Origin of the sequence: Paractinoplanes atraurantiacus (assembly GCF_900215205.1) — a bacterium.
GTDB lineage: Bacteria > Actinomycetota > Actinomycetes > Mycobacteriales > Micromonosporaceae > Actinoplanes > Actinoplanes atraurantiacus.
Genome location: NZ_OBDY01000007.1, coordinates 276,146 through 333,816, shown reverse-complemented (window position 1 = coordinate 333,816; position 57,671 = coordinate 276,146). Strand labels below are relative to the sequence as shown.

Sequence of the window (57,671 nt, the reverse complement as noted above, 5' to 3'; positions counted from 1 at the left end):
GATCCACGGCGACTCCAAACAGGGCAAGTCCTGGCTACGGGCCAAGCTGCTCGGCACTGACGACGTCATCGTCGTGCAGTGCCAGCCGGGCACGACCACGGAGCAGCTCCTGCAACAGGCGCTGGGCGCGCTGGGCATCCGCAGCGAGATCAAGCAGAAGTCCGTCGGCACCTACGAGGGCACGATGGAGTTCTCGGGGACCGGCGAGCTGGGCGTCAAGATTCTCACCAAGCTGGGCTTCGGGGCGAAGCTCGCCGGCAAGGCGGTCCGGACGAACGAGGTGGAGTCGCAGCCCATCGGCCAGACGCCGGCCGATCTCGGCTGGGTCGCGAAGGTTCTGCACGCCGCCGAGAAGCAGCTGGTCATCGAGGATTTCCACTACGTGTCGGAGGACAACAGGCGCGAGGCAGCCTACCTGTTCAAGGCGCTCGGCGATTTGGGTGTCTTCCCGGTAGTGATCGGTGTCTGGCCCACCGATCACCTGCTTTCGTACTACAACGGCGACCTCGAGGGTCGGGTCGAGGACATCCACCTGACATGGACCGACGACGAGCTCAACGAGGTGCTCAGGATGGGCGCCAAGGAGCTGTCCATCGGCATGTCGGCGTCGCTGCGCCGGGATCTGGTGAGCGACGCCTACAACAACGTGGGTCTTCTCCAGCGGCTGGCGGAGAGCGTCTGCCGCGAGGAGAAGATCTTCGGGCTGCGGAGCGACTCGCCGTACCTGACGCCTGGCGACAGCCTCGCCCGTGCCCGCTCCGCTGTGGCCGACTCGATGCAAGGCCGGTTCGACAACTTCCTCGACAGTTTCGTGCGTGGCATGCGCCGGCTCGGTCACGGCCTCGAGGTCTACCGGTACGTGCTGTGGGCCGTCTCCGAGGCGGAGGACGCAGACCTACAGGACGGGCTCGAACAACCGGAGTTGCTGGCGAGGATCAACGACGCGGCACCGTCGCCGATCCGCTCGGCCGACCTCACCCAGGCGCTTCAGCGCATCGACCGGCTGCAAAGCAAGATCAACCTCAAGCCGGGCGTCCTGATGTACAACCGGCGGACCAAGCGCCTGTTCGTGGTCGACAAGTCCTTCCTGTTCTACCGCCGTTACGGCCGGCCGGACTGGCCGTGGCTGGAGTCGGATTTCGACCCGACCAACGATCTGGCGGCCAAGGAGCCGCTGGACCTCGACTCATGACCCCGCCACCGTTGGACGATCTCGGCGAGCCCCGGGCCCGGCTCTCACCCGCGATCCGCGACGCCCTGCACGCCGGGCGGGCCGGCCTCGGGGAGCCCGGCCCGCCGGTGGTGCTCGGCCGTGAGGAGGAGGCGGCCTCGGCCCTGAGGAGCCTGGAGTCGCGGCCCCGAGGGCTGACGATCACCGGACGGCCGGGATCGGGCGCTTCGACCCTCGCGCTGCTGGTCGCCCGAAGGTGGAACAAGGCGCATCCCGGCGGCCGGGTGGCGGTGGTAGACCTCGCAGGCCCCGATCGCCGGGTGCACGACGCCGTCCGGGAGTTGCTTCTCTCACTCGGTGTCGCCCTCGACGCGTTGCCGGCACGGCTGGAACAGCAAACGAAACTGCTGCGGGCCACGATCAAGCCGGAAGACATCGTGGTCCTCGACAACTTCCGGCGGAGCGAGGTCGCCGACCAATTGACCGAATTGCTGCCCGAGGCCGGACGTTTCATCGCGACTGCGCGGCTACGCAGCAAAACGCCCAATGTGACGGCGACCGCGCTTCGCCCGGAGGACAGCCTGACACTGCTCGGGCGAGAGGCATCCACGACGGAGACCGACGGGCTGATCGCCCGTTGCGCGGGTCTTCCGTTGGCTCTTCGGCTCGCGGCAGGCGGCGGCGACCAGTTCAGCATCGATTACGACGATCCCATCGATTTCGCCGTGCGGTTGGCGGCGCTGAGGGTGGGGGAGGCGACCGGCAGCAGCGCCCGCTCCATCCTGAAGATGCTTCGGTCCCTGGTCGAGATCGGAGGAACCGCCGATCCGGAGGCCGCGGGCGCGGTGTGGGCGATGGGCGAGGCAGCCGCCCGGCAGCATCTCGCTGTCCTGGAGGCGGCCGGTGTGTTCTACCACGACCCGGCCCGGGGTCTCGCGCTGCGACCGGCGCTGGCCGAGGCCGCGCTTCCCGATGCACCGGACGGCGTCGTGGCCGCGTACGTCAGTCTCGCGGGTCGCAAGGCCGGCCGGGGGCGGGCCGCCGACGTCGCCTGGCTCGACCGGCAGTGGCCGGCGGTGCGCGAGGCGGTCCGCCGGTCCGTGCGCTCCGGCGGGCCGGACTTCCTGGAGACGGTGAGCAACTTGCGCCGGGTCGCGGGGATCCTGAACCGGCACCACGACCTCCTCGTCCTCGACGAGATCGCGCAGGACGCCGCGCGGAGCCGCGGCGACCAGCGGTCCGAGGCGGAGGCGCTCGGCCGGCTCGCCTTCGACCACTACCGGACCGGAGCGATCGACGAGGCCGAGGCCGCGGCGGGCGAGGCGGTCCGCCGGGCCCGCGCGGTCGGCGATCCGGTGCTGCTGGCGGCCCAGCTCATCCGCGCGTCGAAGCTCGCGCTGGCCCGGCGCCTGTTCGACCAGGCCATCTCCGGGCTGGAGGACGCGGTCCATCTCGCCCGTGACGGCGGCGATGTGCCGCTGGAGATCGACGCCCTGCTCACGGCCGCAGACTGTTACCGGCACGTCCGTAACGTGGAGGACGCGGCGGGCGCGCTGAGCCGCGTCCGGCATCTGCTGGCCGACCGCTCGCCCACCGAGGACGATCCCGGACCGTGGACCCGGCTGGCCCGCTCCTACCTGGAGCTGGACCTGCCGCAGGAGGCCTTCCAGACGCTGGTGCCGCTCCTCGGCGACGGGACGCCCGCCAACGCGCCGGTCGCCCTGGAGCTCATCGGCGAGGTGATGCGGCGCGAGGGCGACCGCAGCGAGGCGGTCCGGGCCCTGTCCAACGCGGTCGAGTTGTACCGGGAGCACGGCGACGAGGCGGGCGAGTGCCGGTCACTGGTGGCTCTGGCCAAGTTGACGGTCGAGGACGATCCGCTGGGCGCCGCCGTCCATCTGGATCAGGCGCTGGACCTTGCTCGCCGGTCGGCGGATCTTCCGCACCAGGCGCGTATCTGGAGCGAGCTGGGCAACGCCTTCGCTGCCGGCGGTGAGGTCGCGGAGGCGATGTCCGCGTTCGACTACAGCATCGCCACCGCACGCGAGCTCGGCGACCTGCACGCGCTCGCGCTCGCCCTGGCCGGCCGGGGCCGGCTGGTGGCCCGGCTCGGGCACTCCGCCGACGCCCTGGCGACCTTGGGCGAAAGCTTCCGGCTGTTCGAGTCGCTCGGCGCCGTCCAGGAGACGGCCGCCGTCAGCCGTGACGTGGCCGACCTTCTGATCGCCGAGGGCTCGGCGGACCGCGCGGTCGACCTGATGGAGCAGGCCGTGTCACGGGCCCGCGACGCCGATGACCTGCCGAGCGAGCTGCTGAACTTGGGCTTGCTGGCGAAAGCCTACGAGCTGGCCGGTATGGGCGAGGACGCGCGCCAGGCCCAGTCCCGTGCCCGCCGGCTCGCCGGCCGGCTCAGCCAGCGGTCGGACGTGACCGAGGCGGTGCTGTCGATCGTCCCGCTCCGGCTTGCGCCCAGCGGCGGCAGCGAAGCCGTCGAACGCGACCTGCTGACCCTGGTCGAGCAGATGACGCCGGGAGAGCCGGCCTCGGTGCGGGTGCTCCAGATGCACTGGCGCGCGGCTGTCACCGCTTTCCGGAACGAGGACTTCCGGCGGTCCCGGCACCATCTCGATCAGCTCGTCGAGCTGGCGAGCGGTGCCGGCGCCGACCGCCTCGACATGCGATCCATGCTGTTCACGGCGTACCGCGGCCGTGCCGATGTGTCGGCCGCGACCGGTGAGTACGAGGCGGCGCGGCGCGATGTGGAGAGGGCCCTCGCGATCGCCCGTGGCGGTCCGGAAGAGCAGTCGGAGATGCTCGGGCTGTACCTGCAGCTCGGCGACCTGGTGGCGCGCACCGGGGACCTTCGGGCGGCGGAGAACTACTACCGGAGTGCTCTGGAGTTCGGCGACGACACGGAAGGCGAGGATCTCCACGGCATTCACGCGCGACTGGGCGACCTCGCCCTGTCGCAGGGCGACCTCAAGGCCGCCGATGCGCGATATCGCCAAGCGCTCGCGCTGGCGGAGGCCCGAGCCGACGGCCGGCCGATCGGCCTGTACCTGCGGCAGTTGGGTGACATCGCCCGTCGCGCCGGGCGAGCGCGGGAGGCGACGCAGTTCTACCAGCGCGCCTTGGACATCGCCCGTGGCGTGACTGCGGAGGCGGCCGACGATCCGAACGCGCTGCGCGACCTCTACGTCACCCTCGCCGCTCTGGGGCAGCTGTCCCGCGATGTAGAGGACTACCGGACCGCTGTCGACTATTTCCGGCGAGGCTTGGAGATCGTCGAACAGTTGACAGCCGCGCTGCCGGGTGAGGCCACTCTGCGAAGCGACCTCGCCGCAGCACACCGAGGGCTGGCCGACACGTACCGGGAGGCGGCCGACTGGGACAGCGCCGTCCGTCACTATCGTGAGGCGCTGTCGGCCGGCGAGTCCGTCATGGCGTTGGACCCGGACGATGTGCAGGCCGCCCGGGAGGTGTCAATCACGCACGACAGCCTCGCTTTGGCATCGGCCGACCGCGGTGAGATCGCGACGGCGCTGGATCATTACCAGCAGAGCCTGGAGATCGCCGAGCGTCTCGCGGCCACGAACCCCGGCAACCTCCTGCTCCAGCGCGATCTTGTTATTTCACATCAGAACCTCGCACAAGCGCTGAGTACGCAGGGTTCGATGGCACAGGCGCGGCGGCACATGCGCATGGCGCTGGACGTCGCGGTGCGGCTCAGCTCGCAGGACCCGTTGAACCAGGACTATCGGGCCATCGTCGCCACCCTCGAGGAGAGGGTCAGCGGTTTGTCAGGCTGAAGTGCATGTAGTCCTTGAGGCTGCGCCAATAGCCGCCCCAGTGGTAGCCGTTCCACAGGAACGCCCGGGCCGCTCCCTCCGGGTGGAGCATGCCGATCAGGTAGCGGTCGCGGTTCAGGTAGAAGGCGCTGTTGGCCGGGGAGACGCTCGTGCCCCGGATCATCGGGTTCTGGAACGGGTTGATGTCGACCGCGACCCCCGACGCGTGCTCGGAGAAGACCTTTGTCCCGCCGACGTTGCGGCAGCTGTACGCGGCGGTCACCGTGGCCATGTTCCGCTGGGTGGGGTTGTTGATCCGCATGGGCGCCATGCCCAGGACGCGGAAACGCCAGTTGTACAGCGTGTGGAAGATGTTCTGGACCCGGCGGACGGCGTCGACGCGGACCACGATGCTGCCGTCGTGGTGGGTGCCGGCGAAGTCGATGTAGGAGACCCAGACCTTGCGCAGGCTCGTCGGCAGGACCGGGCAGCGGCGCAGCGGATTCCAGTTGACCATGCCGGGGGTCACCTGCTCGATGTGGGTGCGCCACGGCGGGAGCAGGACCGGCGGCTTGTTGAGGCGCATCACGCCGTCGACCTGCACGGTGGTGTTCAGCGGGAGCTGGTTCCACCGGGCCAGGGTGGCCTTCGAGTGGCCGTACATGCGGGCGATGCTCGCCAAGGTGTCGCCGGGGCGGACCACGTGCCAGGCCGGGGCGGCGGCGGTGGCCGGCTTTATGAAGACGGCAAGACAGGAAAGGGCGAGCAGGGCGGCCAGGGATCTCTTCAGCACGGTTTCCGACCGTACGAAGAGATCCCGGCGAGCCGCAGCGAAACGCGAAAAAACGTCAGGCCAACGCGACCGGGCTGGGGGACAGGGTCACCCGGACCGGAGCGCCGGCCGGCAGTGAGGCCAGGCGGTCGCTGGCGATCTGGGCGACGACCAGCACCTCGCCCACGGTGACCGTGACCTTGCTGATCGGGCCCAGGAAGCTCGTGGTCACGACGCGGCCCTCGCCGTCGGGGTGGGGCTCGACCGTCACCGATTCCGGGCGGACCAGGGCCGTGGCCGGCGACGACGACGAGGACGGGGCGATCAGCGGGAGCCGGTGGCCCAGCACCTCGATCTCCTCGTCGATGATCGTGCCGGGCAGGCGGTTGGACAAGCCGACGAACTCGGCCACGAAGGCCGACGCGGGAGCCTGGTAGATCTCGGCCGGGGTGGCGAGCTGCTCCAGCTTGCCGGCGCGCATGACGCCGACCCGGTCGGCGACCGCGAGGGCCTCCTCCTGGTCGTGGGTGACGAACAGCGTCGTCGTGCCGATCTCGGTCTGGATGCGGCGGATCTCGTCGCGCAGCTGCACGCGGACCTTGGCGTCCAGGGCCGACAGCGGCTCGTCCAGCAGCAGCACGCTCGGCTCGATGGCCAGGGCGCGGGCCAGGGCCACGCGCTGCTGCTGGCCGCCGGACATCTGATGCGGGAAGCGATTCTCGAAGCCCGTCAGGCCGACCAGGTCGAGCATGTCCCCGGCGCGGTTGGGGGAGGCCTTGCGGCCGCGCAGTTTCAGCCCGAACTTCACGTTGTCCAGAGCGGACAGATGCGGGAAGAGGCTGTACGCCTGGAAGACCATCCCCATGTCGCGCTTGTTCGCCGGCAGCGCGGTGACGTCCTTGCCGCCGACGAGGACCTCGCCGCTGTCGGCGTCCTCGAGGCCGGCCAGCACCCGCAGGGCGGTGGTCTTGCCGCAACCCGACGGGCCGAGCAGGGCGATGAACTCGCCCGGCGCGATCGACAGGTCCAGGTTGTCGAGGGCGTGCACGGAACCGAACGTCCGGCGCAGACCCAGCAGATGGACGGCGACGCCGGTCATGACGTGGATTCCTTACGACGACGGGAGGATCGGCGCTCGCCGAACAGGGACAGCAGCAGGAGCAGGACGAAGGCCAGCAGCAGCGCGGTCAGCGACACGGCGACCGACATGGTGGCGCTGCTCTTGCCGAGGAACGCGATGGCGACCTGAAGGTTGGTCCGGTTGAGCAGCGACGCGATGGTGTACTCGCCGAGCACCAGGGCCACCGTCAGGAACGCGGCCGACAGCACCGCCGAGCGGATGTTCGGCAGCACGACCCTGCCCATCACGGTCGCCCAGCCCGAGCCCATGCTGCGGGCGGCCTCGGCCAGCGTCTTGACGTCGATCGCCGACAGCCCCGCGTCGATCGCGCGATAGGCATAGGGCAACACGAGGATTGTGTACGCGAACACGAGCGTCACCGAGGAGCCACCGAGGAAGTAGTTCACCCAGGCGTAGACCGGCGCCAGCCCGACGACCAGCACGATGGCCGGGATCGTCAGCGGCAGCAGGCACAGGAACTCGACGAGCCGGCGCAGACGGGGCAGCCGGAGTCGTACCCACACCGCGGTCGGCACCAGCAGAAGCAGCATCAGCACCGCGGTCAGCGCCGCTTGCAGCAGCGACGCCACGATCCCGTCCGACAGGTCAGGATAGGTGGCGCTGAGCTGAGGCCAGTCGATCAGCAGCGACCACGTGTTCGAGTCACGCGTGGAGAACTCGACCATCGCGACCAGCGGCAACAGGAAGAAGACGCCGAGCACGATCAGCACGGCCCAGCGGAAGGCGCGCTGCTTGCGGGCGCGCCGGGCGATCACCCCAGCCATTTCGCCGTCCTCTTCTGCAGCAGCGTGTACAGGCCCATCACGACCGACACCACGATCACCATGCCGAGCGCCATCGCCTTGCCGACGTTGGCCTGACCGAGGATGACCTCGCTGGTCAGGGCGCTGCGGATCTGCAACGGGACGATCGGGTTGCCCTGGCTGACCAGGGCGGCCGCGGTGGCGTACGCCGAAAACGCATTGGCGAAGAGCAGGAGCGTGGAACCGAGGAACGCCGGGCCCAGCAGCGGACCGGCGACGCGGGTCCAGTACTGCCAGGTGGTGCCGCCGAGGCTTTCGGTCGCCTCGCGCCACTGCGGGCGGATGCCGTCGAGCGCGGGCAGGAAGACGATGACCATGAGCGGGATCTGGAAGTACGTGTAGACCAGCGTCAGGCCCGGCAACTCGAACAGCCACACGCCGCCCGAGTAGATGTCGATGCCGTGGTCCTGCAGGAAGACGGTCACGAAGCCGGACAGGCCGATGGTGGCCAGGAAGGCGAAGGCCAGGGTCACGCCGCCGAACTGGGCGAGCACGCCGGCGGCGGCGGTCACCACGCGGCGCAGGACGCCGTCGGGACGGGCGGTGGCCAGGGCGTACGCCAGGACGGCGCCGAGCACCGCGCCGACCAGCGCGCTCATCGCCGACAGCGCGATGCTGCGGCCGAAGGCGTCGAGGATGTACTCGTTGCCCAGCGCCTTGATGTTCTCTCCAGTGGCGCCGCCGTCGTTGCTCGCGAACGCGCCGATCACCACGACCAGGGTCGGGATGATCAGGAAGATCGCCACGTACGCGAAGAACGGGAGCGTGCCCAGCAGGGCGGTGCCCCGCAGGCGTGGCCGGGTGGCCACGCGCTGCGGAGCGGCCGCGACGACCTCAGCCAATGGCCTTGGCCCAGCTCGCGGTGAGGGCTTCCTTGGCCTTGGTGTTCTGGGCCTCGGTCGGGATCACCGGGGTGCCCTCGATCTTCGGGAGCGCGTCGTACAGGGTCTTGTCGATCGTGCCGGCCTTCTGCATGGCCTCGGCGCGCACCGGGCGGGCGCCGCCCTTGAGCCACAGGTTCTGGCCCTCGTCGCTGTAGAGGAACTCCTGCCACAGGCGCGCGGCGGCGGGGTGCGGGGCGTCCTTGTTGATCGCCTGCACGTAGTACGAGCCGAGGACCGCGCCGTTCGGGACGAAGGTCTTCCAGGTCTTGGTCTTGGCGGCCTGGGCGGCGTTCAGGTAGTCCCAGTCGAAGACGACAGGGGTCTGGCCCGACTCGATGGTGGCCGGGGTCGGGTCGACCGGCAGGAAGTTGCCGGCCTTCTTGAGTTGGGAGAAGAAGTCGACGCCGGGCGCGATGTCGTCGGCCGAGCCACCGTCGGCCAGCGCGGCCATCTGCACGCCGCCGAACGCCGAACCGGCCTGGGTCGGGTCGCCGTTGAGGGCGACCTTGCCCTTGTACTCCGGCTTGAGCAGGTCGGCCACGCTCGCCGGGGCCGGGACCTTGGCGCTGTCGTAGCCGATCGACATGTAGCCGCCGTAGTCGTTCGTCCAGGCGCCGTTCGCGTCCTTCAGGCTGTCCGGCACGTCGGCCCAGGTGCTGACCTTGTACGGGGCGAACAGCGCCGTGTTGGCCGAGGCGACCGAGCCGCCGAGGTCGAACACGTCGGGCGCCTTGTCCTGGCCCTTGAGCTGGTTGGCCGCGTTGATCTCGTCCTGGCTGGCCGCGTCGGGCTGGGCCGAGTTCACCTTGATGCCGTACTTGTCGCCGAAGGCCTTGATGATCTCGCCGTAGTTGGCCCAGTCCGGCGGCAGCGCGATGACGTTGAGCGCGCCCTCCTTCTTGGCCGCGTCGACCAGGGCGTCCATTCCGCCGAGGTCGGCCGCGCTGGTCGCGGTCGCCGCGCTGCTCGACGAGGACTCGCTCTCCTTCTCGGGCGGGGAGCAGGCCGCGATCGCGGCAATCGTGGTGGCCGCCAGCGTGACGGCGACCGAGCGCTCGAATGTACGCACCGTTTTCCCTCTCTCTGCGCACACCGTGCCGGTGGGCGCCGAGCGATCATGAGAGGGGTGGGTGAACGGGCGGGAACGATCAAGCACCCGGCCGAAGATCAAAATTTGAAGGTGCTCACCAGCTGGCGCAGTTCGTCGGCGGTCCGCGCGACCTCACCGGAGGCGTGCCGGGTCTGCTCGACGCCCTGCACCGACGCGGCGCTGGCGGCCGAGACATCGGCGATGTTGGTGGCGATGCGCGAGGAGCCGTTGGCCACCTCGGCGATGCTGCGGCTCATCTCGCCGGTGGTGGCGGTCTGCTCCTCGACGGCCGAGGCGATGGTGGTCTGGAAGTCGTTGATCCGCGCGATGACCTCGGAGATCCGGGAGATGACCTCGACCGCCCCGGTGGTGTCGTGCTGGATGGCGGCCACCCGGGCGCCGATGTCCTCGGTCGCCTTGGCCGTCTCCTGAGCGAGGTCCTTGACCTCGGAGGCGACCACGGCGAAGCCCTTGCCGGCCTCACCGGCCCGCGCGGCCTCGATGGTGGCGTTGAGCGCGAGCAGGTTGGTCTGCTCGGCGATCGAGGTGATCAGCTTGATCACGTTGCCGATCTCGGCCGAGGAGGTCCCGAGCTGGCGCACCGTCTCGGTGGCGCGGGCCGCCTCGGAGACCGCCACCGAGGCGATCTGGGCCGACTCGCTGGTGTTGCGGGAGATCTCGCGGATGGCCAGGCCCATCTCGTCCGAGCCGGCCGAGACGGTCTGCACGTTGCGGGAGATCTCCTCGGCCTCGGCGGCGGCCGAGGACGACTGGGCGCTGGTGTTGCCGGCCGCGTCGGCGATGGTGCCGGAGATCGAGGAGAGCTCGGCCGAGGCGCCGGCCAGCTTGTCGGCGTCCTTGGCCACCGTCTCGAGCGAGACCCGGAACTTCTCGAGCGCCCCGTCCAGGTGGGCCGCCATCACGCCGAGCTCGTCGCGGCTGGTGATGCCGCTGCGCTTGGTCAGGTCGCCGTGGGCCAGGGCGTCGGCCACCTCGCCGAGCCGGCGGACCGGCTTGAGGATGGAGCGGACCAGCGGGACGGCGAGCCCGATGAGCAGGACCAGGCCGCCGGCGGCGACGAGAATCGCGAGCAGCTGGGTCGACTCCTCGGTCTCGGTCATGTCCGAGCGCTCCTGGGCGACCGCGGCCTCGACCTTCTCGACCAGGGCGCCCAGCGCGTCGTCGGTGGTGCCGTTGCGCTCGGCGATCTCCCCGATGCGGGCCTTCACCGCGGCCGGGTTCTTCACCGCGTCGGCGACGAACGAGTCGATGAAATCCGAGAAGTCCGAGAAATCGCCCTGGGAGGTCTTGAAGGAGGCCACCAGGTCGGCGGGCAGGCCGGCGTTCAGGACGGCCGCCTGCGCGTCCAGCGAGGACTGGATGTCATCTTTGGTGTCGGCCGAGGTGTCGATGCCGAGGGCGGCCCGGTAGGCGTCGGCCTTGAGCTCGCTCTGCCGCGTGTCCAGGTGGTTCAGGGCGGCCAGCCCCGCCTCGAGCCCGGTGATCCGGTCGCTCTGATCGGCCAGGCTGTCCTCGCCGGCCAGGGTGAGCCCGGCCAGGGCGCTCATCAGCACCGCGCCGGTTCCGACGATCAGTCCCAGCCTCTTGGCGATGCCGATGTCCTGAAGCTTCCGCATGTACCCTCCGAGCTCGCGACGTTGCCTGCTCGATCGGTCATCCGGAATCGGACATGAGATCTATCGGGACGCTTTCTCCCGATACATCGCAGCGTCCGCCGCAGACGACAATTGCGAAAAGTCGGACAAATCGTTTTGTGTACGGTGGGCCGCCCCGATGCTCACCCCCACACTGACGAGCTGACCCCGCACCGCGATCGGTTCGCGGATGGCCGCCCGCAGCCGCTCGGCGAGACCGTCCGCCTCCTCGGCCGACGCGTCGGCCAGCACGACCACGAACTCGTCCCCGCCGAGCCGCCCGGCCAGATCACCCGAGCGCAGGTGCGAGGTCAGCCGCGCACCGACCACACAAAGCAGCTCGTCCCCGGCCGCGTGCCCGAGCGTGTCGTTCACCGCCTTGAACCCGTTCAGGTCGAGCAGCAGCACGGCCATGGCCCGCCCGTCCAGCTCGGCCGCGTACGTGCTCAGCCGCTGCCGGTTGGGCAGCCCGGTCAGCGAGTCGTGCGTGGCCTGATGATCGAGCTGCCGGCGGATCGCCTGAAGTTCCCTGACCTGACGGCCGTACGCGGTGGCCAGCGTCCCGCCCAGCGCCGCGATGAGCAGATTGACCAGAATCGCCATGGTCACATCGCCGTGGTGGAACGACTTCTCCCCGTACCGCGCCGCCGCGAAGACCAGCACCAGACTGGTGGCGAGCCACGCGATGAGCGCCCCCGGCAGCCTCCTCCGCAGCGCCGCCACCAGCACGGGAAGCGCCAGAAGCGGCCAGGTGGTCTGCATGCTGTAGGCCTGGATGCCGACGACGATCCCGCCGATGGCGATCACGTCGCAGACCGTCTGAAGGGTGCCGAGTGCCCCGTACCACCGATCGCCGGGTTGATGGAAGTTGACCGCGGCCAGCACGTTCGCGAGCACCATCAGCACAATGCCGGTAACGCAGGCGAGCCGCATCGCCGGATGCACGTGGGCTTCCGGCGGCAGCCCCGAGAGCCCCGACAGAAACGCCAGGGTCGCCAGCACGCCCGCCACCCGGGCCAGAAAGGCACTGGCTTCAACGGTGCGCCGGCGCCGCCAGGCGGAGTGGTCCACGGTCACGTTCATCCGCCCTTGAATCGGCCGCGGCGGCAGACCCCTGAGCCTTCAAAGAAAGCTCACAGCCGCCGAACACCCAACCCGCCGCGCGACAACGGAAGGCGCCACGGGGGGCCCGAGGAAGGCGCGGGGGTGGAGGCGGCGGGAGACGCGCTGTGAGAGGGCGGCCGAGGTGGGGAGGCGTGGAGGGGCGGGAGACGCGTTGAGGGAGGGCGGCCGGAGTGGTCGGCGGGAGACGTGCTGGGGAAGGGCGGCCGAGGTGAGGGGGCCGAGGCGGGGGAGACACGCGGAAACGGAGGCGGCCAAGGCGAGTCGCCCGGGGATCGTGCTGCTAGGTGCAAGGCGCCCAGGGGCTATGCGGATGAAGGCGACGCGCCCGGGGCGGCACCGCTAGAGCCGAAGCGGCGGGAGTGGCACGGCTAGGAGCGAGGCGCGGAGGTTCGTGCAGCTAGGGGCGAGGCGCCCCGGGCGTGGCGCGGCTGAGGGCGAAGCGGCGGGGTGGCGCGGCTGAGGGCGAAGCGGCGGGGTGGCGCGGCTGAGGGCGAAGCGGCGGGGTGGCGCGGCTGAGGGCGAGGCGCCGGGTTCGCGCGGCCGAAGGAGGGGCGCCAGAGGTCGCGGGGCCGAACGGGAGGCGCGCCGGGGGTCGCGCCGCACAAGGGGAGGCGCGGACAGGGCGGCGGAGCGAGGTGCGGGGCCCGGAGCGCGCCGCGGTGACGGCGCGCGGGGAAGCGGGGGTCAGGTCCAGTCGGCGAGGACCTCTGGGATGGTCACGGGGGTTTCGGGGGTGGGGGTTTTCGGGGTCGTGCGGGAGAAGCGTGGGGCGGGGGCGGGCTGGCGTATCCCGTCTACCTCGATGAAAGTGTTGCGTTCGGCGTTGTGGGGATGGTTGGGGGCCTCGAAGGGGGAGAGGACCGGGGCTACGCAGGCGTCCGAGCCGGCGAAGACGGTGGACCACTCGGCGCGGGTCTTCGATGCGAAGGCCGACGCGAACCGCGCCCGGAGCGCCGGCCAGCCGGACTTGTCGTATTGATGCGGCAAGTCGGCTGAGGACAGGCCGAGGCCGTCTAGGAGGGCCTGGTAGAAGGGGGGTTCGAGGGCGCCCACGGCCATGAAACCGCCGTCGGCCGTCTCGTAGGTGTCGTAGAAGGGTGCGCCGCCGTCCAGGAGGTTCTCGCCGCGGGTGGTGCCCCACTGGTTGATGGCGGTCATGCCGTGCACGAAGGTCATGAGCAGGGCCGAACCGTCGACCATGGCGGCGTCGACCACCTGGCCGCGGCCGGAGCGGGAGCGTTCCAGCAAGGCGGCCAGGACGCCGACGGCCAGCAGCATGCCGCCGCCGGCGAAGTCGCCGAGCAGGTTGATCGGGGCGTGCGGGCGTTCGCCGGCGCGGCCGAGCGGCTCGAGCGCGCCGGCGATCGCGATGTAGTCGATGTCGTGGCCGGCCCGGGCGGCCAGCGGGCCGTCCTGCCCCCAGCCGGTCATCCGGGCGTACACCAGCCGGTCGTTGATCTCGGCGAGGGTCTCCGGCCCGAAGCCGAGGCGCTCGGCCACGCCCGGCCGGAAGCCCTCGACGAACACGTCGGCGTGCTCGGCCAGCCGCAGCAGCTCGGCGACCCCGTCCGGCGTCTTGAGGTCGAGCTCGATCGTGCGCCGCCCTCGTCCGAGCGGCCCCAGCGGCGGGAACTGCCCGCCGGGCCGGTCGACGCGCACCACATCGGCACCGAGGTCGGCCAGCACCATGCACCCGAACGGCCCCGGCGCCAGCCCGGCCAGTTCGACAACGCGCACGCCCTCCAGCGGCCCGCTCACGCCGAGGCCCCAGCACCCGCCACCCGAGCGGCCCCGCGGTGATCGCTCAAGCCGGCCGCGGCTCGGAGAGGAGGCTTGTCGCGGGCCGTCATGCGGGGAGGAACCTGTCGCCGTAGCGCTTGGCCAGCTCCGTGGCGCGGGCTCGGAAGTCGGTGTGCTGGTGGGCGAAGCGCAGGACGCCGCCCGTCCAGGCCGGGTAGCCGATGCCGAGGATGGAGCCGATGTTGGCGTCCTCCTCGGTGCGCAGCACGCCCTCGGCCAGGCACTTCTGCGCGTCGAGGGTCTCGGCGAACAGGAAACGGTCCTGCAGGTCGGCCAAGGGCACGGCGCGGCCCTCGTCGGTGGTCAGGCCGGCCAGGCCGGGCCAGAGGCCGGCGCGCTTGCCGTTCTCGTAGGCGTAGAAGCCCTGGCCGGCGGCGCGGCCGGGGCGGCCGTGCTCGTCGACCATCTTGTCGACCAGGGCGTGGGACGGGAGGCGCTCGTACGTGTCGCCGGCGGCGGCCTCGAACTGGCGGCGGATCCGCTGGACCAGCGACAGGCTCACCTCGTCGGCCAGGGCGAGCGGGCCGGTCGGGTAGCCGGCCTGCAGGGCCGCGTGCTCGATGGAGGCCGCCGGGACGCCCTCGGCGAGCATGCCGATCGCCTCGTCGATGAACTTGCCGATGACCCGGCTGGTGAAGAAGCCGCGGCCGTCGTTGACCACGATCGGCGTCTTGGCGATGCGCCGGCCCAGGTCGAAGGCGCGGGCCACCGCCTCGTCGCCGGTCTTCTCGCCGACCACGATCTCCAGCAGCGGCATCTTGCCGACCGGGGAGAAGAAGTGCATGCCGATGAAGTCGGCCGGCCGGGACACGCCCTCGGCCAGCCCGGTGATCGGCAGCGTCGACGTGTTCGAGGCGAGCAGCGCGCCCGGCGCCAGCACCGGCTCGACCTCGGCGAAGACGGCGTGCTTCAGTTTCGGGTCTTCGAAGACCGCCTCGATCACCACGTCGCAGCCGGCCAGGTCGCCGACCTCGGCCGTGGTGGTGATGCGGGCCAGGACGGCCGGGTCGCCCTCCTGCTTGGCGCGGGCGGCCGCCTCCTCGCTGACGTCTTTGACGACCACCTCGAGGCCGGCTCGGGCGCACGCGTACGCGATGCCGGCGCCCATCATGCCCGCGCCCAGCACCGCGACCTTGGTCGCCGGCGGCACCTGCACCTCGGGCCGGGCCAGGCCGCCGTTGATCGCGCGCATGTCGAAGAACAGCGCGCCGATCATGTTTTTGGCGATCTGCCCGGTGAGCAGGGTGATGAGGTGCCGGGTCTCGATGACCTGCGCGGTCTCGAAGTCGACCTGGGCGCCCTCGACCGCGGTCGCCAGGATCTTCTCCGGCGCCGGCAGCGAGGCGCCCTTGAGCTGCTTGCGCAGGGTGGCCGAGAAGGCGGGAAGCTGCGCGGCGAGTTTCGGGGTCGACGGCGAGCCGCCGGGGATCCGGTAGCCCTCGCGGTCCCACGGCTGTTTCGCCTCCGGGTTGGCGGTGATCCAGGCGCGGGCCTTCTCGATCATCTCCTCGGGCGTCGCGGCGATGTCGTCGACCAGGCCGTTGTCTCGGGCGTCGGCCGGCTTGTACCGGCGGCCGGTGAGCAGCCAGCTCATCAGCGCCGGGGCCAGGCCGAGCATGCGGACCGTGCGGGTTACGCCACCCGCGCCGGGCAGCAGGCCGAGCGTGACCTCGGGGAAGCCGAGCCGGGTGCCCTTGGCGTCGAGCGCGACGCGGTGGTGACAGGCCAGGGCGATCTCCAGGCCGCCGCCGAGCGCGGCGCCGTTGACCGCGGCCACGACCGGCCGGCCGTAGGTCTCCAGCCGGCGCAGGTCGCGCTTGATCGTGCCGAGGAGCTCGAAGAGGGCGGGTGCGTCCTCCCGGCGGGCCTGGATCATCGAGGGCAGGTCGCCGCCGGCGAAGAACGTGCTCTTCGCGCTGGTGACGATGACGCCGGTGACCTGGTCGCGCTCGGCCTCGAGCCGGTCGAGGGCGGCGCTCATCGCGTCGACGTACCGCTGGTTCATGGTGTTCGCGGACTGGTCCGGGTCGTTGAGGGTCAGGGTGACCACGCCGGAGTCGTCCCGCTGATATTCGATCATCACAGCCTCTCGATGACGGTCGCGACGCCCATGCCGCCGCCGATGCAGAGCGTGACCACGGCCCGGCGCTGGTCGCGCCGCTCGAGCTCGTCGAGCGCGGTGCCGAGCAGCATCGCCCCGGTCGCGCCGAGCGGGTGGCCGAGGGCGATGGCGCCGCCGTTGACGTTCACCGTGTCGGGGTCGAGCTCCAGGTCGCGCTGGTATTTCAGCACCACGGACGCGAACGCCTCATTGATCTCGAAGAGATCCACATCCGAGGTGCCGAGACCGGCGGTGCGCAGCGCCTTGCGGGTCGCGGGAATGGGCCCGGTGAGCATGATCGTCGGATCCGAGCCCGTCACGGCGGCCGCGGAGATGCGGGCGCGCGGGGTCAGGCCCAGCTCCCGCCCGATCTCCTCGGAGCCGATCAGCACGAGGGCGGCGCCGTCCACGATGCCGGAGGAGTTGCCCGCGTGGTGGACGTGGTCGATCCGCTCGACCCAGTGGTATTTGCGCAGCGCGACCGAGTCGAACCCGGCCGCGGCCCCGATCGCGGCGAACGACGGCTTGAGCCGGGCCAGCGCCTCGCGGGTGGTCTCGGGCCGCGGATGCTCGTCGGCGGCCAGCACGTCGAGCCCGTTCTCGTCGCGGACCGGCACGATCGAGCGGGCGAAGTGGCCGCCCGCGATGGCCTTGGCCGCCCTGTCCTGCGAGCGCAGCGCGTAACCGTCGACGTCGTCGCGGCTGAAGCCCTCGATGGTGGCGATCAGGTCGGCGCTGACCCCTTGCGGCACGAAGTCGGTGGCCAGCGACGTCTCGGGGTCGAGGAACCAGGCGCCGCCGTCGGAGCCCATCGGGTTGCGCGACATCGACTCGACGCCGCCGGCCAGGATCAGCTGGTCCCAGCCGCTGCGCACGCGGGCCGCGGCCTGGTTGACCGCCTCCAGGCCCGAGGCGCAGAAGCGGTTGAGCTGGACGCCGGCCGCCGTGTCGGGCAGGCCGGCCAGCAGCGCCGCGGCGCGGGGCAGGTCGCCGCCCTGCTCGCCGATCGGCGTCACGATGCCCATCACGATGTCGTCGATGCGGGCCGGGTCGAGGCCGGGGTTGCGCTCGCGCAGGGCGCCGATCAGGCCGGTGACCAGCGAGATCGGCTTCACCCCGTGCAACGCGCCGTTGCTCTTGCCTCGTCCGCGCGGCGTGCGCACCGCGTCGTACACGTAAGCCTCAGAGGACACGGGCGATCAGCTCCTTCATGATCTCGTTGGTGCCACCGTAGATCTTCTGGACGCGCGCGTCGGCGTACATGCGCGCGATGGGGTATTCGGTCGTGTACCCGTACCCGCCGAAGATCTGCAGGCAGCGGTCGACGACCTCGCATTGACCGTCGGTGAGCCAGTATTTCGACATGGCGGCGGTCGCGACGTCGAGCTCGCCCCGGACGTGCCGCGCGATGCAGTCGTCCAGGAACACTCTGGCCACCCGGGTCTGCGTCGCACACTCGGCCAGCACCATGCGCGTGTTCTGGTGCCCGATCAGCGGCTTGCCGAAGGCCTTTCTCTCTTTGGCGTACGCGGTGGCGAGCTCCACCGCCCGCTGCATGACCGCCACGGCGCCGACCCCGATGACCAGCCGCTCCTGCGGAAGCTGGGCCATCATCTGGAAGAAGCCGCCGCCCTCGGAGCCGAGCAGGTTGGCCGTGGGCACCCGGTAGTCGTCGAAGAACAGCTCCGCCGTGTCGTTCGCGTGCAGGCCGATCTTGTCGAGCAGCCGGCCCCGGCGGAACCCGGGCGCGCCGTCCTTGAGCTCGCAGACGATCAGGCTGATGCCGCCCGCGCCCTGGGTGATGTCGGTCTTGACGGCCAGGATCAGCAGGTCGGCCAGCCCGCCGTTGGTGATGAAGGTCTTGGAGCCCGTGATGACGTACTCCTCGGCGTCCTTGACCGCCCTGGTGCGGATGGCCTGCAGGTCGGAGCCGCCGTCGGGCTCGGTCATGCCGATCGCGCCGATCAGCGAGCCGTCGCACAGGCCGGGCAGCCAGCGCCTCTTCTGCTCCTCGGTGCCGTACGCGCTGATGTAGCCGGAGACGATGCCACTGTGCACGGCCAGGCCCAGGCTGCCCTCGCCGCTGAAGGTCTGCTCGGTGAGCAGCACGGCCTCGTGGGTGAAGTCGCCGCCGCCACCGCCGAACTCCTCGGGGACCGACAGGCCCAGCAGGCCGAGCTCGCCCGCCTGGCGGTAGTGCTCGCGGTCGGGATGGCCCTGCGCTTCGAGGCGCGCCGCGTGGGGCACGACCTCTTTGGTGAAGAAGGCGCGGGCCAGCTCGGCGAGGTCGTCATGCTCAGGTTGGAGCCACGCCGGGGTGTATCCGTCCAGTCCTGGGGTCGGCATGCGCCAACTCTTCCGGCTTGTTGGCGGCCTGTCAACAAGCTCGTGGCTTAAGGTCAACGGGTGAGCATCGACGTGGGACAGCGCCGCCGGTTCTCCCCGGACGCCCGGCGGGAACAGATCCTGTCGGTCGCCGTGCGGCTGTTCGGCGAGCGCGGCTACGCCGAGGTCTCGACGACCGACGTGGCCCGCGAGGCCGGGGTCGCCCGCGGTCTGATCAACCACTATTTCGGCACCAAGAAAGACCTCTACCTCGAGGTCATCCACGTGATGCTGACGGTGCCGCCGGTGGCGCTCGCGTCGCTGCCCGACGGCGACCTGCCGGTGCGCATCGACGCGATCGTCGGCTGGTTCCTCGACGTCGTCTCGCGGCACAGCCAGTCGTGGCTGGCCGCCATCACGGCCGGCGGCATGGCCGGCGACGCCGAGGTCGACCGGGCCATCTCCTCGGCCATCGACGCCGCCGCCGACGCCGTGCTGACCGCCGTCGGCTTCACCGCGGTCACCCCGCCGATGCACGCCATGGCCCGCTCCTACGTGGGGCTCGCGACCTCGACCGCCCGGGAGTGGCTGGAGCGCGACGTGCTCACCCGCGCCCAGGTGCACCGGCTGCTGTCGCTGACCCTGCTGACCATGGTGACGTCGGTCTTCACCGACGACTAGGACTACGAGGTGAGCTCCAAGCCCACCTCGGCGCCGTCGGGCCGGACGAGACGCCGGACCACCTGCGCGTTCACCGTGCGGGGGCCGGCCGGCAGGTGCAGGGTCGCCTCCACCCGGTCGCCCACGGCGACCGGCGCGTCCGCCGCCAGCAGGCATCCGACGCCCTCCTCGGACAGGTCGATCAGCGTGCCCGGCTGCCCGGGGCGGCCGGGCACCCGGACCACGACCGGCCCGGTGGCGGCCACGCGGTCGTGCCGGCGCCGTTCGAGGCGGTCGGCCACCTCGGACAGGTCCTGAATGCTGGCCATGGTCGCGTCGACCGTGGCGTTCAGGCGCTCGACGATCTCGTGCTGGTCGTCGGCGATCCCGCTCAGCGTGCCCATGGCCGACTCGATGTCGGCCACCTCCTGGACGATCGCGCCCAGGGTGCCGCCCATCTGGGTGATGTCCGCCTCCAGGGTGGCGATCGTCGCCGTGATCTGCTCGGTCGAGCTGGCCGTGGTGTCGGCCAGGCTCTTCACCTCGTCGGCGACCACCGCGAAGCCCTCGCCGGCGGCACCGGCCCGGGCCGCCTCGATGGTGGCGTTCAGGGCCAGCATGCGGGTCTGCGAGGCGATCTCGGAGATGACGCTCGCGATGCCGGCGACCTGCCGGAGGCTCTCGTTCAGGGCGGTCGCGGCCTCGTCGGCGCTGCGCGCCCGGCGTACCATCGAATGCGCCGCGGCCGAGGTCTCCGAGACCCGGCTGTGTGTCGCGGTCGCGGCCTCCCGGGCCGCGCCGACCTGCGTGACCACGTCCCGCAGCCGTTCGTTGACGACCTTGCCGGTGTCGTCGATGGCCTCCTTGGCCCGGCGGCGCAGGCGCTGGTTGACGCGCCGCTGCTCCTGCTCGGTCTCACGCAGCCGGGTCTCGCGCTCGGTGCGCATCACCTCGAGCTCGGCCCGTCCCTCGTCGACGAGCGCGGCCAGGGCGGCGAGCTGGTCCTCGAACTCCAGGACCCCGAACGGCCGCTGGGCGGCGAAGTCGCCGGTGGGCAGGCCGGGCGAGGACGGCTGCACGGCCAGCGGGGCGGAGGCCGAGTCGAGCAGGTCACCCAGCGAGGCACGGACCGCCCGCAGGTCACGCTGCTTCTGCCGGCGGCAGCCCGCGACGTACCCGAGGGCGGCAGCCAGCAGCAGCGCGGCGATCCAGAGCACGGGAGCCGGCACGGGTTCAGGTTTCCACCGCGGGCCGCCGGGGTGGGGCGATTCGGCGAATTCAGGGGTGTCAAGCGTAGGCGTGCAGCCCCGAGAGAAGCGCGGCCAGACCGGCCTTGGCGTCCGCGAACAGCATCGCCGTCCGGGGATCGGTGTAAAGCTCGTTGTCGATGCCCGCATAGCCGTGCCCCAGCGACCGCTTGATCACGATCACCGAGCGCGCCCGGTCCACGTCGAGAATGGGCATGCCGGACACGGGGTTGCCGGGCCTGCGCGCCGCCGGGTTGGTCACGTCGTTCGCCCCGATCACGAGCGCCACATCCGTACGGGCGAATCCGGGGTTGCTCTCTTCAAGATCTTGCAATTGCTCGTACGGGGCGTTGGCCTCGGCCAGGAGCACGTTCATGTGACCCGGCATGCGGCCGGCCACCGGGTGGATCGCGTAGCTGACCTCGACGCCCCGCTCGGTCAGGGCCTGGGCCAGCGCCACCGCCTCGTGCTGGGCCTGCGCCGCGGCCAGCCCGTAACCCGGGACGATCACGACCTTTCCCGCGTACGCCAACTGGATCGCCGCGTCGTCGACGGTGACCTCCCGGACCTGCTGGGTCCCGCCCGCCGCGACCGCGACCGCGTCGCCCGTGCCGTAACCACCCGCGATGATCGCGCCGATCGGCCGGTTCATGGCATCGGCCATCAGCTTGGTCAGGATCGCGCCGGCCGCACCGACCAGCGCCCCCGCGATGATCAGCGGCGTGCTCTCCAGCACGAACCCGGCCATCGCCACGGCCGTGCCCGTGCAGGCGTTGAGCAGGGAGATCACCACCGGCATGTCGGCCCCGCCGATCGGCAGCGTGAGCAGCACCCCGGCGATGAGGGCGGCCACCGCGATCCCGGTCAAGGCCCATGTGCCGCCCCCGAAAGCGACAAAAAGGACGGCGAAAGTGATGCTCGACAGGGCCAAGATCAAAGACGCCAGGCGGCCGTACGGCACCACGAGCGGCCGCCCGGGCACCCGCCCGGCCAGCTTGCCGGCCGCGATCAGCGACCCGCTGAACGTGACCGCCCCGATCAGCACGTCGAGCACACCGGTCACCTCGGCCGCGGTGCTCGCCGGACGGTGGCCGAGCGCGATCAGCGCCGCCGCCCCGCCCCCGACCGCGTTGAACAGGCTCACCAGCTGCGGCATCGCGGTCATCCGGACCACCCGGGCCGCCACCAGGCCGGCCACCGCGCCGCCGGCCGCGCCGATCCCCAGGGCCCAGGCCGCGTACGCGTCGACGCCGCCGTCGTGGACCAGCACCACGAGCGTGGTGACGATCGCGACCGCCATGCCGCCGGCCGAGACCTGGTTGCCGCGCCGGGCCGTGGCCGGGGTGTTCATCAGGTGCAGGCCGATCACGAAGGCCGTCGCGCAGGCCACGTAGACCAGATGCGTGACGGTGCCGAAGGCGCTCACGACCGGCTCCGGAACATCGCCAGCATCCGGTCGGTGACCAGGTAGCCGCCGGCCACGTTCATCGCGGCGAAGAAGGCGGCCACCGCCAGCAGGACGTAACCCGTCCAGGAGGAGACCGAGGCGGCCAGCAGCATGACGCCGACGATCACCACGCCGTGGATGGCGTTCGCGCCGGACATCAGCGGCGTGTGCAGGGTGGCCGGCACCTTGCTGATCACCTCGAAGCCGACGAGCAGCGCGAGCGTGAAGACGGTCAGGTCGGCGAGCAGCAGCGCGCTCATGAGCGGATCTCCTTCGGCAGCCGGGGATGGACGACCTGCCCGCCGTGGCTGACCAGCACGCCGGCCCGCACCTCGTCGGCCGGTTCCAGCGTGAAGACCCCGTCGGGCATGAGGTGGGTGAGAAGGGCGACGGCGTTCCTGGCGTACGCCGTGGAGGCCGCCACCGGCACAGTGGCGGCCAGATCCGGGGCGCCGATCACCGTGACGCCCCCGTCGGTGACCAGTCGCGTGTCGGCGACCGAGCCCGCGACGTTTCCCACCGCCATGTCGATCACCACCGAGCCGGGGCGCATCTTTTCGATGGCCGTCTCGGTGACCAGGAGCGGAGCCTGCGCCCCCGGCACTTTCGCTGTTGTGATCACGACATCGAAGCGGGGGATGGCGTCCTGGAGGGCGCGCTGTTGAGCGTCCGACTCGTCCCCGGTAAGGGCCGCCGCATATCCGTCTTCCTGTGACCTGTCGTCATTCAAGGTGGCGAGAACACCGGCGCCTAGGGAAGCGATGTCCGCCTGGGCGGCGGCCCTGACGTCGTAGCCCGTGACCAGCGCGCCCAGCCGCCGTGCGGTGGCGATCGCCTGCAAGCCCGCCACCCCCGCACCCAGCACCAGGACCTGTGCCGGACGAGACGTGCCGGCCGCCGTCACCAGCATCGGGAAGAACCCGCCGTACGCCTCGGCCGCCAGCAGCGCCGCCTTGTACCCGGCCACATTGGCCTGCGAGGTCAGCGCGTCCATCGCCTGCGCCCGGCTCAGCGTGCGCGGCAGCAGATCGAGGCTGAGCGCCGTGATCCCCGCCGCGGCCAGCCCCGCCGCGCGCCCCGGATGGCTCAGCGGATCGAGCAGCCCGATCAGCACCCGGCCTCCGGCCAGGGCCGCGACGTCGTCCGGAGGGTGGACGCACAACAGGATGTCGCTCTCCTCGTACACCTGCGCCCTGGTCTTGACCTCGGCCCCCGCCGCCTCGAAGTCGGCGTCGCCGAACCAGGCCCGGCGGCCCGCGCCCGACTCGATCACGACCCGGACCTGCCGGGATCGCAACCGGCCGACGGCATCCGGGGTCAGTGCCACCCGGCGCTCGCGGCCCGGGGTCTCGCTGAGTACTCCGACGATCGTCATCGGCATCCCCTCGCATCGATATCGATGCTGTATCACCTCGACCCTCGGCTCTGCCACCCTGCCGGCGGTAGGGTCGGCCGCATGGCGGAACGGATCGGCGCCGGCGTGTGGTCCCTGCAGGGTGAGACGGTCACGCTTCCGGTGACCATCACCGACGCGCGGATCACGGCGTCGGTTTTCACCTCACCGGCCACGGCCGCGCGCAAGCTGCTGGCCGGGCTTCCCCTCGAGCCGTTCACGGCGTTCGGCCGCGCCTTCGGTCTGCTCATGTGCATTCATTACGGTGAGTGGGCGCTGAAGACGTACGACGAAGTGGGTGTCGGTCTTCTGGCCCTGGGTCCGGGCCGTCGCCCGGGCCTGTTTCTACTGGACCTGCCGGTGACCGGCGCCTTCACGCGCGAGGCCGGGCAAGACTTCTGGGCCCTGCCGAAATGGCTCATGACCTCCACGCTGCGTTTCGGCGAGGAGGAGACCGACGTGACGGTGAGCGACGGTGACACGCCCGTCCTGTCGGCGTCGTTCACGCACGGCCGGCTGCGCCTGCCGTTCGGCATCCGCTCGGCGCTGCCCGCCTGGTCCTATCTGGATCACGGCGCTCAGGCGGGCCGGCTGCTGCGCGGCCGGGTGCCGATGCGGTTGTCCGGGGTGCGTCTGGGTCGCGGTTCTTTTTCCGTACGCCTGGGGGAGCACCCGATGGCGCAGCGGATGGAGGCGCTCGGCATGGTCAACCGCCCGCTGCTGACCGTGCACGCGTCGTCGCTGCGCGGGCCGCTGGGGGAGTGGCGAGCGGTGTAGTGGTTTAGTCAAGATTCTGGACTATATTGGCGCCATGACGACCATCGAACTGACCCGTTTCCGCGTCGACCCGTCCCAGGTCTCCGCGTTGCTCAGCGCCCGGCCGGCCATGCTGGCCGACTTCCAGGCCGACCGGGAGGGCTTCCTCGACGCGCGCCTGGTCCGCCTGCCGGGCGACGAGTGGCTCGACATCGTGACCTGGCGCAGTGCCGAGGATTTCGCGGCGTCGCGGGCCAAGGGCGCCAACCGGCCCGGCATCGCCGCCTTCTTCGGCGCGATCGCGTCGCTGGTCAGCGCGGAGGAAGGCGCTTTGTCGTGATCTTTTTCAGGGTGCCGAGGAACTGCTCGTACGCGTCGCGGCCGACCGTCGCGGCGTACTCGGCCTCGATGTCGGCGACGACGCGGTCGGAGAGCTCCATCAGCCGCCGCCCACGCTCGGTCGGCATGATGAGCTTGGCCCGGCGGTCGGCCGGATCGGGCACCCGCTCGACGTAGCCGAGGGCCTCGAGCTCGTCGATCATCGTGGCGATCGTCTGCTTGTTGCGCCCGGCCAGCCGCACGAAGTCGTTCTGCCGCAGGCCGTCCTCGTCGAGGTGGGCGACCACGGCCCCGTGGCGGGGCCGCAGGTCGCCGAAGCCCGCCTCGGCGCTGCGCCGGAACAGCTCGGACTGGAGCCCGAACAGCAGCCGGGTCGCCAGCATGCCGAGATCCGCGGGCCGGGCGCTGCGTGCCATGACGGCACCTTATCCCTCGGTGTAGTGCCCCTCCTCCAGGTCCTCGATCAGGCTCGGGTGCCGCGGCGCCCAGCCGAGCAGGTCGCGGGTGGCCGCGCCGGACGCGGGCTGGTCGACCGCGAGCACCATGCCCAGGAAGCCGAACTCCTCGGCCGGCCGCGGCTTCACCGGCAGATCGAGGTGCCGCCCGATGATGGCGGCGACGTCGGCGATCCGTACGCCCTCGTCACCCACCGCGTTGAGGATCGATCCGGCCGGCGCGTCCTCGACGGCCAGCCGGAACAGCCGGGCCGCGTCGAGCCGGTGCACGGCCGGCCACCGCTGCGACCCGTCACCGACATAGCCGGCGACGCCGGACTGCCGGGCCGCCGCGACCAGCATGGCGATGAAGCCCTTGTCGCCCGGCCCGTGCACCGTCCGGGGCAGGTTGACGACCGACGACCGGACGCCCCGCTCGGCCATGCCGGCGGCGATAGTCGCGGTGAGCCCACGGCCGTCGGCCGACTTCAAGGTGTCCAGTTCGGTGGCGAGCGCGCCCGGCACGACCGGCGTGCCGGCGGTGATGACCAGCGGCTTGCCGGTGCCCTCGAGCACGGCGCCCATCGTCTCGACGGCCCGCCGGTCGTCCAGAATGTTCTGCTCGTAGTTCGTGAAGTCGTGCTTGAACGCGAGGTGGACGACCCCGTCGGCGTCCGAGGCCCCGGCCCGCAGCGCGCCGAGATCGTCGATGTCGCCGCGAAGGACTTGCACCCCGGCCGCCGCGAGCGCCGCCGCTGAGGCGTCCGAGCGGGCGAGCCCGACCACCTGGTGGCCCGCCGCCACCAGCTCGGGAACGACAGCCGACCCGGTCCAGCCGGAAGCGCCGGTGACGAAGATACGCATGAGAGGACCTCCTGGCCCTGTGATGGGACTTGGTCTCATCACCGTAGCACGCGATGAGACCGAGTCCCATCACGCTAGGATCGCCTTCATGGCACGCTGGGAACCGAACGCGCGCGAGCGCCTGGCCGCGTCCGCGCTGGACTTGTTCGTGGAGCGCGGCTACGAGGGCACGACCGCCGCCGAGATCGCCACCCGGGCCGGTTTGGCGAAAAGCACGTTCTTCCGCCACTTCACCGACAAGCGCGAGGTCCTGTTCTCCGGCGGCGAACTGCTGAGCGACGCTTTCGTCACCGCCATCGAGAAATGCCCACCCGGCACGACCCCGCTCGGCGTGCTGCACGCGGCCCTGGAGGCAGCGTCGTTCCCGTTCAACCCCGACCGGCGCGACTGGGTGGTCAAGCGTCAGACGGTGATCGCCGCGAACACCGAGCTCCTGGAACGCGAGCTGCTGAAACAGGCCGCCATAACCGAGGCCATGACCACGGCCCTGCAAAAACGCGGCCTGGACCCGCGCGTGGCCGCCGTCACCGCCGAACTGGGCAACTTGGCCTTCCGGGCCGCCTTCACCCGCTGGACGGCCCCCACCAACACCCGCGACTTCGCCGACTTGGCCCACGAGGAACTGACCGCCTCAGCCAAGGCCGCCACCACCCTCACCTGACGCCGCGGCTCCTTCGTTGTCGCGGTTATGCGAGCGTGCGAGCCAGGCGCGCCGCCTCGTTCTTCAGGCGGGTGCGCTCGGGGAGGGCGGCCGCCGCGGCCACCTCGGGCAGATGAGCGCGGGCGTTGATCGCCGCGGCGACGGCGGTGGCCAGAGCCAGCAGGTCGGGCAGCCCGGCGGGCGGCCGTTCCAGGCGCAGCAGGGCCGGCACGACGGCGTGCATGATCGCCCAGACGGCATGCTGCGACCCGCCCCGAGCCAGATCGGCGAGAGCGTCGGTGGTGTGATGCAGCTCGTCCGGCCGAGCGGCCAGCACCAGCGCCAGCTCACGGCCGAGCAGCCCCGCGTCCAGCCCGCCGCAGCGGGCAAGGTGCGCGATGGCACCCACAGCGTCCTGCCGGCCGGACTCGCTCCCACTGGTCAACGCCTGGGTCAGCACCAGCGCCATGGCGGGCCCGAACGGCCCGGAACACCGGGCGAGGCTCGACAGCAGCCCCACCCCCGCGCCGCCCGCAACCTCCCGCTGCTCCTCACCGGAAGCCCGCGAGGAGGAACCGTCAGCATCGCGCCGACCAACCTCCCCTGGCACTCGGCGCCGAGCATCCGCGGCGTTGGCTTGGCGCTGGTCGGCGCCGGCAGGCGCCCCACGCTGGACGTCCGTCGCGTCGACGGGCGAGGCCGTCGATTCGCCAGGGGTGTTCTCGGTCGTGTTCTCGCTGGGGCGCTCGGTTGCGCGGGAGTGCAGGACGTGGGCGGCGATGATCTCGCGATGGCTTGGCAGGATCATCGGCCAGCAGGACCCGTCAGAGTGAGCCGCGTAGGCACGACCGCCGGGCGCGGCGAGTAGACCGGGCGGGAGCGCCAGCCCTGAGGCGTCCACGGGGGCGAACGCGACGCCGCGCTGCGCCGGACCGCCGCCGGGCGAGGCGACCACGGTGATCGCTGGGTCGGCCAGGCCGCCGGTGCGCAGCCAGGCCGCGAAGCGGCGACCAGCTGTGGAATTGAGGCGCGCGGCGGCGGTGAGCACCGTGGGCGGCGTCTCGCGGGGAAGGCGCAGCAGAGCTTGGGCCAGGTCGTGCGGGCCGGGTTGCCAGCCGGCGCGCTCGGCCGAGGCCAGGCGCAGCAACAACCGGGCCGGGTCGACGTGACCGTCCTGTGTGGCCGGTGTAGCCAGCAGCGCGGGCGGCCCCTCACCCCGCGCCAACTGATCGGCGAGCTCGCGAATCCGCAGCCGCACCATCTCCTCCGGCGGCGGAAGCGACCGACGCGCCCCCGACATCCGCCGGTCATTTTCCGGGTCAAAGCCGCCGAACGCGTTCGTCACGAACGTGTGCGATCCGACAGCCGAACCAGAGGCCTCGATCGCGTTCGGCACGAACGCGTTCGACCCCCCAGTCCCAATCCCCGCGCCTGGCGTGCCGAACGCGTTCGTGCCGATCGCGTTCGTTTTCCCGGCCCTCGCGCCCGGCGCGCCGATCGCGTTCGTGCCAAGCGCGTTCGTCTTGTCTGCCCCTGTTCCTATCCCTGCGCCAGGCGTGCCGAGCGCGTTCGTGCCGAACACGTTCGTCTTGTCAGCCCCTGCCCCTGCCCCTGCGCCAGGCGTGCCGAGCGCGTTCGTGCCGAACGTGTTCGTCCTCCCGGCCGCCGCGCCCGGCGTGCCGATCGTGCTCGTTACGAACGTGTTCGGCTCCTTCGCGCCCGGCTTTGGGCCGCCGGTCGCGTTGCCAACTCTCGGGTTTGACCCGCCGACGGTGTTCGTCACGAACCTGTTCGGCTGGCCAGACGCCGTGGCGGGCGTGGCGGTCGCGTTCGTCACGAACGCGTTCGGGTGGCTGGGCGTCGTGGTCGGATGGGCGCGCCTGGTAGGAGATGGTGGGGCGCTGGGGGAAGCCGGGCGACGGGCGCCCAGCGGGGCGTATCGGCGGGCAGGGGCGGCCGGACCCGCGCTCGACTGGGCGGCGGCGGCCGTGGCAGCGGCTGCGGCTGCGGCTTCGGCGAGTTCGGGCGGGACCAAAGCCTGGATCAGGTCGGTCAGAGGTGAGGTCTTGTCCGCGGTGTGAGGAGCCAAAGCCCACGCGAGGTCCGGCCGGGACCTGGCCGCGAACTTCGTGACGGCGGCCAAGACCCGTTCCAGGTCGACCGGGGTCAGCGGTGTGCGGGCCAGTGTCGCCGTCAGCTCGGGAAGGGAGTTGATCGCGGGTGGCATGGGCTCCGGGACGTACACCATGGGAGAGGGAGGGAACCGCGGACCTGGAGGAATGGAGGTTTCGCCGATGATCTCATCGGCTTGGCGGCGGAGATCGCCGGCCAGGGACTCGGCGGCGGGACGGAGGACGTCCGGGCCGGCGGAGTGATGGCCGACGACGCGCAGGGCCCGCTCGGCCACCTCCGGGTCGTCGCTGTCGAGGACCGAGGTCGCCGCCTCCAGCAAGGCCGGCGCGGCCGACGGGTGGCGGCTGATGGCGCGGTCGAGCCAGGCGACCTGGGCGCGGACCAGCTTCTTCTCGGTGCGGGCGAAGGCGGCGCGCATGGCGGCGGCGACCGTGTCCGCGTCGAGGTGGCCGGCCTCGTCCAGGGTGCGCAGGACGCGCTGGGCCAGCTCGGCCACCGGGCCGTTCGGCTCGGTGAGCATGGCCAGGAAGTCGGCGCGGTGGGCGGCGCGCTCCGCCGGCGTGGGGTCGAGGTGGCGGAAGGTCTCCAGTACGGGGCGCAGCGCGGCACCCCGATCGCCGGAGCGGAGCCGGGCGACCAGCAGGGCGATGAGCTCGCGGCGGTCGATGCGCTTGCCGGCGGCCAGCAGGGCCACGGCGGCCGGCCAGATGTCGCCGAGGTCGGTGGCGACCTTGGGCGTGGCGAGCAGGGCCGGCAGCTGCGTCTCCAGCCAAGGGTCCTCGGCGAGGCGTGCGGCCAGGGCGCCGGGGGAGGTGGCGGCGGAGAACTGGCGTACCCATCCGCGCAGCACCGGCTCGGTGAGCGGGAGCGGTAGCCCGGCCGCGCGCAGCATGGCCGCGGTCAGGGACCATTCGCCGCGATCGTGGTCGCGGTGCTTGAGCTGGGCGGCGAGGTCGGTGGCGACGGTGGCGAGGCCAGGCCGGCCGGGCGCCTGCAAAACCCGGATTATTGCGGCGATCGTACGGGCGGGGAAGTCGCCCTTGAAGCGCGGCGACCGCAGCCACGCGACGACGTCGTCGCTGGTGGGGAGGCAACCCGCCCCGGCTACGAGCAGCGCGCCCTCGCGACGAACACGTTCGTCGGGATCGCCCGTCGAGGGACGCCGGAGCCGGCCGGCCGGCGTCGCGCCGGGCCCCGGAGCGGCAGTGGCCGCCGTGCCCGCCGCGGCGGCGGGCGACGGGCCCGGAACGGCGGCGGGTGACGGGCCCGGAGCAGCGCTGAGCGGGTCGTGACCGGCGAGGCCGGTCGGCACGGGACGCCGGCGCCGCGCCGAGGCCTGGGGACGGGCGGCGGGGTCGGTGGCGCGGATGCGCGGGACCAGGGTGCGCCGGCGCTGCTCGTCGAGGTGCAGCAGGGCGTCGGCCACGTCGTCGGCGTCGCCGTCCTCCAGGAGCTGGAGGAACTGGTCGTAGGCCGGCTGGCGCGTCGACGCCGGCCGGGTCCGGTCGGCGGGTTTCTCGGTAGCCGTGGCCATGAGGGGAACGTAGCGACCACTCGAGCCTCTCCGCCCCGATTCCGCCACATTCGTTCCCCGCCTCGACCGATGAGACCTAGCCTCCTAGGACGCTGTAGAGGTGGTGCGGGCGGGCACTTGCGGAGAAACCGGTCTCGTTCACCCGGAAGGGGCATTACCGTGATCGTGAAACATTCTCGGCGGAACCTGCCCGTGACTTCTTATCCGCACCGCCCTGGATGCCGATTTGCGCGGTTGCGAGATACGGACAGGAGAGGCACAGGGGATGGGACTGACATCAGCGTTCGACAACCGGTCGCTGCGGACGAAAATCGGCGCGGCGGTCCTGGTGGGCACGGTCAGCGGCATCGTCGTCGGCGGCGTGGCGCTGGCGACCTTGCGTACGCAGAACTCGGATGCCGCCGCCTCACAGCGGCGCACCGTCGCGCTGGAGTCCGCGGTCGGGGCGTTCAGCAAGAACATCGAGGCGTACAGCGGTAACACCTCCGCCCTGAAGCTCTACCCGAGCCTCAAGGAAGGCCTCACCAAGAGCCGCCAGGGCAACGCCGACGCGGTCGACGCCGCCTTGAAGAGCCTGAACACCGCGTTCGCCGGCGACGCGACGGGCACCGCGGCGGTGACCAAGGCCGCGAGCGACTGGCAGGACTACGTCGACTTCAACAACAAGGACTACACCGGGGCCACCGCGGCCGAGCTGCAGCAGGCGGTCACCGACTACACCACGATCTACTCCGCGCTCGGCGAGGACCAGACCGCCCTGACCACGCGCGCCGAGCAGCTGTCGGAGCAGGCGATCGCGGACTCCGACTCGGCCGCCAACAAGGCGACCTGGACCGTCGGCATCCTGCTGGTCGCCGGTGTCCTGATCAGCACGCTGCTCGGGTTCCGGGTGGCCGGCCGGGTGCGCGGCACGGTCCGCGAGGTGTCCCGGGTCGCCGAGGGCCTGGCCGAGGGCGACCTGACCCGTACGTCCGGGGTGACCACCCAGGACGAGGTCGGCAGGATGGCCGCCGCGATGGACCAGGCCGTGGCCCGCCTGCGCGAGGACGTCGTGCAGCTGGCCGGCAACGCGACCACGCTGAACTCCGCCGCCAGCCAGCTGACCAGCGTCTCGGGCCAGGTCGAGTCGGCCGCCAACGAGGCCTCGTCGCAGGCCGGTACGGTCGCCGCCGCGGCCGACGTCGTCTCCAACAACCTGCAGGTCGTCTCGGCCGGCTCGGAGGAGATGGGCTCGGCCATCCGCGACATCAGCGTCTCCACGACGGAGGCCTCCGAGGTCGCCGTGCAGGCGGTCGAGGTCGCCTCGGCGACGAACGCGATCGTGGCCCGCCTGGGCGAGTCCTCCTCCGAGATCGCCTCGGTGGTCAAGGTGATCACCTCGATCGCCGAGCAGACCAACCTGCTGGCCCTGAACGCCACCATCGAGGCGGCCCGGGCCGGCGAGTCCGGCAAGGGCTTCGCGGTCGTCGCCGGCGAGGTCAAGGACCTGGCCCAGGAGACGGCGAAGGCCACCGAGGACATCTCCCGCCGTGTCTCGGCCATCCAGGCCGACACCGACGGCGCGGTCACCGCGATCGGCGAGATCAGCGCCATCATCGAGCGCATCAACGGCATCCAGATGACCATCGCCTCGGCGGTGGAGGAGCAGACGGCCACCACCCAGGAGATGAACCGCACCCTGTCGGAGGCCGCCGCCGGCGCCGGCGACATCGCCGCCACCATCGGCACCGTCTCCGACGCCACCCAGCGCACCACGGCGACGGTCGGCGACACCCGCCACGCCGCCGACGACCTGGCCGTCACCGCCGGCCAGCTCCAGGCCGTGGTGTCCCGCTTCCGCTACTGAGTGAAGCGCAGGCAGGGCCCGTCCGACCGGACGGGCCCTGCTTCTTATGCGGCCCGCAGCGCGACGCTCGCCATGGCTGAGGCGACCAGGTTGCCGTCGGTCATCGCGGCCGCCTCGGCGCGCAAGCTCCGGCGCTCCTCGTCGGACTTGACGGCGGTGCTGAGCGCCACCAGCAGGCGGCCGCGGATGTCGGGCTCGGCGGCGCAGTCGAGGCCGTCGCGGTAGGAGGCCTCGGGGGAGCGGCCCAGCGCGGCCATGGCCTGGCCGTGGAACAGGTACAGCGGGGCCAGGCGCGGTGTCGCGCGCAACGCGGCGAGGGCTGTCTGCACCTTCTGGTGGGGCGGCAGCGGGGCGTGTTCCAAGAGGTAGAACAGTTCGTACTGTTCGGGGGTGAGCGCCCCCGCGGCCAGTTCGCGGGCCAGCCACAGGTCGGTGCGGCAGTGGAACCATCCCGGCGCCAGCCGCTCCGTCGTCTCGTATTCGGCGATGGCCTCGTCGTAGCGGCGCAGGTGCAGCAGCGACAGGCCCGACAGATAGTGCGCGTGCGGATCGTACGGGTCGAGCCGTGCCGCTTGCTGAAACGCCTCGTACGCCTCGGCGAACTGTCCGGCACTGCCGAGCCGCTCGCCCTCGGCGGTGCGGGCGCTGGCCGGCGCGAGCGTGATCCGGTCGCGCTCGAAGACGAACGTGACCGACACGCCGGAGGCGGCGGGCACGTCGCCCACCTCGCAGCGGACGCCGCCGTCCAGCATGACGACGACCCGGTTGAGCGGCTCGCCGGCCCGGATGATGCCGGCCTGCCGCCGCCGCCACGCCGCTCGGCGCTGCTCACCTTCCCGTGCCAGCACCTCGGCGACGCGTTCGGCGGCGTTTGCGGCCGGCTCGGCCTGGCCGAGGTAGCGGTGCATCTCGACCAGGTTCTCCAGGTACGCCCGGATGCCGGCCCGGTCGTCCTGGTCCTCGCACATCCGCAGCGCGGTGGTGGTCGGCTCGATCGCCGACGCCGCGTCGCCGAGCCCGAAGTCGCACTCGCCGAGCATGCCGTGGGCCACCGCCCGCAAGCGGTCCGTCGCCGGTTCGTCGAGCAGGCCCGCCAGCAGCTGCCGGGCCTCCTCGTAGCGGGCACTGTTCATGAGCTCTCGTGCCATGGCGACAGTCATCCTGCCGTCCCTCCATCATCGACGGTGAAGCGTCGATGAGTGTAGGGCGGGGCTACGAGGATTCGAGGGCGTGGGCCATCGTGGCCTGTTCCTCGAGGACCTCGCCGATGCGGGTCTGTACCGAGTCGAGCTGGTGGATGGTTTCGCTGGTGTCGCGGATGCCGCCGGCCACCGACTCGGCGCTCTCCTGCAGGGCGGCGATCTGCTCCGAGACCTTCTTCGTGGCCTCGGCGGTCTCCCGGGCCAGTTCCTTCACCTCGCCGGCCACGACCGCGAAGCCCTTGCCGATCTCGCCGGCCCGGGCCGCCTCGATGGTGGCGTTGAGGGCCAGCAGGTTGGTCTGGTCGGCGATCGACGAGATGATCTGGATGACGTCGCCGATGGCCGCCGAGGCGTTGCCCAGGGCGTTGACGTCACCGGTCATGGCGGAGGCGCGGCTCACCGCCTCGTCGGCCACCCGGGTGGCGTCGGCGGTGGCGGCTCGCAGGCGGTCGACCGTGTCGAGCAGGGCCCTCGCGTTGGCGGCCGCGGTCTCGGCGGCGCGGACCACCTCGAGGCGCTGGGAGACCAACTGCTGGACGTTGCGGAGGGCGTCGGCGCGCGAGTCGGACAGCTCCACGTATTCGGTGGTGAAGAAGTCCATCGTGCCGATGATGCGGTCGCCGCTGGAGATGGGGAAGCAGACGCCGGAGCGCACGCCGGCGCGCTGGGCGGCGGGGGCCCGTACGCAGTCGGTCAGCTCGCCGATGTCGCGGACGAAGACCAGGTCGCGCTGGCGCCAGGCCCGGCCGGACAGGCCGACGCCCTCGGCGAACGTGGCGGCCAGGGTGACCTTGCGGAACTCGTCGCCGGCGTTGCCCGACTCGACCTGGAACTTGAGCACGTTCTCCTGCTCGTCGACCTGCCAGTAGGAGCCGTACGCCCAGTGGAAGGACGTTCGAACCGCGTCCAGCGCGGCCTTGATGGCCAGCGGCGAGCTCGCGGTGTGCCCGAGCGCGGTGACCACGCTGGTGACGGCCAGACGGTCGTCGGCGATCTGGCGGGTGTGGTACGAGGCGATGGCGGCGACCCGGATCTGCTCGGCCAGCCGGCCGATCGCGCCCCACTTGCTGATCAGGGCGGCGTCCATGGCGACCGGGTTGCTGCCGTAGTACTCGAGGACGGCGACGAGCTTGTTGCCCTGGATGGCCGGTACGGCGATCCCGGCCTTGGCGCCGGCCCGGATCGCGGTCTGGAAACGCGGGTCGGTGGTCTGATCGTCGGCGTTGATGTAGACCGGCTTCGAGGTCCGCATCGCCTGCTGGGCCAGGCCGGAGGGGCCGGTGAGCTGCCCCTTGAGCCGGCCCAGCTCGTACTCCAGTTTCAGCACGCCGTTCTCGACGCACCAGACGGCCCCGTATTCCATGTCGTAGAACTCGACGTAGGTGGAGACGTAGATGCGCCAGGTGCTCGCCTCGCCGGTGGCGCCTTCGAGGTTGGTGGCCAGCTCCTCGAGCGCCTCGATGTCGCGCGGCGGCTCGCGCCGCGCGACGGGCTCGGAATGCTGTTGCCGGTTGCCGAACAGGCCCATGCGATCAGGCTACGGAGTGAAATGCCGGATTTCCGGGTGTTTACGACGTAAGTTCGTGCAACGCCTCGTTGAAGATCTCGTGGTGGCGCTCGACGTCCCCGGCCGTCGTGTCCGGTGACATCAGCGCCATGTTGTGGAACGGGGTCAGCAGCACCCCGCGGTTGGCCAGGTAGACGTGCAGGAAGTCTTCCAGCTCGGCGTCGGCCTTGGCCGCCGACTCGGTGCCGTTGCGCGGGGCGGGGTCGGCGAAACGGTATTCCACGCGCGCGCCGAGCTGACTGACCGACCAGGGCAGGCCGTACGTCTCAATGATCTTGCGAATCCCGGCGGCGAAGGCCGTCGCGGTGCCGATCATGCCGGCGAAGGCGGCGTCCGTGAGGACCTCCTGCAGGCAGGCGCGGGTCGCGGCCATCGACACGGGATTGCCGGCCAGGGTGCCGCCGACGCCGCCCATGTCGACCAGGTCCAGGTCCGTGCGGCCGGTCAAGGCCGCCGCGAGATCTTCGGACAGGCCGTACGCCCCCACGGGGATCCCGCCGCCGATGGCCTTGCCGATGGTCACGACATCCGGCGCCAGCCCCCAGAACGCGGTGGCCCCGCCCGGCCCGGCCGAGAACGTGTGGGTCTCGTCGTTGATCAGGTAGGTGCCGTACTTGCGGGTCAGCTCGCGGACCCCGGCCAGGTAGCCCGGCTCGGGCAGCACGATGCCGATGTTGGTCAGCGCCGGCTCCATCAGCACCGCGGCCACGTCGCCGTGGGCCAGCTCGCGCTCGAGGCCGGCCAGGTCGTTGAACTCGGCGACCCGGCTGGTGTTCGTCACGTCGGTCGGCGCGCCCACGTTGCCCTCGCGGCTCCGGCCGTTGCCGTCCGGGCCGACGACGATCAGCGACTCGTCGACCGAGCCGTGGTAGCAGTAGCTGTGGAACAGGATCTTCGACCGGCCGGTCACGGCCCGCAACAGGCGGATGGCCCAGCGGTTCGCGTCGGTCGCGGTCAGGGCGAAGCTCCAGTACGGCACGGTGAAGCGCCGCGCGAGCTCGGCCGCCACGATCGCCGCGTCCTCGGTCGGCATCATCGTCGTGGCGCCACCCAGCGTGGCGAGGCGGCGGGTGACCGCCTCGACCACCGGCGCGGGGGAGTGCCCGGCCATGGCCCCGGTGTCGCCAAGGGCGAAGTCGAGGTAGTCGTGGCCGTCGACGTCGGTGATCCGGTTGCCGCGGGCCGTCGCGACATAGAGCGGGAAGCCCGCGGCGGTCTTGTTCATCCACGTCATCGGCACCCGGCCGAACAGGTGGTCGGACCGCTGGTAGGCCGCGGCCGAGCGGGGGTTGCGCTCGGCGAAGGCGGCCCGCTCGCGAGCGGCGAGCTCGGCGAGACGACCGCGATCAACTCCGGATTCCGTCGACATGGCGCGATGCTACTAATGATCTGTTGTTTAAGCGATACCTGAGCCGCTGATTCCGTTGATCCGGCGCAGGAGCACTCCCGCCGAGCCCTCCGGCGCCGCCAAGACCACGGTGACCGTTTTGTCGCCTGTCTCGGAAATATGGCCATCGGCGCCGACGCGCAGGGCGAGGCCGGGAGAGGAGGTGGGCTCGATCTCGCCGACGGCGATCGCGGCGGCGAGCGGATCGTGCAGCGGGACGGCCCGTGACCCCGTACGGTCCTCGTAGAAATCGAGGTAAGCCGGCAGCATGCCGGCCAGAGCGGCCGTCAGCGGGGTGGCTCCGAGCGAAGCCCGGTCCTGCTCGGACCAGCGGTGCTGCAAGGTCACGTCGAGCGGAACCAGGGTGACCGGCCACGCGGCCCGCAGGGACTCGCCGGCCGAGGCCGGATCGTCGCCGATGTTGGCCTCGGCCCGCGGCGTCACGTTGCCCGGCACCCGCACGGCGCCGCCCATGATCGTGACGGTCTTGATCCGCTCGGGCAGCGTGGGATCCGCGCGCAGCGCCAGCGCGAGGTTCGTGCACGGTCCCGTCGCGAGAAGGTGCAGCTCGCCGGCGTACTCACGGGAAAGATCTAAAAGCATTTCCACGCTCGTACGAGGGTCAGGCCGCCCACCCTCGGGCAACACCACCCCGCCGACGCCGTTGCCGCCGTGCACCGCCTTCGCCCCCCGCTTGATCTCGCCCTCGCCGACCGCGACCGGAATGTCGTCGCGGCCGGCCAGAGCGAGCAGCCCCAGGGTGTTGCGTGCGGCCTGACCGGCCGCGGTGTTGCCGTTCACCGTGCCGATGCCGGCCAGCCGGACCGCGGGATGGGCCAGCAGGTAGGCGATCGCGATGGCGTCGTCGATGCCGGTGTCACAGTCGAGATAGAAGATCACTTGTTCATGATGCGGCAGCCTGCGTCCCGAACGCGGCGAAGAAACGGTCCCGGAACGCGTTCATCGGCCACACCGGCGTGGCCGGCAGTGGCCGCAGCCCGTCGGCCCAGTTCCAGCCGGCGACCCGGTCGAGCACCTTCGGATCCTTGGCCACGATGGTGATCGGCACGTCGTGGCTGGCGTTGGCGCCGGCCGCGATCGGCGAGGGCTGGTGGTCGCCGAGGAAGACCATCACGAGGTTGTCGTCGCCGTACAGGGTGATCCAGTTGATCAGCGTGGTCAGCGAGTACTGGATGGACTTGCCGTACTCGGCCCGGACCTTCTTCGGCTCGGCCCACAGGGCCTTCGGCTTGGTGCCGTCCTCGACCATCTTGGCGTAGACCGAGCCGTCGCCGACCTGGTTCCAGTCGGGCAGATAGTCGGGGATCGGCGCCCACGGCGTGTGGCTGGAGACCAGCGGCAGCTCCACCATCAGCGGGCCGCGGCCCGGCTTCTTGTATTCGATGGTGTTGAGCTGCTTGAGCGTGTACTGGTCGGGCATCGGGGCCCAGCTGAACTTCGGCCCGTTGTAGCCGAGGTTGCGCGAGTCCCACACCTGGTCGTAGCCGTAGAAGTTGCCCTCGGGCCAGGCCCGGGTGGCGCCCGGCATGACGCTGACCGTGCGCGAGCCGGCGTTCTTGAAGGCTCGGGTCAGGGTGAGCCGGTCGGTCGAGACCAGGTTGCGGTACCGCTGCTCGTTGTTGATCCACAGCCCGGACTCGAAGGTGGAGTGGGCCAGCCAGCTGCCACCGCCGAAGGTGGGCGAGGTGAGCCAGCCGCTGCGCGCGGCGTAGCCGGCCTTCGTCAGCTGGGCGGTGCCGCTGTCGAGGACCGGGTCGACCAGCTCGGCCAGGGCGGGGGTCTCGACGGCGCTGCGGCCGTAGCTCTCGATGAAGGTGAAGATGACGTCCTTGCCCTTGAGGGCGGAGAGCATCTGGTCGGCGGCCACGTTCCGGTACGGGTCGTCGGCGACCTCCTTGGCGAAGTTCGCCTCGTCGCGCAGGCCGGCGCGGGCCTGGTGGGCGCGATCCCACGCGTACGTGGCGCTGCTGCGCGCGGCCACGGGGACCGCCCCGTACACCGAAACGCCGAGAGAGAAAGTCAGAGCCCAGGCCACCGCGACGCCGCCGGCGGTGATCGCCGAGCGGCGGCGGTGGCGGGCGGCGAGCGCGCCGATCCGCAGCACCGACCAGCAGGTGAGGGCGAGGACCGCGGCGACCAGCAGCAGGATGGCGGCGACGGCGCCGATGGCGGCGGCCCGGCCGTAGGAGTCGACGACGAAGCTGAACGCGTCGTCGAACAGGACCCAGTCGAGCACCGGGTCGAAGGGGCGGTTGAGCTCCTCGAAGAAGCCCATGTCCAGGCATTTCTCGATGACGAGCCAGCCTAGGAGTACGCCGATGATGATTCCGGCAATTCGCCGCGCTCTCGTGGGCAGGGCCATCAGGATCGCTATGACGAAAGCCGCTTCGATCGGTATTCGGACAAAACCCCCGGGGGTCAGTCGGGACAGGACATTCGGGAAGATCAGAAAGGCGAAAAGGACGACTCCGGCCAGGATCGTGAGCGACAGCTGGACCCTGGGGCGGCGGAGGAAGGCACGAACGCGTTGCGGCACGCCAGGGGGAACGGATTCACAGTGCCGGACGGTTCACCGACATTCCAAAGTCACTTCCAACCAGTACCAAAGACTCTATGGCCGCCCAGTGGGTAGGCCTAGGTTCAACCCAACGACCGCGAAGTGAGAGGACATGCCCGTGCCGACGGCGACCTCGGACCTGCTAGCCGCGCCCAGCGAGGCGGAAATCGCCCAGATGGACGCCTGGTGGCGTGCCGCCAACTACCTGACCATCGGCCAGATCTACCTGCGGGCCAACCCCCTGCTGCGGGAACCGCTCAAGCCCGAGCACATCAAACCCCGGCTGCTGGGGCACTGGGGCACCAGTCCCGGCCTGTCGTTCGTCTACGCCCACGTGTCCCGGCTGATCCGGCACACCGGGCAGGAGACGCTGTACCTGACCGGCCCCGGCCACGGCGGGCCGGCGCTGGTCGCGGCCGGGTATCTCGAGGGGACGTACAGCGAGATCTATCCGGAGGTGACCCAGGACGAGGCGGGCATGCTGCGGCTGTTCCGCCAGTTCTCCAGCCCCGGCGGCATCCCCAGCCACGTGTCGGTGACCACGCCCGGCTCGATCCACGAGGGCGGCGAGCTCGGTTATGTGCTGGTTCACGCGTTCGGCGCGGTGATGGACAACCCCGACCTGCTGGCGATCGCCGTGGTCGGTGACGGTGAGGCCGAGACGGGGCCGCTCGAGGGGTCGTGGAAGGGCATCTCGTTCCTCAACCCCAAGCACGACGGGGCGGTGCTGCCGATTCTGCACCTGAACGGGGCGAAGATCTCCGGGCCGACGGTGCTGGCCCGCAAGGACCCGGCCGAGGTGCGTGAGCTGCTCAGCGGCCATGGCTACGACGTCATCGAGGTCGAGGGCTCGGACCTGCCGGGTATGCACACCCGGTTCGCTTCGGCGCTCGCTTCGGCGTATTCGCGTATCGGCGAGATCCAGCAGGCCGCCCGGTCCAGTGGGGGCGACGGCACCCGGCCCAGGTGGCCGCTGATCGTCCTGCGTACGCCCAAGGGCTGGACGGGCCCTTCGTCAGTCGACGGAGTGCAGGTCTCCGGCACGTTCCGCGCCCACCAGGTGCCGCTGGCCGGCGTTCGGGAGAACCCTGAGCACCTGGCGCTCCTGCAGCAGTGGCTCGAGTCGTACCGGCCGTCCGAGCTTTTCGATGCGGCCGGCACACCTGTGCCAGTGGTGCGCGACGCGGCACCGTCGGGCGACAAGCGGATGAGTGCGACACCGCACGCCAACGGCGGCCTGATCACCCGCGACCTCGACCTGCCCGACTTCCGCGACTACGCGGTGAAGGTCGACCAGCCGGCCACCGAACGGGTCGAGTCGACCCGGCGGCTCGGCGAGATGATGCGCGACATCTACAGCCGCAACCCCGACCGGTTCCGGCTGTTCAGCCCCGACGAGACGAACAGCAACCGGCTCGGCGCGGTCTTCGAGGTCTCCGACCGGGCGTTCATGGAGCACGTGACCCCCGACGATGTGGCCATCGGCCCCGACGGCCGGGTGATGGAGGTCCTGTCGGAGCACAACTGCCACGGGTGGCTCGAGGGCTACAACCTGACCGGCCGGCACGGGATGTTCGCCACGTACGAAGCGTTCGCCATGGTCAGCGCCTCGCAGACGGTGCAGCACAGCAAGTGGCTGGAGGAGGCCAACCATCTGCCGTGGCGGGCGAAGGTGCCCAGCCTGAACGTGCTGCTGACCTCGACGGCGTGGCGCAACGACCACAACGGCTTCAGCCACCAGGGCCCCGGCCTGATCCAGGTGGTGCTGACGGCCCGCGGCGACGTGAGCCGCATCTACCTGCCGCCGGACGCGAACTGCCTGCTGTCGGTGGCCGACCACTGCTTCCGCAGCCGCAACTACGTCAACCTGATCGTCATCGACAAGCAGCCCCAGCTGCAGTGGCTGACGATGGACGAGGCGATCGAGCACTGCGCCCGCGGCGCCGGCGTGTGGGACTGGGCGGGCACGGACGACGGCAACAGCGACCCCGACATCGTGCTGGCCTGCGCCGGCGACGTGGTGACGATGGAGACGGTGGCGGCGGCCCAGATCCTGCGCGACAAGCTGCCCGGCCTGCGCGTGCGGGTGGTGAACGTGGTCGACCTGATGACGCTGCCCCGCCCGAAGGACCACCCGCACGGCATGAGCGAGACCCTGTTCACCGAGCTGTTCACCGACACGGTCGACGTGGTGTTCGCCTTCCACGGCTACCCCGGAGCCATCCACCAGCTGGTGCACGGCCGCCCCGACGCCGACCGTTTCCGGGTGCGGGGCTTCATCGAGCAGGGCACCACGACAACGCCGTTCGACATGACGGTCCGCAACAAGGCGTCGCGCTACCACTTGGTGATGGACGCCATCAACAACGCCAAGCGCCTCCCGCGGGGCGCCGAGGACCTGAAGAAGTGGTGCGAGTCCCAGCTGGCCCGCCACGAGGCTTACGTGGTCGAGCACTTGGAGGACATGCCCGAGGTCCGGGACTGGACCCTCGGCGACTGGGCCACCACCTCCTGACCCTGCGCACCGCCGGCCTTCGGGCCGGCTGAGGTTTTCGGTCGGCAAGGGCCGGTGGTGTTCGCCACCGGCCCTTGCCGTAGCCGCTGACGAACATGTTCGTTACGATCGTGTTCGTGAGTACTCGTCGAGTGCCGGTGAGCCGCCGAGAGCGGCCGGCCAAACCCCCGCTCAGCCGCGAGAACGCCGTGGCGGTCGCGCTGCAGCTCATGCGCGACGAAGGCTTGGAGCGGGTGACGGTGCGCCGGTTGGCCGCCGAGCTCGACACAGGCCCCGCCTCGATCTACGTGTACGTCAAGAACGTGGCCGAGCTGCACGCCGCCATCCTCGACGAGCTGCTGGGCGAGCTGGAGATGCCCGTCCCGCACCCCTTGCTGGCCGCCGCCCCACCCGCGGCCGCCGCCCCACCCGCGGCCGCTGCCTCGCCTGCGGCCGCCGCCCCACCCGCGGCCGGCGGCCAGCGGCTTGACGGCCACTGGTCTGACGGCCAGTGGTCTGACGGCCAGTGGTCTGACGGCCAGTGGTCTGACGGGGGGCGGCGTGACGGGGAGGCCGCGGGACAGCAGCGGCGCTCCGGAGGGCACGTCGGGGAGCGGTGGCGTGAGGATCTGGTCGCCCTGCTGATGGCCTACACCGGCCTGCTGCTGGATCATCCGAGCCTGGCCCGCTCGGTGCTCACCCTGCGCCCGTCCGGCCCGCACTACCTCCGCCTGATCGACACCATGCTGAGTCTGCTCCGGGAGGGCGGCGTCCCACCCGGCCAGGCCGCCTGGGGCGTGAACGTGCTCCTGCAACTAGGCACAGCCACCGCCGCCGAGCACGGCACTCGTGACCAGTCCGGCGCCGGCGAGGACCACGAGCAGTTCGCCGCGGCCATGCGCGAGGCCGGCCCCAACTACCCCGACATCCGCCGCACCCGCGACTCCCTGTTCACCGGCTCCGGGCCGGAACGCATGTGGTGGTCCTTCGAGGCCCTGATCACCGGCATAGCCACCGTCCCCACACCCACCTGATCCCAGCTACCTCGCGACCCCAGCAACCTCCCGACCCGCAACTCCCTCACGCAGTCCGGCGAGCAGTGCTGGGCTGGCCACCGTCATCCCACCCCCATGAACCCCTTCACGCCCATGCTGAACGCGTTCGTGACGAACATGTTCGTCAAGCGTTCCGCGCCACACCGAACACGCTCGTCACGAACACGTTCCTAAACTCCGCGCCACACGTGAACATGTTCGTCACGAACACGTTCGTCAGCGACCGCGCCACACGTGAACATGTTCGTCACGAACACGTTCCTCAGCGATTCGCTTCGCTCCCGAACATGTTCGTCACGAACGCGTTCGGCGCCGAGCTGCAGGCCGGTCGCGGCACTGTGCTCCGAGCGATCGCGATCGACGAGGAATGTCAGTTGGAAACCCTTCACGAAGGAGAAGCGCTATGAATCCCACTATCGCCATCGTCGGGGCCGGGCTCGGCGGGCTCACGCTTGCTCGTGTGCTGCATGTCCACGGGATTCCGTCGACGATCTATGAGCTGGACGCTTCGCCCAGTGCCCGGACCCAGGGCGGCATGCTCGACATCCACGACTACAACGGGCAGGTCGCGATCAAGGCCGCCGGGCTGTTCGAGCAGTTCCAGGGGATCATCCACCCCGGGGGCGAAGCCATGCGGATCCTCGACCGGCACGGCGTCGTGCGCGCCGACGAGACGGACGAAGGGGACGGCGGGCGGCCCGAAGTGGACCGCGGGCAGCTTCGGCAGATGCTGCTGGACTCGCTGCCTGCGGGGGCCATCCGGTGGGGCAGCAAAGTGACCGGGGTGCAGGGGCGCACGCTCGAGTTCGCCGACGGCACCACCGTCACCGCTGACCTGCTGGTCGGGGCCGACGGCGCGTGGTCTCGGGTTCGGTCCCTGGTTTCGGAGGCTGCGCCGGCGTACACGGGAATGTCGTTCGTCGAAGTTGACCTTTTCGAGGCGGACGTGCGGCACCCGGGTCCGGCGGCGACGGTGGGGCAGGGCATGTTGTTCGCGCTCGGGCCCGGCCGGGGCTTCCTCGCCCACCGGGAGACCGACGGGAGCCTGCACGTCTACGTCGCGCTGCGCAAGCCGGCCGGCTGGGTCACCTCGGTCCCGATGACCAAGGAGCTGCTCGTCGCCGAGTTCCGGGACTGGGCGCCCTCGCTGCAAGCCCTGATCACCGAGGCGGACGGGCCGCTCGTGCCCCGCGCCATCAACGCCCTGCCGGTCGAGCACCGATGGAACCGTGTTGCGGGGGTGACTCTGCTCGGCGACGCCGCTCACCTGATGTCGCCTTTCGCTGGGGAGGGCGCCAACCTCGCCATGCTCGACGGTGCCCGCCTCGGTGAAGCGCTCGCCGCTCACCCCGGCGACGTCGAGAAGGCGCTTTCCCTGTACGAGGCTGAGCTCTTTCCCCGCAGCGCCGAAGCCGCCGCCGAGGCCGCCCGCAATCTGGTGCTCTGCTTCGACGACAACGCTCCGCAGAGCCTGCTCGACCAGTTCGCCGCCTACGAGGAGGCCCGGTGACCGGCGACCTGGTCCTGGTGCTGCACGGCGGGGCCGGCCGGGCGAGCGTCGACGGCCTCGTCCCCCATCTGGAGGGCACCCACCGGGTGATCGCGCCGACCCATCCCGGCTTCGACGGCACCGAGCACCTGGCGAGCGTCGCCGACCTCGCCCGGTCCTGTTTGGACATGCTTGACGGCCCGGCGGCCGTCGTCGGGGTCTCCTTCGGCGGCTGGGTGGCGGCCGAGATGGCCGTCGCCGACCGCGCCCGTCGCATCGCCCGGCTGGTGCTCATCGACGCGATCGGCCCGGACATCCCGGGCCACACCGTCACCATGCCTGCCGGGCGCGGGCCGGGGCCTGACTCCGGGGCGATGGCCGCCCTCCAGGCCTACACCGGACCTGACATGCGCGATCCGGCCCTGCTGGACCGGGTGGGCCATCTCGACATCCCGGCACTGCTCGTCTGGGGCGAGAACGACACCGTGGTCAGCCCCGACTTCGGGCGCGCCTACGCGGCCGCCTTCCGCGACGCTCGCTTCGAGCTCATCCCCGGCGCCGGTCATCTGCCGATGCGGGAGGCGCCCGAGCGGACCTACGCCGCGCTCGACGTCTTCCTTTCGGAGGATCACCGGCGTACTTCGGCGACCGCCGTCGACAGGGCGAAGTTCGGGTCCGCGACCGGGCGGCCGAAGTAATAACCCTGCAGCAGGCTGTAGCCGAGGCGCTGAAGGGCCTCGGCCTGCGCGGCCGTCTCCACGCCCTCGGCCACCGCGGCCAGACCCAGGCCCCGGCTCACCTGGATCAGGGCCTCCGCGATGACCGTGGAGCGACCCGCCTCCGTGATGTTGTCCACGAAGGACTTGTCGACCTTCAGGATGTCCACCGGGACCGTCTGGAGCAGGTTCAGTGAGCTGTGACCGGTGCCGAAGTCGTCCAGCGCGATCCTGACCCCCAGCGCGCGCAGCTCGTTGAGGGTCACCACCGCCTGGCCGCCTTCGAAGACCGCCGTCTCGGTCATCTCCACCGCCAGGCACGGCGCCGGCAGGCCCGTCTCGGCCAGGACCGCCGCCACCGTGGCCGCGAAGCCGTGCCGGGCCAGCTGGCGGGCCGACACGTTCACGCTGACCCGGTCCGGCGCCAGCGGGCCCAGCGTCGCCCGCCAGCCCGCCATCCGGTGGCAGGCCATGCGCAGGATCCATTCGCCCAGCTCGACGATGAGGCCGTTGCGTTCGGCGACCGGGATGAAGTCGGCCGGGCTGACCATGCCGCGCAGCGGGTGCTCCCAGCGCACCAGCGCCTCCACCGCCGCCACCCGGCCCGATGGCAGCTCGACGATCGGCTGGTAGACCACCCGGAACTGGCCACTGTCCAGGGCCATCCGGATCTCGCCGCCGAGGCGGGCGTTCTCGCCGGCCCGCTCGTCCAGCGCGGGTGTCCAGCGGCGTACCGGGTCGCCGGTGTGTTTCGCCGCGTACATCGCCGCCTCGGCCTGGCGCAGCAGCTCCTCGGCGTCGACGCCGGTGCCGCCGGCCAGCCCGATGGCCACGCCCACGTACAGCTCGTGACCGCCGGCCGTGACCGGATGGCGCAGCGCCGACGACAGCGCCATGGCCAGGGTGCGCACCTCGTCGGCGGTGGCGTGGGGGAGCAGGACCGCGAACTCGTCGCCGCCGATCCGGGCGACCACGGCCCCGGCCGGAGCGCCGGACAGCAGGCGGGCGCCCAGCGCGGACAGCACCCGGTCGCCGACCGGGCGGCCCAGCTCGTCGTTGACGTTCTTGAAGCCGTTCAGGCCGAGCAGGGCCAGCTGCGGGCGGGAGGCGTCGCGCAGCGCCTGCACCACCCGGCGCCGGCTGGCCAGCCCGGTCAGGTCGTCGGTCAGCGCGGCCCGGTCGAGCTGTTTGACGAAGCCGGCCATCCGGGCCAGCACCAGCAGGAACAGGACGCCGTCGGCGACCGCGACCGAGATCAGGTCGTGCTGGTCGTCGCGGACCGTGGGCACGAACAGCAGGGCGGGGGAGAGCAGCGAGCAGGCGCCGAACAGCAGCAGGCGGCCGCGGCCCACGCCGGGGGTCTCAGCGGCGGTGTAGGCGCGCGCCATGGACGGGTGCAGCGCGGCGGCGGCCCAGACGACGTACGACAGAAGGAAGGCCGGGTCCGCCGGGTGGGTGTCGGTGAGCAGGGCGAAGCCGGTGTCGGCGGCGAACATCAGGGTGACCGCGGCGGCCAGCATCCACACGCTGGGGCTGGCGATGCGCGAGCCGGTCAGCAGGCGCGCGAGCAGGGCCAGCAGCAGCACGTCGGCGGCCGGATAGGCGGTGCTGGTGAAGCGTTCCACGGCCGAGTCGGCGTCGCCCACGACGGCCGGGTAGATGACGAACACCCAGTAGACCAGGCCCAGGCCGATGGCCACGACGGCGGCGTCGATCAGGTTGCCGCGGCTGCCCCGCACGAGCAGGAGAAGACCGGCCACGAGCATGGGGTACGAGGCGAGGTAGAACACATCCGCCAGTGACGGATACGGACTCTGCTCGAGGGCGAACTGGTAGTACCCGTACGTGAGGTCGCCGAGCACGAAGGTGAGCTGGCCCGCCGCGAACCAGTACCACATCGCCGGGCGGGCCGGGCGGTGCAGGCGTACGGCCACAAGCACCACCAGGCCCGAGACCAGCCCGATCGCGTCATAGACGAGCGACGCGGCGAGCCCGTCCACGGGCAGCACGTACTGGCCGATGATCGCGAGCACTCCGGCCGCGAGCCACCAGCACCACACCCGTTCTCGGCTCACTCCCCGCCTGTTCGGCCGGGCGGCCCGGAAGTTGAGGTCTTGTCCAAAACCTAGTTTGGCGATAGGAAATAGGCATGGCCGTTCCGCTGTCGATCCTCGACCTCAGCCCGCTCGTCGCCGGTGGCACCGCCGGCGACGCCCTGCGCCGCACCATCGACCTCGCCCGCCACGCCGAGCGCCTCAGCTACCACCGGTACTGGGTGGCCGAGCACCACTTCACCCCCGGGGTGGCCAGCTCACAGCCGGCCCTGCTGCTGGGCCAGATCGCGGCGGCGACCGAGCGGATCCGGCTCGGCTCGGGTGCCGTGCAGACCGGGCACCAGACGGCCCTGACCATCGTCGAGCAGTTCGGCCTGCTCGACGCGCTGCACCCGGGGCGCTTCGACCTCGGGCTCGGCCGCTCGGGCCGGCAGCGCCAGGAGGCGGCCTCCGAGATCGCGGCGGTCAAACCGCCCGAGAAGGAGCGGGTCGTGGACGGGCTGCTCATCCCGGAGCACTTCTCCTGGGCGCCGATCCACGTCTCGAAGCGCTCGGCCCTGCTGGCCTCGCTGCTGGCCCAGCCCGGCGCCCGGTCGCTCGGGCTCGACGAGATCCTCGACCAGATCGAGGCGCTGCTCGCTGGCCCGTACACCGACGACGAGGGCAACGAGGCCCGGGCCGTGCCCGGCGAGGGCGCCGACCTGCAGATCTGGCTGCTGGGCTCGAGCGGCGGCGAGAGCGCCCGCGTCGCCGGCGAGCGCGGCCTGCCGTTCGCCGCCAACTACCACGTCGCCCCGGCGAAGGTCCTGGAGGCGGTCGAGGCGTACCGGGCCGCCTTCAAGCCCTCACCTCAGCTGAGCGAGCCCCGCGTGATGGTCTCGGCCGACGTGCTGGTCGCCGGCGACGACGAGTCGGCCCGGCGGCTGGCCGCCCCGTTCGGCCTGTGGGTGGCCAGCGTCCGCAGCGGCAAGGGCGCCATCCCGTACCCGAGCGTCGAGGACGCGCTGGCCCACGAGTGGACCGGCGAGGAACGCGCCCTGGTCGACGATCGCGTGCGCACCCGGTTCGTGGGCTCCCCGGCGACGGTCGCCGAGCGCCTGCACACCCTGCAGCGGGTGACCGGCGCCGACGAGCTTCTGGTCACGACCATCACGTACGACCACGCGGACCGCGTACGGTCGTTCGAGCTCCTGGCGAAGGAATGGAGTTGAAGCCCTCGAAGAGCGGCCCGCCCGCGCGGTCGAGGACCTCGGCCGCGAACGCCGCGGGCTCGTCCCGGGCGGCCAGCCAGCGCTCGGCCAGCGCCGGGTCGAGCTCGCGCAACTCCCGCAGCAACCACTTGCCGGTGCTGAGCCAGCGCCCGGCGAACGCCAATGACGCTCGCGCCGCTTCGGTCCACACGGCCGCGGCGATGACCAGGCGCTCACCCGGGTCGGTCCCGTGCTCGAGGTCGTCGAGCAGGTCGGTCAGGGCGTACCGCATCCGGTCCCTCTCCTGAGCCGGCAGCGGCCCGGGACCATCGGCGAGGACCTGAGCGCATCGCGCCGGCAGGTCGCCCGGATCGCCGAACAGCACGGCGCCGCGGGCCAGCATGCGATGGGTGCTCGGCTTGCGCGCGGCCAGCTCCCGCGCCAGGAACTCGGTCAGCCGCTCCGGCGTCTGCACGAAAAGCTCGACCGGCCAGCCCTGGTGACGCAGGCTCTCGCGATGGGCGGTCCCGCCCGGAGGCAGCATCACGACGATGTCGAGGTCGGAGCCGGCCGTGCGCGCGGCGGTGAGCACGCTGCCCGTGAGCAGCGCCCACGAGGCGTCCGGAAATCGATTCAGCACGAGCTCGCGCGCGACGTCGACGGGTTCCATCCGGTGATCCTGGCAGACTTGCGGGGTGGGTGAGGCGCAGGAGGCTCTCGACCGGGCCTGGCGGTCCGACGCCGCCGGCATGCTGGGGGTGCTGGCCCGGCGGCTCGGCGACCTCGACCGGGCCGAGGAGGCGCTGCAGGAGGCGCTGGCGTCGGCCCTGCGGCATTGGCCGGCCGAGGGCGTGCCCGCCAATCCGGCCGGGTGGCTGGTCACCACGGCCTGGCGCAAGGCGGTCGACGCCATGCGCCGGGAGGCGGGCGGCCGGGCCAAGCTGGCGGTCCTCGCCCGTACGCCACCGGCCGAACCGACCCCCGACGACCGCCTCGCGCTGGTCTTCGCCTGCTGTCATCCCGCCCTGCCCGAGCCGTCCCGCATGGCCCTCACCCTGCACGCGGTGGCCGGTCTTCCGGCCGACGCGATCGCCGCCGCGTTCCTGCTGCCGAGGGCGACGCTCGCCCAGCGTCTGGTCCGGGCCCGCAAAACCCTTCGAGATTTGGGTGTACGGGTGGAGGTGCCGGCCGCGGGCGAATACGAGTCCCGCCTTCCCGCGGTGCTGACCGTGCTCTATCTGATCTACAACGAGGGCTACACCGCGCGGCGTCCCGAGCTCGCCCGCGAGGGCCTCGACCTGGCCCGGCAGTTGGCCGATCTGATGCCCGCCGAGCCGGAGGCGGCCGGTCTGGCCGCGCTGGTCGAGCTGCACGAGGCGCGCTCGGCCGGCCGGTTCGACGCCGAGGGCCGCATCGTGCTGCTGGAGGATCAGGACCGGTCGCTGTGGGACCTTCGATTGATTCACGCGGCCGTACGCAGATTGGCCCGTGCCGCCCGGCGGGACCGCCCCGGCCCGTACCAGTTGCAGGCGGCGATCGCCGCGCAGCACGCCCTCGCGACGTCGTACGAGACGACCGACTGGCGGGCCGTGCGAGCCCTGTACGACAGCCTCCAGGTGCTCCAGCCGTCGCCGGTCGTGTCGCTGAGCCGTGCCGTGGCGACCGGTTTCGTGCTCGGCCCGGCGGCCGCCCTGGACGAGGTGGACGCCCTCGAGGGCCGGCTGGTGGGCTATCGCCTGTGGCACGCGACCCGGGCCGACCTGCTGAGCCGGCTCGGGCGCACCGGGGAGGCCGTCGAGGCCACCCGGCGCGCCCTGGCCCTGGCGACGAACCCGGCGGAGCGGGAGTTGCTCCAGCGCAAGCTCGACGCGTTCTAACGCTCCAGCACGGGCCGCACCTCGACGCGGTCACCGACCGCGGCGATGCCCGGCCACGTCGCCGCCACCGCCACCGCGTCGTCGATGTCGTCCGCGATCAGGTGGATGAACCCGCCGACCTGCTCCTTGAGCTCCACGAAGGGCCCGTCGGTCACGGTGGTCCGGCCGTCCGGGCCGGGACCGACCGTCTTGGCCGTCGCCGTGCGCTGGAGCTCGGCCCCGCCGTCGGCGAGCTTGCCGGCCTCGAACCACTTGCCCCACCAGGCGCCGACCTCGTCCATGAGCCCGTCGGGCAGCTTCGGCTCGTACCAGGCCGTCTCGTCGCCCACGATGATCATCACGTACCGCATGAATGCGCTCCTTCTCTCGGCTCTTGCCTGCAATGACGATCGGGCGCCGGCCGAATCGACACGGCGGCCGGAAAAAGTCTGATTGCCTAGTATGCCTATGGGAATTATGGTGACTCTCGTGCCGCAGCTCTCCGCCAGAACCCACCTGGCGAGCCCGGTCGACGTCCGGACCCACGGCGAGTATCGACCGCGCACGCCCGTCGCCTTCACGGGCCGGATCACCGCCGACGGCGACTTCACCGCCCGGCCGTTCCGCTACCACGTCTACGGCGGCCGCTTCTGTCCCTGGACCCACCGGCTCGCCATCACCCGCGAGCTGGCGGGTCTGCACGACATAGTCACCATGTCGTACGTCGACAACCAGCGCGACGGCCGCGGCTGGGCGTTCCGCGCCCTCAACGGCCCGGACCCGGTCAACGGCTTCACCCTGCTGAGCGAGGCGTACGAGGCCACGGTCGAGGGCTTCGGCGGCCACGCGGGCGTCCCGGCGCTGTGGGACCGCTTCACCACCCGGGTGGTGAGCAACGACCCGGCCGCGATCGGCATCGACCTGGCGACCCGCTTCCGGCATTTGGCTTCCGCGCCGGTGGAGACGTACCCGCCGGCGCTGCGCGACGAGATCGACGAGCTGGACCGGTGGCTGCGCCCCGCGGTCAACCAGGGCGTGGACGCGGCGGCCGGCGACGGCCAGGCGCGGGCCGCGCTGCTCGGCGCCTTCGAGAGGCTGGACGCGCGGCTGTCGGGAGAGGACTATCTGGTCGGCGGGGTGCTGACCGAGGCCGACATCCGGTTGTGGGTCACGCTGGTCCGCTACGACGCCGGCCCGAACGCGACCCGCGCCATCAATCCGGGCCTGCACGTCTACCCGAACCTGTGGCGCTACGCCCGGGCCCTCTACCGGTTGCCCGCCTTCCGCGACACCACTGATTTCGCCGCCTTCACCCGACCGGGCGCGGCCCTCCCGAACTGGAACTGACCTGACGGCCGTCCGAGCCGGGGACGGCTTGGTGGCCGCCTGGCCCGGGGATGGCTTGGTGGCCGTCTGCGCCGGGGGCGGCTTGGTGGCCGTCTGGGGCGGGATCGGATGGGTGGCCTTCTGTGCACGGGCTGACCGGGCGGCCTTCCGAGCCGGGGCTGAGCCGGCGCGCGATGGCCGGGAGGTCGGCGCCGGGGCGCAGGCGTTCCAGGAACAGCACGATGGTGGCGGCGACCGTGCGGTGGCTCAGGTCGTTGAGAACGTCGTGCCGCCCGCCCGCGATGGCGACCAGCGTGCCCGGGTAGAAGGGCCGGACCTGGGCGAGCGGGCTGATCGTGTCGGCGTCGCCGTGCAGGCCCAGGGCGGGCAGCGTCACCTCGCCGGTAGGGGCCGGCGACGCCGGTATCGCGGTGGAGAAAAGGGCACCGGGCACGGCCGCGTCCTCACCGAGTACGCGCTGATGCGTGGGGCAGGCGGTGCGCGCCTCCACCTCGTGCGGCCAGTCCAGGACGGTGGCGTGCCCGCCGATTCCGTGCGGCCGCTCCACTGCGGCGACGCGGGCGTTCGCTTCGTGCGGCCGCTCCACTGCGGCGACGCGGGCTTTCGCTTCGTGCGGCCGCTCCACTGCGGCGACGCGGGCGTTCGCTTCGTGCGGCCGCTGCGCGGCGGGGCGGGCGTTCGGTTCGTGCGGCTGATCCACTGCGGCGTGCCGGGTCGCGGGTAGGGCGGCCAGCACCAGGGCGTCCAGGCCGGCGGCGCGGCGGGCGGCCAAGGAGCGGGCGAACAGGGCGCCGGTGTCCGAGCCGATCAGCACCTTCGGGGCGGGCAGGGCGCCGTCGGCCGGCAGCTTCTCGGTGGCGGCGAGGCTCAGGCCGAGGTCGGCGGTGATGTCGGGCGGGATCCGCACGCGGTAGCCGTCGGCGGCGAGGCGGCGGCCGAGCCGGGCGTACGCGCTGGTGGTCTCGCCGCGCCCGGCGGCGACGATGACGGTGCCGCGAGGGTTGACGCCCTCGGGTTCGTCGTAGGCGTCGGACATGCCCACACGATGGCGGCGGCGCCGCCGCGGTGTCCAACGACGATTCGCGGCCGGGATCGAACACGTCCGCTCATCAATCAAGACTTGCTCATATTCGATGGGTCTAGTAGGAATTAGCGCGTGACCACATCGCTCGATGCGCCACCCGTCGCGACCGCGCTGCCGCGGCCGGTCCCCAAGCCGTCCGGCGACCGCCGGCGGCGAGTCGCCCTGCGGGTGCTCGCGCTCGTCGTCCTCTATGGACTCTGGGAGCTGGCCGCCCGTACCACCAATAATCCGACTTTCATTCCCTCATCCGGCGCGGTCTGGCATCAGCTGGTCGTCACCTCGAGCATTCATGACGGTGTACGGGGATACAGCGGGCACCTGCTCGTCGAGCACCTCGCGGTGAGCCTGCGGCGCATCCTGATCGGCTCCGCGATCGGCGTCGCCGGCGGCCTCGTCCTGGGCCTGCTGATGGGCACGGTCACCTGGCTGCGGGTCGTCACCGAGCCGGTGGTCACGTTCGTGCGGGCGCTGCCGCCGCTGGCGTACTTCAGCCTGTTCATCATCTGGTTCGGCATCGACGAGACCCCGAAGCTGTGGCTGCTCTCGATCGCCGCCCTGCCACCGGTCGCGGTCGCCACCGCGGCCGCCGTGCAGGGCGCGCCGACCGGCCTGGTCGAGGCGGCCCGGGCGCTCGGCGCGACCCGCTGGCAGGTGACCCGCGACGTGACTCTGCCGCACGCCCTGCCCGAGATCTTCACCGGCGTCCGGCTCGCGGTCGGCGTCGCCTACAGCTCGGTGGTCGCGGCCGAGACCATCAACGGGGTTCCCGGCATCGGCGGCATGGTCCGCGACGCCCAGCGTTATTCACAGACCGACGTGGTCGTGCTCGGTCTGTTCGCCATCGGCCTTTCCGGCCTGCTCATCGACGCCCTGCTGCGGACGGCCGAGAACCGGCTGATCCCGTGGCGCGGCCGCGCCTAGACAGGGGTTTGCCCAGTGAAGAAGTTGCTTTCCGTCCTTGTGGTGGCCGCGATCGGGATGACCGCCTGCGGCAACGGGGCCGCCAGTGGGGGAGCGAGCGCCGGCAAGAAGACGATCCGCCTGGCGTACCAGGCGTTCCCGAGCGGCGACCTGATCGTCAAGAACCAGGGGCTGCTCGAGAAGGCCCTGCCCGACTACCAGATCACGTGGACCAAGTTCGACTCCGGCGCGAGCATCAACACGGCGTTCGTGGCCAAGAGCGTGGACATCGCGGCGATCGGGTCGAGCCCGGTGGCGCGTGGATTGTCGGCGCCGCTGAACATCCCGTACAAGGTGGCCTTCGTCCTTGACGTGGCCGGCGACAACGAGGCGCTGGTGGCCCGCAACGGCAGCGGGGTGACGGATGTGGCGTCGCTCAAGGGCAAGAAGGTGGCCACGCCGTTCGCGTCGACCGCGCACTACTCGCTGCTGGCCGCCCTGGAGCAGGCCGGGCTCGCCGAGAAGGACGTCGACATCGTCGATCTGGAGCCGCAGGACATCCAGGCGGCGTGGACCCGCGGCGACCTGGACGCGGCGTACACGTGGCTGCCGTCCCTGGCCGAGATCAAGAAGACCGGCAAGGTCCTGATCGCCAGCCGCGAACTGGCCACAGCCGGCAAGCCCACCCTGGACCTGGGCGTCGTGTCGACAGCGTTCGCCGACGCGCACCCGGAGGCGGTCGACGCCTGGCGCAAGGTGGAGGCGCAGGCGCTGGACGTCATCGCGAACGACCCGGACGCGGCGGCCAAGGCGGTCGCGGCCGAGCTGAACCTGAGCCCCGCCGACGCCAAGGACCAGCTCTCGCAGGGCGTTTTCCTCAAGCCGGCCGACCTGTCCTCGCCGGAGTGGCTGGGCACGGAGGCCGCGGTCGGCAAGTTGGCCGGCAACCTGGTCAGCGCGGCCGAGTTCCTCAAGTCCCAGCAGAAGATCGACGCCGTCCCCTCCTTGACCGACGTCCAGAAGTCCATCTACGTCAAGGGCCTGCCCGATGTCCTCAGCTGACCCGGCCTCCCCGGGCGATGCGGTCGCCCTGTCCGGCGTCGAACACCGCTACGGCGACGTGACCGCGGTCGGCCCGGTCGACCTCACCGTCCCGGGTGGCGAGTTCCTCGTCCTGGTCGGCGCCTCCGGCTGCGGCAAGTCCACGCTCCTGCGCCTGATCGCCGGCTTCGAACAGCCCACCTCTGGCTCGGTCCGCACCGCCGGCACCCCCTCTCCCGAGCCCCGCTCGGGCGGCGGTGGGCTGTCGGCGCCCGTGCCCGGGCGGGGTGCGGGGCTCGTCTTTCAGCAACCCCGGCTCTTTCCGTGGCGCAGCGTGGGCGGGAACGTCGCGCTTGCTCTGCGGTACGCGGGGTTGCCCGCGACGCCGGACAGAGTCAACCAGCTGCTCGAGCGAGTGGGGCTGCATGATGTGGCCAAGCGCCGGACGTGGCAGATCAGCGGCGGCCAGCAGCAGCGGGTCGCCATCGCCCGTGCCCTCGCCGTCGAGAACCCGCTGCTGTTGCTCGACGAGCCGTTCGCCGCCCTGGACGCGCTCACCCGCGAACGGCTCCAGGAGGATCTGCGGCGGGTGAGCCACGAGACCGGCCGTACGTGCGTGTTCGTCACCCACAGCGTCGACGAGGCGGTCTTCCTCGGCAGCCGCGTGATCGTGCTGACCCCGCGCCCCGGCCGCATCGCCCTGGACCTGCCCATCGACCTGCCCCGCGCCGGGCTCGCCCCCGACGAGCTGCGCGGCCTGCCCCGCTTCGCCGCGCTGCGGGCCGAGATCGGCGCCGCCGTCCGATCCCGATCACAGGAGGTACCCGCATGATCAAGGAGTACGAACCGCTCGGCCCGCACTTCGGCGCCGTCGTGCACGGGGCCGACCTGGCCACCGCCACCGACGACGAGATCGCCGAGATCAGGGCCGCGCTGGTCGAGCGCAAGGTGCTGTTCTTCCGCGACCAGACCCTCGACGACGACGCCCAGGTCACCCTGGGCCGCCGGATCGGCGAGCTCACCGCCTCCCACCCGGTGGTCGGCGGCGTCGACGAGGCCCACCCCGAGGTGTACGCCCTCGACAGCACCGACAACGGCTTCGCCGACGTCTGGCACACCGATGTCACCTTCATGCGGCGCCCACCCCTCGGCTCGGTCCTGCGCGCCGTGACCCTGCCCCCGGCCGGCGGGGACACCAACTGGGCCGACAGCCAGCTCGCCTATGAGTCCCTGTCCGAGCCGGTCAAGCATTTGGCCGACAAGCTCACCGCGGTGCACGACGGCACCCGCGAGTTCGGCTACTACCTGGCCCAGCGCCGCGGCGGCCAGGGCAACGAGTGGGACGGCGAGGTGGTCACCCGCCTCGACCCGGTCGAGCACCCGGTCGTCCGCGTGCACCCCGAGACCGGCCGCAAGGGCATCTTCGTCAACCCCGGCTTCACCTCGCACATCACCGGCGTCTCCGAGTTCGAGAGCCGGGCCATCCTGGACCTGCTCTACGCCCACCTGACCAAACCCGAGCACATCGTCCGCCACCGCTGGCGCCCCGGCGACGTGGCCATGTGGGACAACCGCAGCACGGCCCACTACGCCAACCGCGACTACGGCGACGCCCGCCGCGTCATGCACCGGATCACGCTCAGGGGTGACGTCCCGAGAGGACCCGTCGGCTGATCTCGGTTATCCTCTCCGCGTGGCTGATGCGGCCCACCCGCCGCCGGTCCGGCTCCCGGCCCGGCGGCGGTCGCATGTCCGCACCGCCCCGAACCCACCCGGTGGCGAACCTCGCGGGTCCGTGACCGGGGGAGGAACGGCGGCATGAGGCGCTGGATCGTGGGCATGGCGCTGGCGGTGGTGGCCGCGGGCTGCGCCGGGCCGGTGCCGGCCGACAAGCGGGCGCGGGAGATCCTGGCGCGCTACGACGAGGCGGTCCGTGCGGTCGGTGACGGCCCGAGGTTCGTGCCGGCCGGGCCCTTGACCGACTACGCCGGCGCTCTCGAGGAGCGCAACGAGCAGTACCAGGACGGCATCGGGGCCGGGCTCCTCGAAGCGGTGGGCGCCCTGCCCGGGAAACCCGAACAGACCGGCCAGGTGACCTGGAGGAGCGGGGACGCGATCGCCGTGCCTCTCATCGGGGCGCCGGAAGCCCTCGGCCGGGTGAACGGCGAGGGCGTCGCCTCCGCATGCCCCGGCTGCGCCCCGGTTCCGGTCACCGGAGCGCGCCTGACCACGGTCCCGATCGCGACGAGCCGGGGCGTCGCCTCCGTGCCCGCCTGGGAGTTCACCCTCGCCGACAGCGCCTTCCGCGTGACGCGGGTGGCGGTCGCCGACTCGGCCGCCGTGCGCTACACGCCTCCGGCGGGAAGCTCCGGCGCGCCCGCGGCCGAGTCGGCGACCCTGGCCGGCAACGCCTTGACCGTCACGTTCACCGGGGCCGAGGGGCCGGCGAGCGAGACCTGCGGCGCCGACTACACCGCCCGTACGGTCGAATCTCCGAACGCGGTCGTCGTCGTCATCTCCGCGAAGAAGCACCGCTGGGGTTTCGACAGCTGCGACGCCGTCGGCCATGCACGGACGGCGACGGTGGAGCTCGCCGAGCCGCTCGGTGAACGGCCCGTGCTGGACGTGGAGTACGGCATGCCCGTACCGCTGGAAGTAGGCCCGAGATGAAGCGCCGGCTCACCGCGATGGTCGCGCTGACGGCGATCGGCGGTTGCGCGTCGCCGGTCGCACCCGCCGAGGAACCGCCGCCGGTCCAGGCGGAACAGCGGGCGCGGGACGTGCTCGCCAGCTACGAGAAGGCGGTCGGGGCGGCGCGCTTCGTGCCGGCGGGCGGGCTGACCGGATCGGTGGGCAGCCTCGAGCAGGCGAACGAGCACTACAAGGCGGCCATCGGGGCCGGGCGGATCGAGGCGGCCGCCGAGCTTCCCGTCGCTCCCCGCGCAACCGGCACGGTGATCTGGGCCGGCGGCGAGCGCCTCGAGGTGCCGCTGATCGGCGCCGGCGACGCGCTCGGCCAGGTGATGGCCGAGAAAGGCGGAGAGTGCTTGGGTTGTACGCCGGTTCCGGTGACCGGCGCGAAGCTGACCACCACCCGGATCCCGACCACCCGCGGCGAGGCCACGGTGCCGGCCTGGGAGTTCACACTGAAGGGCAGCGCCTTCCGGATCACCCGGGTCGCGGTGGCCCCGTCGGGCGCCCAGACCTACACGCCACCGCCGGGAACCGCGGGCGGCCCGGCCGCCGAGTCGGCGACCGTCTCGGGCCGAACCGTGACCGTCAAGGTGACCGGTTCGCGGTCCGCGGCAAGCGAGCCCTGCGGCGCCGACTACACCGCCCGCGCGGTCGAGTCGGCCCACGCCGTGGTCGTCATCGTCGACGAGCACCGCCACGCGGCCAACGAAATCTGCCCGATGATCGGCTTCCCCGCACCGCCACGGCCGAGCTGACCAAGCCCCTCGGCGACCGCGCCATCCTGGACGTCCAGCAGGGCCAGCCCGTACCCCTGTCGATCAAACCGTAGCAACGCGACCAACTCACCCCGAAACCAAGCGCGGCCGGCCGTCGCAAACGGGAGCATTCCGCTTCGGAACCAAGCGTGGCCGAGCGTCGTAGCAGGACCTTTCCGCCGCGGGAACCCGAGCGCGGCCGGCCGTCGCGCCCGCGAGCAATCCGCCGCGGAAATCCAAGCGGCGCCGGCGTTCGTGACCGGGAGCAATCCGCTGCCGGAAGCCAGGTGGGGGCCGGTCTCCGTGGTCGGGGC

General features: G+C 71.5%; 48 protein-coding genes (1 of these 48 cut by a window edge). 21 read left to right on the top strand and 27 right to left on the bottom strand.

Going from position 1 to position 57,671, the window contains the following annotated elements:
* Together CRP55_RS19395 and CRP55_RS19390 are read left to right on the top strand one after the other, a co-directional pair.
* Positions 1-1,192: the 3' portion of a P-loop NTPase family protein gene (locus CRP55_RS19395; RefSeq protein ID WP_097321491.1), read on the top strand. 128 nt of this gene lie to the left of the window's left edge; 1,192 of the gene's 1,320 nt are visible here — the last part of the coding sequence; its start codon lies beyond the left edge, outside the window; the stop codon is at positions 1,190-1,192.
* Positions 1,189-4,980: a DUF2753 family protein gene (locus CRP55_RS19390; RefSeq protein ID WP_097321490.1), complete on the top strand. Its 3,792-nt coding sequence runs from the start codon at positions 1,189-1,191 to the stop codon at positions 4,978-4,980. The genes CRP55_RS19395 and CRP55_RS19390 overlap by 4 nt, the downstream gene beginning before the upstream one ends.
* Here CRP55_RS19390 and CRP55_RS19385 read toward each other — a convergent pair.
* The 11 genes from CRP55_RS19385 to CRP55_RS19335 all read right to left on the bottom strand — a co-directional run bounded on the left by CRP55_RS19385 (position 4,961) and on the right by CRP55_RS19335 (position 18,676).
* Positions 4,961-5,752: a M15 family metallopeptidase gene (locus CRP55_RS19385; protein WP_097321489.1), complete on the bottom strand. Its 792-nt coding sequence runs from the start codon at positions 5,750-5,752 to the stop codon at positions 4,961-4,963. The two genes, CRP55_RS19390 and CRP55_RS19385, sit on opposite strands and share 20 nt — an antisense overlap.
* A gap of 55 nt (positions 5,753-5,807) precedes the next feature.
* A complete protein-coding gene (locus CRP55_RS19380) occupies positions 5,808-6,830 on the bottom strand; it encodes an ABC transporter ATP-binding protein (protein WP_097321488.1) in 1,023 nt (340 codons plus the stop codon).
* Complete coding sequence (locus tag CRP55_RS19375) at positions 6,827-7,636, bottom strand: ABC transporter permease (RefSeq protein WP_097321487.1); 810 nt, start codon at positions 7,634-7,636, stop codon at positions 6,827-6,829. Before CRP55_RS19375 ends, CRP55_RS19380 begins: the two co-directional genes overlap by 4 nt.
* Positions 7,624-8,517 carry an ABC transporter permease gene (locus CRP55_RS19370; RefSeq protein WP_097321486.1) on the bottom strand — a complete coding sequence of 298 codons (894 nt, stop codon included), beginning with the start codon at positions 8,515-8,517 and terminating at the stop codon, positions 7,624-7,626. The genes CRP55_RS19375 and CRP55_RS19370 overlap by 13 nt, the downstream gene beginning before the upstream one ends.
* A complete protein-coding gene (locus CRP55_RS19365; protein ID WP_245923167.1) occupies positions 8,510-9,628 on the bottom strand; it encodes an ABC transporter substrate-binding protein in 1,119 nt (372 codons plus the stop codon). Before CRP55_RS19365 ends, CRP55_RS19370 begins: the two co-directional genes overlap by 8 nt.
* A 98-nt stretch (positions 9,629-9,726) precedes the next feature.
* Positions 9,727-11,286 carry a methyl-accepting chemotaxis protein gene (locus CRP55_RS19360; RefSeq protein WP_097321485.1) on the bottom strand — a complete coding sequence of 520 codons (1,560 nt, stop codon included), beginning with the start codon at positions 11,284-11,286 and terminating at the stop codon, positions 9,727-9,729.
* Positions 11,287-11,346: 60 nt separating this feature from the next.
* On the bottom strand, positions 11,347-12,387 hold the full coding sequence (locus tag CRP55_RS19355) for a GGDEF domain-containing protein (protein ID WP_097321484.1): 1,041 nt from the start codon (positions 12,385-12,387) through the stop codon (positions 11,347-11,349).
* A gap of 726 nt (positions 12,388-13,113) precedes the next feature.
* Entirely contained in the window at positions 13,114-14,166 is a 1,053-nt protein-coding gene (locus CRP55_RS19350) for a CaiB/BaiF CoA transferase family protein (protein ID WP_281260798.1), read from the bottom strand.
* Positions 14,167-14,275: 109 nt separating this feature from the next.
* Positions 14,276-16,309 (bottom strand): 3-hydroxyacyl-CoA dehydrogenase NAD-binding domain-containing protein, encoded by a 2,034-nt coding sequence (locus tag CRP55_RS19345; protein ID WP_097321482.1) that lies wholly within the window; start codon positions 16,307-16,309, stop codon positions 14,276-14,278.
* On the bottom strand, positions 16,309-17,523 hold the full coding sequence (locus tag CRP55_RS19340) for an acetyl-CoA C-acetyltransferase (RefSeq protein WP_097321481.1): 1,215 nt from the start codon (positions 17,521-17,523) through the stop codon (positions 16,309-16,311). The genes CRP55_RS19345 and CRP55_RS19340 overlap by 1 nt, the downstream gene beginning before the upstream one ends.
* Positions 17,513-18,676, bottom strand: a complete 1,164-nt coding sequence (locus CRP55_RS19335) for an acyl-CoA dehydrogenase family protein (RefSeq protein ID WP_097321480.1) — start codon at positions 18,674-18,676, stop codon at positions 17,513-17,515. Before CRP55_RS19335 ends, CRP55_RS19340 begins: the two co-directional genes overlap by 11 nt.
* 60 nt (positions 18,677-18,736) lie before the next feature.
* Here CRP55_RS19335 and CRP55_RS19330 point away from each other — a divergent pair, with 60 nt between their 5' ends.
* Positions 18,737-19,336 (top strand): TetR/AcrR family transcriptional regulator, encoded by a 600-nt coding sequence (locus CRP55_RS19330; RefSeq protein WP_097321479.1) that lies wholly within the window; start codon positions 18,737-18,739, stop codon positions 19,334-19,336.
* Between the two features lie 2 nt (positions 19,337-19,338).
* Here CRP55_RS19330 and CRP55_RS55700 read toward each other — a convergent pair whose 3' ends face one another.
* The 4 genes from CRP55_RS55700 to CRP55_RS19310 are packed head-to-tail and all read right to left on the bottom strand — an operon-like array spanning position 19,339 to position 23,384.
* On the bottom strand, positions 19,339-20,544 hold the full coding sequence (locus CRP55_RS55700) for a methyl-accepting chemotaxis protein (RefSeq protein WP_281260797.1): 1,206 nt from the start codon (positions 20,542-20,544) through the stop codon (positions 19,339-19,341).
* A gap of 58 nt (positions 20,545-20,602) precedes the next feature.
* Positions 20,603-21,988, bottom strand: coding sequence for an NAD(P)(+) transhydrogenase (Re/Si-specific) subunit beta (locus tag CRP55_RS19320; RefSeq protein ID WP_097321477.1), 1,386 nt, complete (start codon positions 21,986-21,988; stop codon positions 20,603-20,605).
* On the bottom strand, positions 21,985-22,269 hold the full coding sequence (locus CRP55_RS19315) for an NAD(P) transhydrogenase subunit alpha part 2 (RefSeq protein ID WP_097321476.1): 285 nt from the start codon (positions 22,267-22,269) through the stop codon (positions 21,985-21,987). Before CRP55_RS19315 ends, CRP55_RS19320 begins: the two co-directional genes overlap by 4 nt.
* Positions 22,266-23,384, bottom strand: a complete 1,119-nt coding sequence (locus CRP55_RS19310) for an NAD(P) transhydrogenase subunit alpha (protein ID WP_097321551.1) — start codon at positions 23,382-23,384, stop codon at positions 22,266-22,268. Before CRP55_RS19310 ends, CRP55_RS19315 begins: the two co-directional genes overlap by 4 nt.
* An 81-nt stretch (positions 23,385-23,465) precedes the next feature.
* Here CRP55_RS19310 and CRP55_RS19305 point away from each other — a divergent pair, with 81 nt between their 5' ends.
* Positions 23,466-24,179: an acetoacetate decarboxylase family protein gene (locus CRP55_RS19305; RefSeq protein ID WP_179855245.1), complete on the top strand. Its 714-nt coding sequence runs from the start codon at positions 23,466-23,468 to the stop codon at positions 24,177-24,179.
* Between the two features lie 34 nt (positions 24,180-24,213).
* The gene (locus CRP55_RS19300) at positions 24,214-24,498 is read left to right on the top strand and encodes an antibiotic biosynthesis monooxygenase (protein ID WP_097321474.1); all 285 of its coding nucleotides are present in this window, start codon (positions 24,214-24,216) and stop codon (positions 24,496-24,498) included.
* On the opposite strand, the gene CRP55_RS19295 is transcribed toward CRP55_RS19300, so the two are convergent.
* Together CRP55_RS19295 and CRP55_RS19290 are read right to left on the bottom strand one after the other, a co-directional pair.
* Complete coding sequence (locus CRP55_RS19295) at positions 24,470-24,913, bottom strand: MarR family winged helix-turn-helix transcriptional regulator (RefSeq protein ID WP_097321473.1); 444 nt, start codon at positions 24,911-24,913, stop codon at positions 24,470-24,472. The genes CRP55_RS19300 and CRP55_RS19295 overlap by 29 nt on opposite strands.
* Positions 24,914-24,922: 9 nt before the next feature.
* Positions 24,923-25,795 (bottom strand): SDR family oxidoreductase, encoded by an 873-nt coding sequence (locus CRP55_RS19290; RefSeq protein WP_097321472.1) that lies wholly within the window; start codon positions 25,793-25,795, stop codon positions 24,923-24,925.
* Between the two features lie 88 nt (positions 25,796-25,883).
* Between CRP55_RS19290 and CRP55_RS19285 the strand changes: the two genes are divergently transcribed.
* Complete coding sequence (locus CRP55_RS19285) at positions 25,884-26,456, top strand: TetR/AcrR family transcriptional regulator (protein ID WP_097321471.1); 573 nt, start codon at positions 25,884-25,886, stop codon at positions 26,454-26,456.
* Between the two features lie 25 nt (positions 26,457-26,481).
* Here CRP55_RS19285 and CRP55_RS19280 read toward each other — a convergent pair whose 3' ends face one another.
* Entirely contained in the window at positions 26,482-30,102 is a 3,621-nt protein-coding gene (locus CRP55_RS19280) for a hypothetical protein (RefSeq protein ID WP_097321470.1), read from the bottom strand.
* A 265-nt stretch (positions 30,103-30,367) separates the two neighbouring features.
* On the opposite strand from CRP55_RS19280, the gene CRP55_RS19275 reads away from it, so the two are divergent.
* Positions 30,368-31,948, top strand: a complete 1,581-nt coding sequence (locus tag CRP55_RS19275; RefSeq protein ID WP_097321469.1) for a methyl-accepting chemotaxis protein — start codon at positions 30,368-30,370, stop codon at positions 31,946-31,948.
* 44 nt (positions 31,949-31,992) lie between these two features.
* Here the strand turns inward: CRP55_RS19275 and CRP55_RS55695 are convergent, their stop codons facing one another.
* From CRP55_RS55695 to CRP55_RS19250, 5 genes are read right to left on the bottom strand one after another with little or no spacing between them, the layout of a single operon-like run.
* Positions 31,993-33,108: a tetratricopeptide repeat protein gene (locus CRP55_RS55695; RefSeq protein ID WP_097321468.1), complete on the bottom strand. Its 1,116-nt coding sequence runs from the start codon at positions 33,106-33,108 to the stop codon at positions 31,993-31,995.
* A 52-nt stretch (positions 33,109-33,160) separates the two neighbouring features.
* Entirely contained in the window at positions 33,161-34,678 is a 1,518-nt protein-coding gene (locus CRP55_RS19265) for a methyl-accepting chemotaxis protein (RefSeq protein ID WP_097321467.1), read from the bottom strand.
* A 40-nt stretch (positions 34,679-34,718) separates the two neighbouring features.
* The gene (locus tag CRP55_RS19260; protein WP_097321466.1) at positions 34,719-36,086 is read right to left on the bottom strand and encodes a transaminase; all 1,368 of its coding nucleotides are present in this window, start codon (positions 36,084-36,086) and stop codon (positions 34,719-34,721) included.
* Positions 36,087-36,113: 27 nt separating this feature from the next.
* Positions 36,114-37,004, bottom strand: coding sequence for a nucleoside hydrolase (locus CRP55_RS19255; protein WP_097321465.1), 891 nt, complete (start codon positions 37,002-37,004; stop codon positions 36,114-36,116).
* A gap of 4 nt (positions 37,005-37,008) precedes the next feature.
* Entirely contained in the window at positions 37,009-38,487 is a 1,479-nt protein-coding gene (locus CRP55_RS19250) for a sulfatase-like hydrolase/transferase (protein ID WP_245923166.1), read from the bottom strand.
* 307 nt (positions 38,488-38,794) lie between these two features.
* Between CRP55_RS19250 and CRP55_RS19245 the strand changes: the two genes are divergently transcribed.
* The 5 genes from CRP55_RS19245 (at position 38,795) to CRP55_RS19230 (ending at position 44,418) form a co-directional block, all read left to right on the top strand.
* Entirely contained in the window at positions 38,795-41,197 is a 2,403-nt protein-coding gene (locus CRP55_RS19245) for a phosphoketolase family protein (RefSeq protein ID WP_097321464.1), read from the top strand.
* Between the two features lie 116 nt (positions 41,198-41,313).
* Positions 41,314-42,210, top strand: a complete 897-nt coding sequence (locus tag CRP55_RS53105) for a TetR/AcrR family transcriptional regulator (RefSeq protein WP_245923165.1) — start codon at positions 41,314-41,316, stop codon at positions 42,208-42,210.
* A 209-nt stretch (positions 42,211-42,419) separates the two neighbouring features.
* Entirely contained in the window at positions 42,420-42,638 is a 219-nt protein-coding gene (locus CRP55_RS52195) for a hypothetical protein (RefSeq protein ID WP_143234733.1), read from the top strand.
* A complete protein-coding gene (locus CRP55_RS19235) occupies positions 42,635-43,741 on the top strand; it encodes an FAD-dependent oxidoreductase (protein WP_097321463.1) in 1,107 nt (368 codons plus the stop codon). Before CRP55_RS52195 ends, CRP55_RS19235 begins: the two co-directional genes overlap by 4 nt.
* On the top strand, positions 43,738-44,418 hold the full coding sequence (locus tag CRP55_RS19230) for an alpha/beta fold hydrolase (protein WP_097321462.1): 681 nt from the start codon (positions 43,738-43,740) through the stop codon (positions 44,416-44,418). Before CRP55_RS19235 ends, CRP55_RS19230 begins: the two co-directional genes overlap by 4 nt.
* On the opposite strand, the gene CRP55_RS19225 is transcribed toward CRP55_RS19230, so the two are convergent.
* A complete protein-coding gene (locus tag CRP55_RS19225) occupies positions 44,349-46,511 on the bottom strand; it encodes a putative bifunctional diguanylate cyclase/phosphodiesterase (protein WP_097321461.1) in 2,163 nt (720 codons plus the stop codon). The genes CRP55_RS19230 and CRP55_RS19225 overlap by 70 nt on opposite strands.
* Before the next feature lie 74 nt (positions 46,512-46,585).
* Here CRP55_RS19225 and CRP55_RS19220 point away from each other — a divergent pair, with 74 nt between their 5' ends.
* Entirely contained in the window at positions 46,586-47,701 is a 1,116-nt protein-coding gene (locus tag CRP55_RS19220) for an LLM class flavin-dependent oxidoreductase (protein WP_097321460.1), read from the top strand.
* Here CRP55_RS19220 and CRP55_RS19215 read toward each other — a convergent pair.
* Complete coding sequence (locus tag CRP55_RS19215) at positions 47,640-48,350, bottom strand: nucleotidyltransferase (RefSeq protein ID WP_097321459.1); 711 nt, start codon at positions 48,348-48,350, stop codon at positions 47,640-47,642. The genes CRP55_RS19220 and CRP55_RS19215 overlap by 62 nt on opposite strands.
* 25 nt (positions 48,351-48,375) lie before the next feature.
* Here CRP55_RS19215 and CRP55_RS19210 point away from each other — a divergent pair, with 25 nt between their 5' ends.
* On the top strand, positions 48,376-49,557 hold the full coding sequence (locus tag CRP55_RS19210; RefSeq protein WP_245923164.1) for an RNA polymerase sigma factor: 1,182 nt from the start codon (positions 48,376-48,378) through the stop codon (positions 49,555-49,557).
* Here the strand turns inward: CRP55_RS19210 and CRP55_RS19205 are convergent.
* Positions 49,554-49,907, bottom strand: coding sequence for a YciI family protein (locus CRP55_RS19205; protein ID WP_097321458.1), 354 nt, complete (start codon positions 49,905-49,907; stop codon positions 49,554-49,556). The genes CRP55_RS19210 and CRP55_RS19205 overlap by 4 nt on opposite strands.
* 118 nt (positions 49,908-50,025) lie before the next feature.
* Between CRP55_RS19205 and CRP55_RS19200 the strand changes: the two genes are divergently transcribed.
* On the top strand, positions 50,026-50,883 hold the full coding sequence (locus tag CRP55_RS19200) for a glutathione S-transferase C-terminal domain-containing protein (RefSeq protein ID WP_245923163.1): 858 nt from the start codon (positions 50,026-50,028) through the stop codon (positions 50,881-50,883).
* On the opposite strand, the gene CRP55_RS19195 is transcribed toward CRP55_RS19200, so the two are convergent.
* A complete protein-coding gene (locus CRP55_RS19195) occupies positions 50,846-51,919 on the bottom strand; it encodes an alpha/beta fold hydrolase domain-containing protein (RefSeq protein ID WP_097321456.1) in 1,074 nt (357 codons plus the stop codon). The genes CRP55_RS19200 and CRP55_RS19195 overlap by 38 nt on opposite strands.
* Positions 51,920-52,039: 120 nt before the next feature.
* Here CRP55_RS19195 and CRP55_RS19190 point away from each other — a divergent pair, with 120 nt between their 5' ends.
* The 6 genes from CRP55_RS19190 to CRP55_RS19165 all read left to right on the top strand — a co-directional run bounded on the left by CRP55_RS19190 (position 52,040) and on the right by CRP55_RS19165 (position 57,357).
* Positions 52,040-52,888: an ABC transporter permease gene (locus tag CRP55_RS19190; protein ID WP_097321455.1), complete on the top strand. Its 849-nt coding sequence runs from the start codon at positions 52,040-52,042 to the stop codon at positions 52,886-52,888.
* 15 nt (positions 52,889-52,903) lie between these two features.
* Positions 52,904-53,929, top strand: a complete 1,026-nt coding sequence (locus CRP55_RS19185; protein WP_218854623.1) for a taurine ABC transporter substrate-binding protein — start codon at positions 52,904-52,906, stop codon at positions 53,927-53,929.
* A complete protein-coding gene (locus CRP55_RS19180) occupies positions 53,916-54,740 on the top strand; it encodes an ABC transporter ATP-binding protein (protein WP_097321454.1) in 825 nt (274 codons plus the stop codon). Before CRP55_RS19185 ends, CRP55_RS19180 begins: the two co-directional genes overlap by 14 nt.
* Positions 54,737-55,582 (top strand): TauD/TfdA dioxygenase family protein, encoded by an 846-nt coding sequence (locus CRP55_RS19175; protein ID WP_097321453.1) that lies wholly within the window; start codon positions 54,737-54,739, stop codon positions 55,580-55,582. The genes CRP55_RS19180 and CRP55_RS19175 overlap by 4 nt, the downstream gene beginning before the upstream one ends.
* 144 nt (positions 55,583-55,726) lie before the next feature.
* Positions 55,727-56,578 (top strand): hypothetical protein, encoded by an 852-nt coding sequence (locus CRP55_RS19170; protein ID WP_097321452.1) that lies wholly within the window; start codon positions 55,727-55,729, stop codon positions 56,576-56,578.
* On the top strand, positions 56,575-57,357 hold the full coding sequence (locus CRP55_RS19165) for a hypothetical protein (protein WP_097321451.1): 783 nt from the start codon (positions 56,575-56,577) through the stop codon (positions 57,355-57,357). Before CRP55_RS19170 ends, CRP55_RS19165 begins: the two co-directional genes overlap by 4 nt.
* The last annotated feature ends 314 nt before the right edge of the window (positions 57,358-57,671 follow it).

Bases quoted from the DNA above. Each gene is read 5' to 3' on its own strand.
- CRP55_RS19390 (WP_097321490.1), top strand. From the start codon at position 1,189: ATGACCCCGCCACCGTTGGACGATCTCGGCGAGCCCCGGGCCCGGCTC.
- CRP55_RS19380 (WP_097321488.1), bottom strand. From the start codon at position 6,830: ATGACCGGCGTCGCCGTCCATCTGCTGGGTCTGCGCCGGACGTTCGGT.
- CRP55_RS19375 (WP_097321487.1), bottom strand. From the start codon at position 7,636: ATGGCTGGGGTGATCGCCCGGCGCGCCCGCAAGCAGCGCGCCTTCCGC.
- CRP55_RS19360 (WP_097321485.1), bottom strand. From the start codon at position 11,286: ATGCGGAAGCTTCAGGACATCGGCATCGCCAAGAGGCTGGGACTGATC.
- CRP55_RS19355 (WP_097321484.1), bottom strand. From the start codon at position 12,387: ATGAACGTGACCGTGGACCACTCCGCCTGGCGGCGCCGGCGCACCGTT.
- CRP55_RS19345 (WP_097321482.1), bottom strand. From the start codon at position 16,309: ATGATCGAATATCAGCGGGACGACTCCGGCGTGGTCACCCTGACCCTC.
- CRP55_RS19335 (WP_097321480.1), bottom strand. From the start codon at position 18,676: ATGCCGACCCCAGGACTGGACGGATACACCCCGGCGTGGCTCCAACCT.
- CRP55_RS19315 (WP_097321476.1), bottom strand. From the start codon at position 22,269: ATGAGCGCGCTGCTGCTCGCCGACCTGACCGTCTTCACGCTCGCGCTG.
- CRP55_RS19310 (WP_097321551.1), bottom strand. From the start codon at position 23,384: ATGACGATCGTCGGAGTACTCAGCGAGACCCCGGGCCGCGAGCGCCGG.
- CRP55_RS19305 (WP_179855245.1), top strand. From the start codon at position 23,466: ATGGCGGAACGGATCGGCGCCGGCGTGTGGTCCCTGCAGGGTGAGACG.
- CRP55_RS19300 (WP_097321474.1), top strand. From the start codon at position 24,214: ATGACGACCATCGAACTGACCCGTTTCCGCGTCGACCCGTCCCAGGTC.
- CRP55_RS19295 (WP_097321473.1), bottom strand. From the start codon at position 24,913: ATGGCACGCAGCGCCCGGCCCGCGGATCTCGGCATGCTGGCGACCCGG.
- CRP55_RS19290 (WP_097321472.1), bottom strand. From the start codon at position 25,795: ATGCGTATCTTCGTCACCGGCGCTTCCGGCTGGACCGGGTCGGCTGTC.
- CRP55_RS19285 (WP_097321471.1), top strand. From the start codon at position 25,884: ATGGCACGCTGGGAACCGAACGCGCGCGAGCGCCTGGCCGCGTCCGCG.
- CRP55_RS19280 (WP_097321470.1), bottom strand. From the start codon at position 30,102: ATGGCCACGGCTACCGAGAAACCCGCCGACCGGACCCGGCCGGCGTCG.
- CRP55_RS19275 (WP_097321469.1), top strand. From the start codon at position 30,368: ATGGGACTGACATCAGCGTTCGACAACCGGTCGCTGCGGACGAAAATC.
- CRP55_RS55695 (WP_097321468.1), bottom strand. From the start codon at position 33,108: ATGACTGTCGCCATGGCACGAGAGCTCATGAACAGTGCCCGCTACGAG.
- CRP55_RS19265 (WP_097321467.1), bottom strand. From the start codon at position 34,678: ATGGGCCTGTTCGGCAACCGGCAACAGCATTCCGAGCCCGTCGCGCGG.
- CRP55_RS19260 (WP_097321466.1), bottom strand. From the start codon at position 36,086: ATGTCGACGGAATCCGGAGTTGATCGCGGTCGTCTCGCCGAGCTCGCC.
- CRP55_RS19250 (WP_245923166.1), bottom strand. From the start codon at position 38,487: ATGGCCCTGCCCACGAGAGCGCGGCGAATTGCCGGAATCATCATCGGC.
- CRP55_RS19245 (WP_097321464.1), top strand. From the start codon at position 38,795: ATGCCCGTGCCGACGGCGACCTCGGACCTGCTAGCCGCGCCCAGCGAG.
- CRP55_RS19235 (WP_097321463.1), top strand. From the start codon at position 42,635: ATGAATCCCACTATCGCCATCGTCGGGGCCGGGCTCGGCGGGCTCACG.
- CRP55_RS19220 (WP_097321460.1), top strand. From the start codon at position 46,586: ATGGCCGTTCCGCTGTCGATCCTCGACCTCAGCCCGCTCGTCGCCGGT.
- CRP55_RS19215 (WP_097321459.1), bottom strand. From the start codon at position 48,350: ATGGAACCCGTCGACGTCGCGCGCGAGCTCGTGCTGAATCGATTTCCG.
- CRP55_RS19205 (WP_097321458.1), bottom strand. From the start codon at position 49,907: ATGCGGTACGTGATGATCATCGTGGGCGACGAGACGGCCTGGTACGAG.
- CRP55_RS19195 (WP_097321456.1), bottom strand. From the start codon at position 51,919: ATGTCCGACGCCTACGACGAACCCGAGGGCGTCAACCCTCGCGGCACC.
- CRP55_RS19180 (WP_097321454.1), top strand. From the start codon at position 53,916: ATGTCCTCAGCTGACCCGGCCTCCCCGGGCGATGCGGTCGCCCTGTCC.
- CRP55_RS19175 (WP_097321453.1), top strand. From the start codon at position 54,737: ATGATCAAGGAGTACGAACCGCTCGGCCCGCACTTCGGCGCCGTCGTG.
- CRP55_RS19170 (WP_097321452.1), top strand. From the start codon at position 55,727: ATGAGGCGCTGGATCGTGGGCATGGCGCTGGCGGTGGTGGCCGCGGGC.
- CRP55_RS19165 (WP_097321451.1), top strand. From the start codon at position 56,575: ATGAAGCGCCGGCTCACCGCGATGGTCGCGCTGACGGCGATCGGCGGT.